We start from the raw sequence: 57671 nt of genomic DNA, 5'->3' as shown, positions 1-57671 counted from the left end.
CGCGTCAAGATAGCCGTAAGTCCAATGATAACCAGCGTCATGAACATATAGAGAAGCAAAAAGATATGTCCCTTTACCATAAAGTAGAAACTAATCCCTCCCGTCATCACTGCCAAGAGACAACCAAGACCACTAGCCGTTTGGAGCTTGCGACTTTCCTGTGTGGTCAATTTTCTGTAAATAGCTGGTAAGGTCAATTTTTCAATTTCTTTTTTGACCGCCTTATCAATATCCGAAACCCTGGAGTTAATGAGCCCCTGCACAGCTTGAGAACTCTTTCTAACTTCTTTTTCAAGTTTGCTTCCTGAAAACTGCTTGCGCAGACGCTTTGTTGTGTCCTTATCATACTGAAAATCGTCAAACATCCGACTAAGAGGCAGGGTCAACTTGCTTCCAAAAGCCATGTTTAAAAAAGCCAAATCAGATGATGTCGTTTTATCAAGATTTTCAATAGTCAAGCTTGGTTCAGCCTGATTGTTAGCTAAGGTCAGCACTCCCCTATCAAGCAAATCCAGAAGAACGGCCTGAACGGTATTGTCAAAACGAAGGTTACCAGCTTTTGGAGCGTCGGTCAGCTCTTTAAATCTAACGTGATAAACATCCCTTGCTAAGACTAAAGGAGGCAAATCTTCTGGAACCTCATAAAGTCTGGTAGCCCCCAATTTAGGAGCGTATAAATCTAGCTCTTTTTTGACTGAGATAAAGCGCCAAACCTGAAACAGCATAAGTACAAAGACTCCTATTGGCACCGCACTGCCAAAAAATAGAATTAACAACTGCGATTTCTTTTCAATGGCTCCCTCAGTCTTCTTAATACGAGGCAGAGCTTTGCCAGACAGACGAGTCACCGAAGGGCTTAAAATGCTATTATCCCAATAAGCATGCAACTCTAGAACACCATCCACATCATGAGCAGTCAGAGTATAGCTACCAGCATTATCATAGTAGACCTCAGGAGTCGCCTTAAAATAGCCACGATGTCCCCAGAGCTGGCTCTTCTTAGTTGCCTTATCCGTAACAACTGTAAAAGTCACCTTATCTATATTCTGATCCCAGTCACTAATTGGTTTCCAGTTTAACTCCGCCACATCCTGGTAAGGAAAGGTCATGTTTTCCAGTTGCCAGATGACAGAAATTTCAACCCAATCACCGCTGTAACCACCATTATAAATCTTCAGGCGGTAGCCGTCACCCATATCCTCCAAAAGGGTTTCCGCATCAGCCACACTTTCACCATTTTTCTCAACCTGAACCAGAGGCTCGCCAGTAATTCCAAAATCATCTGGCATATTTCCAGCCACACCTAGAGTCACATACTGACCGTTAAAGGACGAGTCATAGCTATAAGTCACCACCTGCTCAAAGGTAGCGCTATTGTCTTCATGAATGCGAAGAACTCCCTCATAAGAGTTAATCGTATAATCAATCTCATCATCCGCCCTGATGCTTTGGGGAAATAGCAGAGCAGCACAGGTCATCAGCAAGACCAGCAATCTTTTCATTGCAATACCTCCGATTTTCTTACTCCTATTTTAACACAGATTCGAGAACTTTAGACATTTCCATTGAAAAGCACCGCTTTTTCCTGTAAAATGAATAAGTATAACTATAATAGGAGAATAAGTTTGAAAAAAATAAAAATTACTTTTTGCTGTTGTCCCTAATTTTGAGTAGATCAAAAAGAGGTCTTGTAAAATTTCTCGCCTTATTTATAGCACAAAATAAAGAGCACAAGTTCTTGTCATTCAGTCTTGTGCCTTAAATGAAACGAAAGGAATGAATTATAAAAATGAAAAAAACATTTCTCACCCTTTTAGCCTGTCTGGGATTGGTTTTAACGGGTTCTCAGGCTGTTTTTGCAGCTGAGGAAGACAACTACCTCCGTGTCGGTATGGAAGCAGCCTACGCTCCCTTTAACTGGACACAAAACGACGATGCTAATGGGGCAGCTCCCATTGAGGGGACTAACCAGTATGCCAACGGATACGATGTGCAAATCGCTAAAAAAATTGCCGAGAGCATGGGTAAGGAACTCTTGGTCGTCAAAACGGAATGGGATGGTCTGGTACCTGCCCTAACATCTAACAAGATTGACATGATTATCGCTGGCATGAGTCCGACAGAGGAACGTAAAAAAGAGATTGCCTTTTCCGATAGTTATTACACTAGCGAACCTGTTATCATGGTCAGAAAAGATGGTGATTTCGCATCAGCTAAATCAGTTTCTGACTTTTCAGGGGCTAAAGTGACTGCCCAGCAAGGCGTTTGGCACGTCAACCTTCTCAGTCAAATGCCTGGCATTGAGCCTCAAACTCCCATGGGGGACTTCTCACAAATGCGGCAAGCCCTAGAATCTGGCATCATCGATGCTTATATTTCAGAGCGTCCTGAGGGAACAACCGCGGAAAACGCTAATCCTTCTTTCAAAATGCTGACGCTGTCAGAAGGCTTTGAGGTCTCTGAATCAGACGCCGCCATCGCTGTTGGTATGCGAAAAGATGATAATCGCATTTCAGAAGTCAATCAAGTTCTTGCGACCATTTCAGAAGATGATCGCATCGCCCTCATGGATGATATGATTTCAAAACAGCCGGTTGAAGAAGAGAGTGACGACAGTGCTAAACCATCCTTCTTCTCACAAGTTGCGACCATTCTCAAAACCAACTGGCGGGAATTCCTAGTTGGTACGGGAACAACTCTCCTCATCTCAATCACTGGTACCATCTGTGGCCTTTTGATTGGCCTTTTGATTGGTATTTTCCGTACAGCACCAAAAGCAGCCAATCGAATCACAGCTATTGCCCAAAAAGTCTTCGGCTGGTTCCTCAGCGTCTATATTGAAGTCTTCCGCGGAACACCGATGATTGTACAATCCATGGTTATCTACTACGGAACAGCTCAGGCCTTTAACATCAACATTCCGCGACTCTGGGCAGCCATTTTTATCGTATCCATCAATACGGGAGCCTATATGTCAGAGGTCGTCCGTGGCGGTATCTTCGCTGTGGATAAAGGACAATTCGAAGCTGCGACAGCCCTTGGCTTTACCCACGGACAAACCATGAGAAAAATCGTCCTTCCGCAAGTTATCCGAAACATCCTACCAGCAACTGGTAATGAATTTGTCATCAATATTAAAGATACTTCTGTATTGAATGTTATCTCGGTCGTTGAACTTTACTTCTCAGGAAAAACAGTTGCAACGCAAAACTATCAGTACTTCCAGACCTTTACCATCATCGCAACTATTTACTTTGTACTGACCTTTACGGTAACTCGCATCCTACGTTATCTTGAAAAGCGGATGGATTCTGACCACTACACTACCGGTGCCAACCAAATGCAAATCAAGGAGGTTACACATGTCTAATACTATTTTAGAAATCAAGCACCTTAAAAAATCCTACGGTCAAAACGAAGTTCTCAAGGACATCTCACTGACCGTCGAAAAAGGCCAAGTTATCTCCATCATTGGTTCATCTGGTTCAGGAAAATCAACTTTTTTGCGCTCTATCAACCTCTTAGAGGAGCCTTCTGGTGGACAAATCCTCTACCACGGGCAAAATGTCTTGGAAAAAGGCTATGATTTGACTACTTATCGTGAAAAACTAGGCATGGTTTTCCAATCCTTCAACCTCTTTGAAAACCTCAACGTTTTAGAAAATGCCGTTGTTGCTCAGACAACAGTCCTCAAACGTGACCGTTCTGAAGCGGAAAAAATCGCCAAGGAAAACCTTGAAAAAGTTGGTCTTGGTCAACAGTACTGGACAGCTAAACCCAAGCAACTCTCAGGCGGACAAAAGCAACGGGTAGCTATCGCACGCGCCCTCTCAGTTGACCCAGAAGCCATTCTCTTTGACGAGCCAACTTCAGCACTTGACCCAGAAATGGTCGGTGAAGTGCTCAAAACCATGCAAGACCTTGCCAAATCTGGCTTGACCATGCTGATTGTGACCCACGAAATGGAGTTCGCCAAAGAAGTCTCAGACCATGTTATCTTCATGGACAAGGGGCTTATCGCTGAACAAGGCACACCTGAACAAATCTTCGAGAACCCCCAAGAAGAACGCACTAAAGAATTTTTGAAACGTTTTTTGAAATAAACAAAAAGAGCTACTTGGCTCTTTTTTTGCGGTCTTTCTTTGGTGGCTTGACCCAATAGGCGCCGTCCCACTTTTGATATCACTATAGGATAAAGATAGGGGGACAAAAATCGGTCAATCGTCAGTCTTACCGATTACGATTTCATCTCCTCACTTCCGCATAGTTGATTAATAAGGTCGCTATCTATTGTGTAGCTTCCAATCAACCACTGCGCCAAAGCTACTATCTGCCATCACGATAAGAGGCTAGGACTTTTGTCTCAGCCTCTTGTCGTTATCTTAATTTATCAGGGTTTTCCACAAAACTTCTGACAACTGTGCCACAGTTAGCACAAATATCATGATAAAGGTTTTGCCATGCCATAGACCATGTACTCTTATGGAGACGGGCATAGGAATCTTGCTGAGCACGCACCATCTCACTCCCACCACAATAAGGGCAAATCAGTTCTTTCATAAGAACACACTTTCTATTTAGCCTTCAAAGCAGACAAGACTTGGGTGCGAATATCATCAACACCATTTGGACTACTTGGCAGGAAGATGGTTTGATTGCCTTTTGTCGCAAATTGGTTTAGGGTATCAAGGTATTGGTTAGTCAGAAGAATGGACATGATTTGTTCTTCAGTCATGCTAACATTAGCTTCTTTAAGTTCTGCAATAGATTCAGCAAGACCGTCAACAATAGCTTTACGTTGTTGGGCAATACCGACACCGTGGAGACGATCTTTTTCAGCCTCAGCTTCAGCAGCTGTTACGATTTTAATCTTATCAGCATTAGCCAATTCTTGAGCTGCCACACGTTTCCGTTGCGCAGCATTGATTTCATTCATGGATTGTTTAACTTCAGCATCTGGTTCAACCTTGGTGATGAGGGTTTTCACGATAATGTAACCGTAGGTTGACATTTCTTCTGCTACCTGGTGTTGCACTTCAAGGGCAATCTCATCTTTTTTCTCAAATAACTCATCCAATGTCAGTTTAGGAACTGATGACCGCAGGGCATCTTCAATGTATGATTTAATCTGAGCTTCCGGTTTCATAAGCTTGTAGTAAGCGTCGGTTACGTTTTGCTCATTAACACGGTATTGAGTGGCAACATTCAGAGTAACGAAAACGTTGTCCTTAGTCTTAGTTTCAACAACAATTTCGCTTTGGAGCAAACGCAGTTGTACTCGCGCAGCAATTTTATCAATACCAAAAGGCATGCGAACATGAATCCCTGAACCAGCGGTCTTTTGATACTTACCAAAACGCTCGATAATAGCAACTGATTGCTGGCGCACTACATAGAGAGTACTAGCAATTACCGAAAGGATAATCACTAAGACAAAAATCACAAAAACGATGAAAAACATAAAACTTTCCTCCTTATTTTTTCTTGCTGCCCCAAAGACCAGCTGTAATAGCGATAAAAACAAAAATCCAAAAGTAAAAAGGCATAAGATCTCCTTTGTTTTGTTCCCTTAGTACAATTATATTATCAAATAAAACAAAAGTCAACGATTTACAGGACATTTTAAGCTTAAAAATGATCAATCGATATTAAAAAAGAGTCTGCCCCCACAGCGACAAACTCCTCTTAGTTCTCTATATGATTGATGAATTTATTATACCCAATTTTGGGCTTTGGTCAAGAAAAATCCTAAGCTAATTCACCAATTCTTTGACCAATATTGACCAACTTAAACTAACAAATTATAAAGACTTTCGTTTCCATGAAGATTGATATAGGTTGGGTCAAAAGCAGCTAGCCTCTCAATTAAACCAGGGTAATCTTCCTTTTCTGCAAGGGTAATCCCAATGAGTACAGGGCCTGTTCCCTTGTTGGCACGTTTGATGTATTCAAAGCGGGTAATATCATCATTTGGTCCCAAAATGTCATTTACAAACTCGCGCAGAGCACCCGGACGTTGTGGAAAATTAACCACAAAATAGTGCTTGAGGCCCGCATAAATAAGAGCCCGTTCTTCCATTTCCTGCATACGGTTGATGTCGTTGTTTCCACCTGAAATGATACACACGATGGTCTTTCCGACAATCTCATCCTTCATGACCTCCAGCGCAGCGATTGTCGCCGCACCAGCAGGCTCGGCAATAATTCCCTGCTTAGAGTACATGTCAATCAGAGTTTCAGAAATCAGCCCCTCATCAACACCGACTAGCTGATCCACGTATCTACGAGCCACCTCATACGTTTTTTGACCGACTTTTTGCACGGCAATCCCATCCGCAAATTTATCGATTTCTGTTAGAGCTATTGGATGTCCTTTGTCAAAAGCTGCGCGCATAGAACGGGCACCAGACGCCTCAACACCCACAATCTCTAACTCTGGTGCAAGGTCCTTCAGGTAAGTAGCAACACCAGCAATCAAGCCACCGCCACCCACTGGTACAAGAATTTTATCAAAGCTGACATTCTCTTCCCTAGCCTGTTCGTAAATCTCATAGGCAACCGTTCCCTGCCCTGCTTGAACATTGTCATCATCAAAAGGGTCTATAAAGGTCATGCCTTCTGACTTTGTAAATTCCTGCGCTGCTTTTGCCGAAGCATCGAAGGTATCACCGACCAGTTTAATGGTCACAAAAGGACCACCAAAAAACTTGACCTGACCGATCTTCTGCTGAGGCGTTGTCACCGGCATAAAAATTGTCGCTGGAATTTTCATTTCATTACAGGTGAAAGCCACACCTTGGGCATGGTTACCCGCCGAAGCACAAACCACTCCACGCGCCTTCTCCTCATCTGTCAACTGAGAAATAGCATAGTAGGCACCACGAATCTTAAAAGAACGCACTTTTTGCATGTTTTCACGCTTTAAATAAATGGTTGCCCCGTACTTTTCGGATAGGTAGCGATCAAAATCAAGTGGTGTTCTTTCCACCACATCTTTTAGGACAGCATAAGCCGCCGTCACATCTTTAGCTGTAATCATCTGATATCCTCGTTTTCGAAATTTTCAGCAAATTTATTATAGCAGAAAAAAGGCTCATTTTAAACCCCTTTTAGCTGTCTCGGAGAAAAGCTAACGCTGTCTCCAAGTCCACATTCCTCTCAAAATGCTCTGGCGTCCATGTAATGAAAACATCTGGCTCAATTCCCTTATCAGCTTGCCTTTCCCCTTCATCTATCGCTAAAAGCCGCGAGGTCGGAAAGAGGAAAGTAAAATCCTCATCAGTCATGCCCTCTGTGACTTGTTGGCGGAACGGATCTAGCTTAGCTACCAGAGTATCTTTCTTTGTTGAGGGATCATTTTGCAAAACATCAACCACTTGAGTGAAAATGTGTGTTTTGTCATGTTCTTCTTGTTCCATTACAAAAGACGATAAAATCAGGAGGTTCTAAACATCCTGATTTTAAGCTATCGTCTTCTTTACTTAGTTATAAATCTTGAAAGCATCGTCGTCGTTGTTTCCAACAAATGGCATTGCTTTACGAAGTTCTGCACCTACTTTTTCAATTTCAAGGTTAGCAGCTGCCTCACGGTAAGCTGTCAATTTAGGACGGCCATTTTTGTAATCTGTCACAAAGTCATCGGCAAATTTACCTGATTGGATGTCTGCAAGAACACCTTTCATATTTTCCTTAACTTGTTCAGTGATGACACGTGGTCCTGCTACATAGTCACCAAACTCGGCTGTGTTTGAGATTGATTGACGCATTTTCTTGAAGCCACCCTCGTAGCAAAGGTCAACGATGAGTTTCATTTCGTGAAGCACTTCGAAATATGCCAATTCTGGAGCGTAGCCAGCTTCTGTCAAGACTTCAAATCCTGCTTGGATAAGAGCTGTCAATCCGCCACAAAGCACCGCTTGTTCACCGAAAAGATCTTCTTCAGTTTCTTCTTTAAAGGTTGTTTCCATAAGACCTACTCGAGCAGATCCTACACCTTTCGCCCATGACATGGCAATGTCTTTAGCATTTCCAGTAGCATCTTGATAAACAGCGTAAAGCGCTGGTACACCAAATCCTTCAGTGTAAGTACGACGTACCAAGTGTCCTGGACCTTTAGGCGCGCACATGAAGACATCAACAGACTCTGGTGCTTTGATATAGCCAAAATGGATATTGAAACCGTGAGCAAAACCAAGGGCATTTCCAGCTTCAAGATTTGGTGCAATTTCTGTTGCATAAACATCTGCTTGGATTTCATCTGGAGCCAGAATCATAATCACATCAGCCAATTTAGTCGCTTCTGCTACTTCATAGGTGTCAAAACCGTCTTCTTTAGCCTTGTCGAATGATTTACCCGCACGCACACCGATGATAACGTCGTGTCCTGAGTCACGCAAGTTTTGTGCATGAGCATGACCTTGTGAACCATATCCGATGACTGCAATTTTTTTGCCGTCAAGTGCTGGTACTTTTACATCATTTTCATATTCCATTGTTACTGCCATAGTTTTTCTCTTTTCTTTAATTAATTTTCATTTAGGACATATCACGGGAGAAGCCAGTTGCTCCTGTTCTCGCGATATTTTGAATTCCGTAAGGTTTGATGACGCGGAGGAGAGCTTCAATTTTATCGGCATCTCCAGTCATTTGAATGGTAATAGATTTTGGAGCCACATCAACAACGCTTGCTCGGAAGGGTTGAATCATGGCTAAGATTTCTGCTCGTTTGCTAACAGGCGCAGCTATCTTGACCAGAAGAACTTCACGCTCAAGGTGTGGAATGTCAGTGATATCGCGCACTCGCACTACATCGATGAGGCGATTGAGTTGCTTGATGATTTGCTCTGCCTCATCCAAGGTTTCCACATCAATGATGATAGTCACACGTGAAATTGCTGGAATGTCAGTTGGTCCAACTGAGATGGACTCTATATTGACCTGACGACGAGAAAGAACACCTGTGAAACGGTTGAGGACGCCGGTTGAATTTTGTAATTTTGCGGTTAACATTCTACGCATTAAAAGTCACCCCCAACATTTCATGATTGGCCTTGCCAGCTGGAACCATCGGAAGAACATGCTCACGGTTGGAAATACAAATTTCAATAAGCATTGGCTTGTCTTCCTTAATAACCTTCAAATCTTCTTTCAGAGTAGCTGGATTTGTCAAGCGATAGGAGGCAATAGCATACGCTTGAGCCATAAGCTGGAAATTTGGTTCGTCGTCAAAAGTCGACTGGCTGCGACGCTCCTCATAGAAGGACTCCTGCCACTGGCGAACCATCCCAAGTGAATGATTGTTAATCAAAACAACTTTAATTGGGACACCGTAGCCATTGAGAATGGCCAACTCTTGATTGGTCATCTGGAAACCACCATCACCCACAAAAAGGATAACTTCCTTATCAGGATTTGCCAACTTAGCACCAATCGCCGCTGGGATACCGAATCCCATAGTTCCCATACCACCTGAAGTAATCAACTGACGCCCATAGCGGTAAGGGTAAAACTGAGCCGCCCACATCTGGTGTTGTCCGACATCGGTGACGATAATGGCTTCACCATCAGTCAACTGGCCAATATACTGAATCACTTCCTGTGGTTTGATGAAATCCTCAGATTTATCATAACTAAATGGTGCCCTTGCTTTATTGGACAAAACTTGCGCTAACCAGTCAGCATAATCAGTTTCCACCTGATCAAAGGCCAAAAGCATTTCAAGAGTCTTCTTTGCATCGCCGACAACGGGAATATCAGTTTTAACCACCTTACCGATTTCAGCAGGGTCAACATCAACGTGAGCGACCACTGCATTCTTGGCAAATTCTGCGACATTACCAGTCAGGCGGTCATCAAAGCGAGCACCGATATTGATGATAAAATCAGCGTCGGTCAAGGCCATATTGGATGCATAGGAGCCATGCATGCCTCCCATACCAAGAGAAAGCTCATGCGGAATGGGCATAGTTCCAAGTCCTAAAAGTGTTGACACAACAGGAATTTGATAGCGCTCCGCAAAGGCAATGAGTTCAGCACTAGCTTCCGCATAAGCCACGCCACCTCCAGCCAAGATAACTGGACGTTTAGACTTGCTTAACTGCACCAACATTTTCTTCACCTGAAGACCATTAGGCGAAATTGTTGGCTGATAGGACGGAAGATCAACCGTTGGCTCATGATAATGCTCCACAACTGTAGCTGAAACATCCTTAGGCAAATCAATAACAACCGGACCCGGACGACCTGTCGTTGCGATGTGAACAGCCTCCGTGATGATACGAGGAATATCCTCTGTGTGACGAATTTGATAATTGTATTTGGTAATAGGCATAGTCATGCCGATGACATCGGCCTCCTGAAAGGCATCTTTACCGATACCAGGCGTTGCCACCTGTCCCGTGAAGACGAGAAGTGGAACACTATCGCCCATGGCATCAGCAATTCCTGTAATGGCATTGGTTGCTCCTGGTCCTGAAGTCACGAGCGCCACACCAATCTTTCCAGTTGATTTGGCAAACCCTTCCGCTTCGTGAACCGCCCCTTGCTCATGGCGGGCTAGGACATGGGAAATCTTATCCTGGTACTGATACAAAGTGTCATAGAGAGGCAAAACAGCTCCGCCAGGATAACCAAATATTCGATCAATCCCTAGATTTAAAAGGGTGTCCAAAACCAATTCCGAACCTGTCTTAGGTTCGTTTAAAATCATTTTTTCCACAAATTCTCCCTTCATAAAGATACTAAAAGCCTGATACGTACAAAGTCAAAATGAAAACTGGCCGATGAATACGTTCCGCCTCTAACAATCATCTTTTTCACTTAGTTTCTAGCCTGCATTCATTTTCGGAAATTGTCGAAAAATTCAAAACTTTCTTCTATGATACCATTTTTAAACAAGATTGCAAGACAAAACTGGAAAATATTTCCATTAATCATATAAAAAGGTTTTGGTTTCTGTGATACATTGATTAAGCTCGTCCTAGTAGTGAATGCGTTCGAAAGAACCCTTGCAACAATAGAGAGACAAGCGTCCCCTGATATCCTTTTGTATGGAAATATTATCTAGATTAGTAATCTGCCAGCATTTTGGCTTGCCCTTTCGGGAATCTTCTAACAAATGTCCTTCAAAATTCGTACAGAGAAAATCATAATAAACATAACGTTCAAACTTGTCTGGATTGGTAAGGCCAGAAATGCCTTTGAATTCTAAATTTAAGGCAGTCAGGACTGTTTTTTCCTGTAATTCTCTCACGGCAGCTTCAAAAAAGGACTCTGGAAATTCTACCTTCCCACCTGAAAAAATCCAGCCTGGAAAACTGTCGTGCTTCCTATCTAATCATAAAATCTTGTTACCATCTTTAACACAAATATTAACCCAATTCAAAATTTTCTCAGTCGCATAAGTCCCTCAAAAAACTCTCCTTATCAAAGTTACGACCTTGCGGAGCCACCTTATCCCAAAAACCATCGTCTTTAAAACGCGGAATCAAATGACAGTGAAAATGCGTCCCCTCATCCATCAACTTCCCGTTATTGATAGCAAGCGTCCCACCCCAATCATCTATCTGTTCTACTTTTTCCAAAAGTTGCTGCTGCAAAACCAGTAAATCAGCTGCCTCTTCTGCGCTTAGTGCCTGCAAAGACTGGCGGTGTTGCTTACTAATCAAGAGCATGTGCCCATCTTGAATGGGATCAATATCCCAGACCACATAAAAATGCTCACTCTCAGTAATCCAAGACGCTCTTGTCAGCTGACAAAAAAGACACTCCGACACTTTCTTCCCCCTTTTCAAAAAACTCGCCACTGAGGTAGCGAGTTTGGTCATTTTATTCAACACTCATCAGATATGGGTAAACCGGCTGGTCACCTTGGTGGATTTCCACTTCCACATCTTCATAAGTTTCTTCAAGGTATTCTGCAATTTCTGTTGCTACTTCTTGAGAACCTTCTTCGCCGACGTAGATGGTAATAATTTCACTGTCTTCGTCAATCATTTTAGCAAAAGTATCTTTCAAGGCAACAACCATATCGGGTGTAGAAACTAGAATTTTTCCGTCAACCATTCCCAGAATGTCGTTTTCATGAATTTCAAGACCGTCAATAGTGGTATCGCGCACCGCAAGGGTCACAGAACCTGACACGACATCCGCAAGGCTTGCTGTCATAGCCGCTACATTTTCATCCAAAGCTCTGCTTTCATCAAAAGCTAAAAGACTTGTAAAACCTTGTGAGACGGTACGTGTTTCGACAACTGCTGCCTTTACCTCAGCGACTTCCGCTGCTGATTGTGCCGCCATGAAGATGTTCTTGTTATTTGGCAAGATAATAACATTTTTGGCATTTACAGCTTCTATAGCTTTAACGATGTCCTCAGTTGAAGGATTCATGGTTTGCCCGCCAGAAATAATGTAGTCAACACCTTGTGATTTGAAGATGTCAGCCAAACCATCGCCTGCTACAACAGCGATAAGTCCATATTCTTTAGCTTCTTGTTTTGCTGGCTTAGCTTCTTTTTCAAGCTGAGCTTCGTGCTGACCACGCATATTGTCAACCTTAACCTTAACAAGCGCCCCATACTTGAGACCTTCTTGCATGACAAGACCTGGGTCTTCGGTATGAACGTGAACTTTGACAATTTCATCATCATTGACAACTAAGAGCGAATCTCCAAGCCCTGATAAGTAACCTTGGAACTCTTCATAGTTGAATTCTTTGACATAAGTTGGGCCCTGCCCGAGAGCAACCATGATTTCGGTACAGTAACCAAACGTGATGTCTTCTGTCGCTACGTGTCCTGCTACTGATTTATGATGTTCTGCGTTAATCATCTCAGACATCACAGCTGGTGTTGCCTTAAAATCTTCTGATGCGATGTACTCGCCTGTCAAAGCTGACAAGAAACCTTCATAGATGTAAACCAAACCTTGGCCACCTGAGTCAACCACGCCAACTTCTTTAAGAACTGGTAGCATGTCTGGTGTTTTTGCCAAAGCACGCTTTGCTCCCTCTAGAGCAGCCCTCATAACTTCGATAGCATCGTCAGTTTCCTCAGCTTTCTTAAGGGCACCGGTTGCACCACCACGCGAAACGGTAAGGATTGTTCCTTCGACCGGCTTCATGACAGCTTTGTAAGCCACTTCAACGCCTGATTGGAAGGCTGCTGCTAGGTCTTTACCATCAAGTTCTGTTTTCCCTTTGATGGAATTGCCAAAACCACGGAAAAGCTGCGAAGTGATAACACCAGAGTTCCCGCGAGCCCCCATAAGAAGACCTTTTGAAAGGATTTGTCCAACTTCACCAACGGTATTGGCTGGTTGGTCAGCTACTTCTTTGGCACCATTGTCCATGGTCATACTCATATTGGTCCCTGTATCGCCATCTGGCACAGGGAAAACGTTGAGCGAGTTAACATACTCAGCTTGTCTTCCAAGGCGACTGGCCGCCGCTTGAACCATTTCTTGCAATAAACTTGTTGTAATTGTAGACACGATTATTCTCCCTCTACCTTCACACTTTGGATATAGACATTGACCGCACTGGCTGTGATGCCTAATTGACTCTCCAAGTTGAATTTCACGCGTTCTTGAATATTCTTTGATACTTCGCTAATCTTAACGCCATAGCTCATGACAGTGTACACATCGACAGCAATACCTTCTTCGGTCGATTTAACCACAACTCCCTTGGCATAATTTTCCTTGCGAAGAAGAGCTTGAAAATTATCCTTGAGTGCACTCTTGCTGGCCATCCCAACAACACCAAAAATCTCCGTTGTTGCCCCACCAACTACTGTGGCAATGACATCGTCAGCAAGCTCAATTTGACCATCTTTTGTGTTAATTTTTACAGTCATTTTTACTACCTCGATCTTTTAATCACTCTATTTTAGCACATTTGATAAAGAATGTAAAAAAATATAAAGTCTAGGCCTAAACAGCATAAAAAAACGACCTTCATCAGGCCGATTTTTGATTAAACGCGTTCAACTTTACCAGATTTAAGAGCACGAGCTGAAGCCCAAACTTTTTTAGGTTTACCGTCAATAAGAACTGTAACTTTTTGAAGGTTTGGTTTAACTGTACGTTTTGTTTGGTTCATTGCGTGTGAACGGTTGTTACCAGAAACAGTTTTACGTCCTGTGAAGTAACATACTTTAGCCATTTCGTTTTTCCTCCTAGGTAGAATATGTTCGGATGTGCTAGCACCACATACCCAACTATTCTACCATCACTTTCAAAGAAAAGCAAGCTATTTCTTTGAAAGTTTCCACAATTCCTGACTGCTAGCAGTCAGGCGGTTCGTAATCCACTGGGAACTTGCCGCTCTCTGGCTTGATTTTCACCAGATTTGTTTGCAGGAAGACTAGTAGCTCTAACTCTCTGGCACATTTTCTTTTCCAAAATCGTAATTTTAGCCGTAGACTTGTCCTACTTTTTTGAAAAAATAACAAGCAGTTAGTATGAAATCACATCTCAAGATATTGTATTGTTAAGTTTAGCTTTGCTCAAGACAAAAGAAATCTTGCTGCTATCAAGGTTTCTCCAAACTTTGATGCTTTTGGTAAAGGGCAAAGCTGCACAGGCAGAAAATGAGACAGAATAGCATGAAGGCTGTTGCCATCACGAAATTCGTCAAAAGACTACCCACAAAAAGAACACCTATTGACACGATAGCGCAGAGTGGCGATAAGAATCCTGTCAGTCTATTGGTGATTTCCCCCTTACGGTAAAGGCCAAGTACCGTCAGATATAGAAGGATGAAGGACACATTGTTAAAGACAATAGCTACCTCACTAATATCACTTCCTGGAAGCAGATGGTATTTAGTAACAAAGTAATGAATAAGAAGCCAAAAAATCGTGATACCTGCTATTGAATAACTAGCAGCCATAGACAACTGGTATCGGGGATGAACCTTAGCAAATTCTGAACTTCTTATCCAGCCACGCGCCGCAAAAGCTTGAGGAAGGCGCATGTTTGATAAGGTTAATCCATTTGAAACACCCAAAACAGCGATAATGATAATAACTAGAAGTAGCTTACTAATAGTTTGACCATAAATCATTTCTGTGGCATGAAGCACCGCATCATTACCCGTAGTCATGATAAAGGAGGGTCCTAGAATACGACTCAGACCATAAAAGAATAGCAAGTAGAGGCTGAGAATAACAAGCGGACCAACGATAAAGGCTTTAGCCAGATTTTTCTTAGGATTTTTCAATTCTGGAGCGATGCTAGCTACGACTGTCCAACCATCGTAAGCAAAGTAAAGTGGCATCAAACCTGATAACCAACCCAAACCAACTGGCCGAGGTTCAATAGCTGTCAATCCTTGTGGAATATCGGGCACCGCTTTTCCCCAATAAAGTCCAACAAGAGCGATGGCAAGAAGGGGAATAATCTTCAAAAGGGTAGATAGGGACTGGAAATACCCAGCTAGAATGCGGGAGTAAATATTCATAAGAGCTAGGAGACTTATATAGAGGCCTGCTAGTAAAATCTGACTCTCTAGACTGGAATCACTACCTAGAGTGAAGCTAGCCGCCACCCAGGCGACAACGGCATTCAGGGCTGGCAGGTAAACATAAGCTGTGAATAATCCCAAGGAAGTCGCTAGACCAGGATGCAAATAAGTGGCGTAGTATGAAAATATCCCGCCATCGCCATCATTTCTCATAGCTAACTCTGATAAACTCAAGGCTCCAAAAACGATGGAGAAAGAACCCAAGATGATTATTACCATTCCAAGACCAACATTTCCCCCTGCGTAGGTCAAAATATCATCTACCTTAAAATAAATCCCTGAACCAATAACAACACCAACAATTAAGGCTATTGCTGTTGATAGCCCGTAAGCTTTTCTCTCTTGATTTTTCATCCGATAACCGTTCTCCTCAATTCTGGGCTTTAAAATGAATAGGAGCTTGCCTTTGATGGCAAACTCATTTTACTCTCCGATTCTGTGAGGTTCAACTCTTATCAAGCTAAATTCCTCATGTTACTGTGATTTTTTCTGTTAACCTTACTCATTATAGCCTAAAGAAGCAGGACTGACAAGGTCAAATAGAATCTTTGATATCACTTGTTCTACGTCCATTGGTTTTCAGCGTGGGAATGGCTTTATAGCGTTTATAGTAGCCATGTCAGAGTGTCCCTTTTTGGAAAAGTCGACGACATTGTTGACGGCCTGTTTTGACCTTCCCAGTGATTACAAAATAACCTATTACTTATACACTTTCCTGGTAATATGCTTCTATCATGACGAGATCATTCGCGGCTCATAAGCATAGGTCATGTTTAGTTCAGACGAATTAGGAGTTTAGCTAGCCTAACAAAGTGATTTTTTCTATCTAGCTTAATTTACAAATTGTTATGTTGCTATCTATGAATTAAGCTAAATAGAACTTTTGTTCTCGAATCATTTTTGGGATACAAAGTCAAAAAAGTAGCAAAAAAAGCCCTATATCAAGGGCTTTTTATCTTGTATTTCAATGCCGATTGCAGGGATCGAACCTGTGACCTACGCGTTACGAGTGCGTTGCTCTACCAACTGAGCTAAATCGGCTAATTTATTTACACCATTATTTTACTCTTTAGATTGGTTTTGTCAATGTTTTTTGATATGTTAACAGTTGATAAAGTGTAGTAATGTCTCTCACTTTTATGATAAGGTAGACAAAAAAACCAGTCCGTAGACTGGTTTAACATACAAGTTATGTTATTATGCTTTGTTTGCGCTACCGAACACATCGATACGTTCTTCAACAGCGCCTTGGACTGCTTTGATACCTGGAGCCAAGAATTTACGTGGGTCGAAGAGTTTTTTCTTGTCGTATTCTGCTTCGTTTGCATCGTAAGCACGTGCAAATTCACGAGTTGCGTTTGAGAATGCGATTTGGCTTTCAGTGTTTACATTGATTTTAGCAACACCAAGTTTGATTGCAGCAACGATTTGCTCATCAGGAATACCTGAACCACCGTGAAGGACGATTGGGAAACCTGGGATAGCGGCAGCCAATTTTTCAAGGTGATCAAGTGCAAGACCTTCCCAATTTTCTGGGTATGGGCCGTGGATGTTACCGATACCAGCCGCAAGGAAGTCAATTCCAGTTTCAACCATTGCTACTGCATCTTCGATTGGAGCAAGTTCACCTTTACCGATGATTCCGTCTTCTTCACCACCGATTGTACCAACTTCAGCCTCAACTGAGATGCCTTTAGCGTGAGCTTTTTCAACAACATCTTTAGCCAAACGAAGGTTTTCTTCAACTGGGAGGTGAGAACCGTCAAACATTACTGAAGTGTAACCAACTTCGATACATTCAAGAACGTCTTCGTAGTGACCGTGGTCAAGGTGGATAGCAACTGGAACTGTGATGTTCATTGACTCAACAAGGTTAGCGATAAGTGATTGACACACTTTGTAACCACCCATGTACTTAGCCGCACCCATAGAAGTTTGGATAAGAACTGGAGCTTGTTTTGCTTCTGCTGCACGCAAGATAGCTTGAGTCCACTCAAGGTTGTTAGTGTTAAATCCGCCGACAGCATAGCCGTTTTCACGAGCTGCTTGGACAAATTTTTCTGCTGAAACTAATGGCATTTTAGGAGCCTCCTCTTATATTTTGGGTCAAACCCATTACTCGTTTATTTTATCACAAATGATTCAATAATGCTAGTATCAGATAAATCTTGTTCAAAATAATCTGATTTTTCTTGATTTGAGAAAAGACAGAGCTTCTTTCATCACTGCCTTAGTTTTTGTCATCTGATTTTTTATCTCTTAGAAATTTACAGCATCTGGGTCTGGTGCCGTGGGCAACCCTGGCAAGCCTTTGATAAACCCTGCATCTTCTAGACTGAGCTCAATATCTGCAAAATCCATATTTTCTAGAATGCGGGCGTGGTGAACCGATTTTGGAAGGGGTAAGAAGCCTTCATACCATGACCAGGCAAGGGCTACTTGCGCAATGCTCTTGCCATATTTTTCAGCCAAGGTCTTCATGTCCGCCTTGCCAAAGGAACTGACAGGGCTGATAGACAGGCTGTTGACTCGCATTGTCGGTGCTCCATAAACTCCTTCTCATTTTATATATTACTATGCTAACACCTTAGACTAGGTCTAAATCAAGCAAAAAAACTGCCCATCGGACAGTTTTTCCAATTTCGTTTAGGTTGCTTAAGCTTCAAAGCCTTTTTCACCATTAATATAGGTGGCAAGGAGATTTAAGTCTTTGTCAAGAACAATAAAGTCCGCTGGGTAGCCTGCTGTTAATTGACCACATACGTCGTCAATATTGACCGATTTTGCTGGAACATAGCTAGCCATTCTAATAGCTTCTGCTGGGCTTGCAAGTCCCCATTTGACCACATTTTTAAGACCGTCTTTGAGTTTCAGGATAGAGCCTGCTAGGCTGCCACTTGACTTGAGCCTAGCTGTGCCATTTTCCACAACAACTGGAAACTCACCCAACATGTAATCACCATCAGGACAGCCTCCGGCCCGCATGCAGTCTGTAATTAGAGCAACATGGTCGTAGCCTTTTTGCTTTATGAGAATATCTCCTGCCTCAGGTACAGAATGGTGACCGTCACAAATCCACTCGGCATAGGTGTCAGGAATGTGATAAGCAGAGCCCACCATACCCAATTCACGATGGGTTAAACCTCGCATGCCATTATAAACATGAACCCAGACGGAAGCCCCGGCATCAACTGCTGCCTTAGCTTGGGCGTAAGTAGCATTTGAGTGTCCCAGTGCCACGGTCACACCTCGTTCCTTCATGGCTGAGACAAAGGTAGCAACGCCATCACGTTCTGGGGCTAAGGCAATCTTTTTAATCAATCCGTTGGCGGCCTTTTGCCAGGCATCAAATTCTTCTAAACTTGGGTCTCCCATGTAAGCTGGATTTTGTGCGCCCTTATATTCTTCAGTAAAATATGGCCCTTCAAAATAGATTCCTTGAATTTTAGCCCCTTTTTCGGTACCTGCCACGCTCGCAACAGAAGCAGCCGCTTTTTCCAACTGCTCAAAAGATGAGGTTAGTGTCGTAGGCAAGAATGAGGTCACTCCAGTCGAAAGCAGGGCTTGACTCATCTGTAAAACACCCTGAGGATCTGCATCCATGATGTCGGCGCCACCGTAGCCATGAATATGGGTGTCCACCAATCCAGGCGCAATTTGGTAACCCCTATAGTCTAGAAGTTCAACTCCATCTGGAAGCTCGCTCCGCCATTCTCCAAAATGCCCGTCACGAATCTCTAAATAACCGCCTGATTTTGTTTCATCAAGAAAATAAAAGGTATCTGCTGTAATATATTTACATGTCATAACAAGTCCTCCGTCTTTATATTAACATTATAAACTTTTATTAGAAATTGTAAACATAAAAGCAAATAAAAAGGGAGAGAGGCAAAAATCACTGCCCCAAAGCACCTACCTGAAATAACGTCAAAAGGCTAGGATTTCTATCCCAGCCTTTAACTACTAGTCATTTAACGTTTATACTGATTGAGGACTCGAGTCAGCTTGGTTTGTAAGGTTGCTAACTCTTCTATACGTGGCAGGTAAACGATGCGAAAATGATCTGGCTCTTTCCAGTTAAATCCTTTACCTGGCACCAACATGACTTTTTCCTGCTTCAAGAGCTGCAAGCAGAATTCTTCGTCATCATCGATACGGTACATATTACGGTCAATTTTAGGGAAAATGTAAAGCCCCGCCTCTGGCTTAACAGCTGACAGTCCCGGAATATCATTAACCGCCTTGGTGATAAAATCGCGTTGCTCATAAAGGCGTCCACCAGGGATTAAGAGTTCATCAACTGATTGATAGCCACCAAGAGAGGTTTGTACCACATGCTGGGCCAATACATTTGAACAAAGGCGCATGTTTGACAACATGTTGAGACCCTCGATGTAGCCTTTAACATGTTGTTTTGGTCCTGACAAGACCATCCAGCCTACACGGAAGCCACAGATGCGGTGAGATTTTGACAAGCCATTCATAGATACACAGAAGACGTCTGGAGCTAAGCTTGCTATGGCAGTGTGTTTTTTCTCATCCATGACCATACGATCGTAAATTTCGTCGGCAAAAATAATCAAGTCATTTTGGCGGGCAACCTCAACGATTTCTTCCAAGATTTCACGTGGATAGAGGGCTCCAGTTGGGTTGTTAGGGTTGATAATGACAATCGCTTTGGTGTTTGAGGTGATTTTAGACTTGATGTCGTCAATATCTGGATACCAGTTTGCTGATTCGTCGCACAGGTAATGCACCGCATTTCCCCCAGCAAGGCTGACACAGGCCGTCCAAAGTGGGTAGTCGGGCATTGGCACCAGAACCTCGTCCCCGTTATCCAAAAGCGCCTGCAGGGAGATGGAAATCATCTCAGAAACGCCATTCCCAATGTAAATATCGTCAATGTCAACACCTTGGATGCCCTTGGTTTGGCAATACTGCATGATAGCCTTACGGGCAGAGAAAATGCCTTTACTGTTAGAATAGCCTTCGCTGTTTCTGGCATTGATAATCAGGTCACGGATAACTTCATCTGGCGCTGTGAAGCCAAATTCTGCTGGGTTTCCCGTGTTGAGGCGAAGAATTTTTTCGCCATTAGCAATCATACGCTCCGCTTCGTCCAAAATAGGACCACGTATATCATAGGCAACATGTTCAAGTTTTGATGATTTGTTGAATTGTTTCATTTTCAGATACCAGAGCTTTTTGCTCCCCTTTCTGTCACGTCCACTATTATAGCGCAAATGGTTTTAAAAGAAAAGAAAGAGACGGTTACTTCTCTTTCTGGCTTTGTTTCATTTTTGCTTTTTGAATTTGTCTGTCTAATTCTCGCTTGATGGCAGGCTCAGGAGCAAAGTGTTTTTCCCAGTCATCTGGCTTTAGGATTTTATGAGTAATAGGGTCAAAATGCGCCTTTCCATCAGGAAAAATTTTCCCCATATTAGATTCATGCACGGTGTCAAAGATGGGTTTGGGGTCAACCCCCATAAGCACAAATGAGCCATAGGTTAAGTAAAGCATATCCGTTAAAGCGTCAACTTGAGCGACCAAGAGGTTTTCCACAGCTTCATTTTTGTTCTCAATTTTGAAAACTGCTTTATCCAATGCTTGGTGAAGATTTTCCACAGCTTTTTTAAAGGTTTTGGGATTGCCAGCACTCGCTGCGTAAAGAAATTCTACAATTTCTTCTACCTTGAAATCTGCGCGGTGCCCCGCTTCCTCCAAATCATAGATTCGAGGCATCTCACAAGTTTGACCATCCATACATTGGTGGAAATCCTTGACGCGGTTGAAATTGTCGTCCCGACTGCCAAAAATCTTTTCTTGTTCGACATGAATCAGTCCAAAGTGGGCCAGAGCCTGCGCGATACCATCCTTATTGTTGGTCTCTGTGATGTAATGGGCAATCTTTTTGAGTTCTTCTTTGGCATTACCCATAGCTACCGCTACACCGACGCCTGATAGCATCTCCATGTCATTATCCGAATCGCCAAAGGCCATGACTTCAGACAGTTCAAAGCCAAAGACTTCACCAACTCGGGCAATTCCTTTAAGTTTAGACTGATCTTTTGAAATCATATCTGCTGAGTAAGGGCTACTCCGCGTAACCGTTGCGGTCGGAAATTCATCTTTTAAAACTTGAGTTTTGGTCGTAATCAGTACAATTTGATAAACCGGTTGGCGCATCATCGTCATCAAATACTGACTGTTCTGCGGTTTAAAGCGACGCACCAAATGTTTAAAACTCCGCTCAACGGATTTAGTCCATTTTTTGGGAACCAAAGCACTAATAAGCTGACCGACTGGACTTGTCCCCATATTGATAATATTTGAACCCAAAAGCCCATCCGCTGAACCCAGAGAAATTTCCATTCGCTTGGCTGAAGCAAACTTAATAGCCTTATAAATAAGCGACTTAGGCAGTTGGTTTTGATAGAGAATCTTATCACGGGTGATGATGTACTGACCATTATAGGTCACCGCAAAATCCAATCCTAAATTCTCCATGAAAGGAGCGACAAAACCTGGCCCACGACCAGTAGCAAGTCCGACTAAAATCCCCTGCTTTTTCATCTCAGTAATAGCCTTTTGTGTAGACCGCTGAACCTTTTTCATATCATTCACCAGCGTGCCATCAATATCGAAAAATACAGCTTTGATTGCCATAGAAGCTCCTTTCTAAGTTATAGCGCTTATCTGAGCGAGGCTTTCCTGACCATTAAAAGTCCCAAAAAGAATTGCGCCAAAATATGTTACAATAATTATATCATATTTTCAGAAAGGCATTTTCATTCATGTCTAAAAAAATCCTAGTTCTCCATACAGGGGGCACTATTTCCATGACTGCAGACGAATCAGGGAGTGTCTCTCCAAATGAGGTCAATCCAATGACTACGGTTGGTCTTGATTTTCCTGACATTAAAATTGACAGTCTTGATTTTTTTAATCTTCCAAGTCCACATATCAAGCCCGGCCACATGCTGGCTCTTTATCACAAAATCCGTGATACTGCTGGGCTTTACGACGGCATTGTCATCACGCACGGGACAGACACACTTGAAGAGACCGCTTATTTTTTGGATACAATGGCTGTGCCTCAAATCCCAATCGTATTGACCGGCGCCATGAGGTCATCAAATGAATTAGGGAGTGACGGCATCTACAACTATCTTTCCGCCCTTCGTGTTGCCAGTCACAACAAAGCAGCTGACAAAGGCGTTTTGGTTGTCATGAATGATGAAATTCACGCTGCCAAATATGTGACAAAGACCCACACTACCAACGTTTCCACCTTTCAGACGCCCATTCATGGACCTCTAGGTGTCATCATGAAGCAAGATATTCTCTTTTTTAAGACGGCCGACCCTCGGGTACGTTTTGACCTGGAAGAGATTTCTGGCACGATTCCTATTATTAAGGCCTACGCTGGCATGGGAGACGGGTCAATTATTAGCCTGCTTAGCCCTGACAATGTCGATGGGGTTGTCATCGAAGCGTTAGGAGCTGGAAATGTTCCACCTAGCGCTGCTTTGGAACTCAAAAGGCTTATTGAAAAAGGTGTCCCTGTCGTTTTGGTATCTCGTTGCTTCAACGGTATTGCTGAGCCCGTCTACGCCTACGAGGGAGGTGGCATTACCTTGCATGAAATGGGAGTCATGTTCATCAAAGAACTCAATGCTCCCAAAGCCAGACTCAAACTCCTCATCGCTTTGAATGCAGGACTTGTTGGCCAAGATTTGGTCGATTATATTGAGGGATAAGATGAAAAGCGTCTCAGATTGAGGCGCTTTTTGTTTCTATGGTAAAACATTCCCTGCACTGATATAAATATCATACCACTCTGGGCGAGTCAGAGTCACTTTCTCAGCCTGAGCAATCTTACGGATACGATCAGGGTTCATGGAACCGATAATGGCCTGCATTTTTGCTGGGTGACGAAGAATCCAAGCGATGACAATAGCCTCATCGGACACGCCGTATTGCAGGGCGTATTTACTGATGGTGGCATTGAGGGTGGCATAGCCGGGATTGCCAGAAAAAAGTCCCTTCCCGAGGTCTATTTGGAAAGGCGACCAGGCTTGGATGGTTACCTTATTTAGGCGACAATAATCAACAATACCAGAGTCACGATTGGTGGCGGCCTCATTTTTCATATTGACATTGACCCCAAAATCAAACATTGGCGTGTGGGCAGGCGACAGTTGAAGCTGATTAACCGCCAAGGGCTCCGCCAGATAACTCTGCAAAAGCTCCATTTGGTAACGGTTTTGATTGCTAACACCAAAATGTTTGACCTTTCCTGCCTTTTTGAGTTGGGTAAAAGCTTCCGCAACTTCTTCAGGTTCAATCAGAATATCAGGACGATGCAAGACCAGAAAATCTAGATAATCGGTCCCCAGACGAGATAAAATACCGTCCACAGAAGTCAAAATGTGCTCTTTTGAAAAATCAAAGTAGCCTCGCTGAATTCCACACTTGGACTGTAAAATCAGCTTTTCACGCGCCAGACCAAGATTTTTCACTGCATCACGAAAACGCTCCTCAGACTGCCCTCCCCCATAAATATCAGCGTGGTCGATAAAGTTTATCCCTTCCTCCAAACTGGTCGCGATAACTTTTTCAGCCTCTTTGATGTCCAGACCAGCCATTCGCATGCAACCAAGGGCTATGCGTGACCCCTCAATATCTGTTTGACCGATTGTTTGTAACATGTGATATCTCCTTTTCCTTGGAGAAGCAACTAGTTCTCCGTTCATAATGTCATGAAACCCATTATACCATTTCTAGAAAACGTTTTCTTGCTTTAACAACAAAAAGAGCGATTTCTCGCTCTAAGGCCATCTACATTTACCGCTTCCTTAGGTGAGGTGGTGGCGGATACCATCGGTGTTTTGATCGCATGTCATGGCTAAGTTCTGCCCCTAAGTCTCACAACTTCCAAACTGCATAGGCTGCTTTATGCAGTTGTCAACACCGTAGAGTGGTGACAAAGCTCGCTTCGCTCTGGAAGGATTTTCCGCTCTTTTCTTTTGTTTTGTTTTAATCTTGGTCGGGTCTGAATTCCAGTATATCGCCTGGTTGGCAGCCCAGTTCACGACAGATGGCGTCTAGGGTTGAAAAACGGATGGCTTTTGCCTTACCTGTTTTTAGGATGGAAAGATTGGCATTGGTAATTCCGATTTTTTCAGCCAATTCACCCGAGCGCATCTTTTTTTTGGCTAATTCCACATCTAGGTTGACAATAATCATAATCTGCCCTCCCTAAATGGTAAATTCATTTTCATCGGCAATAGCGACAGCTTTTTCCAAAATAATGGAAAGGGTCCAAACAAGGACGGCCGCTAGCAAGTAGTTAAGACTGAAGAAACTGTAGGTAAAAGAGCGCACTGCTTCCCCATCTGCAAACTTGTTGCTTAGCACCAAACCAGAAGTGTCTGATCCCTCACGAATCAAGGACCCCAGAAGCAGGAAAAGAGTTGACAGACGAGCTAAGCGCACATTTTTAAAGATAAAAATTTCTTCGTTTAGAATATTTTTCATAAAGGCTCGCATGCAAATCAAGAGCCCCAGAGCAGCCACTGCATTGATTAGCCGAATACCGGAGCTGATGTAGGCTGTTTTATCCAAAGTAAAGGTCAGACTAAAGCCAGTTTCGCTCTCTGTCATCAGCTGTGTCAGCCATTCAGCACCGCCAAAATAGGAGATGATAAGATGAAAGATACCCCCTATCACACCCAGTGCTAAACTGAAAATCAAAAGATTAACCAGATAAATGACCCAGCGCAGATAGCCAAATTCACGTTTTGTCAATGGCTTTTTCCTAGCTTTCAGAAAACACCATGCTAAAAAGAGGAAAATGATCAAGATTAGCAATAATGAAAGATAAAAATTCACTTGCATGATTTACTCCTTTGCTTTCGTCAGTTTTTGTCTGTGATACTCTTATTATACGCACTTTATTGACTGAGGGCAACTTTTTATTTTTCGACGATAATATCACCACCATAATTATTAACGACTATCTTGGTTTTATCTGTGTCAAAGCTATTTTCAAAGGCAAATCCCATCTCAACAAAGATCCCTACTAAAAATCCTGAATAGCCCGCTTTTTATCTCTTCTTTTCTAATTCAAAGTGATGGAAATATCCCCTTTTTGCGTTTCAATTTTTGCCTGACGATTCTGGTTGATTCCGTCCTCGGGTTTGGATATCTTCCCTCCTTTTACTTGGAAAATGCCGTCAAAACTAGCTGGTAAGCTGATGTCCGCTCCGCCATTGCTACTAAAGTAAGAAAAATCTTCAAAGCTGACGCCCTTAGCCAGATTAATCTCAATAGTCACGGTTGGTTTCTCCCCCATGACTATCACGCTGAACCCACCCTTAACAAAGGAAATTAACAAATCTCCCTCATCATCAATGCCAAATTGTTCCTCCATGGCATCAATATTGTTTTTCGACACTTGGCCACTAATGTGAACCGTCGTTTCAGCCTGTTCGCTTTCTCTAACAATCACTTTGGCAGGCTGTTCCAAACTAGAAAGCCTTAAAACCTTTATGGCTTGTGCAGGCACGGTTAAGATCTTATCATAGACCACATCAGCCTTATCGTTCTGAACTCCAAGCCAGACAAGACCAGCAAGACCCAATACTACAAGTGTTAAAAAGCCAAACAAAATCTTCTTTTTCATCTCAATCTCCTTATTTAAATTCACGTTTCTCAAAGAGCAAATACCCGACAAAAGCATAAATCAGGGTGAAAAGCAGGGCAACCAAACTCGTATTAGTTAAAAAGTCACCAGAAATATCAACCTGACTCAACTGATTAAACATCATATAAGGAGCTAGAGCATCCGTCTTAAAGAGCATTCCCATCATCAGACTAGCCAGTTGGTCGAAGAGCAAGACAAGAATGATGTAAACCATGTAAGACTGGTAGATACGGTCAAAGAATGCAAAGATAAAAGCACAGAGACTAGCAATGACTGTGTAAAGGGGCAACTGATAAAGAACATAAGTCAGCATAGTCTGATAGGAGGACACACCTGTCAAAAGTTGGTGAACAAGCCCTGTCATTCCCAGAGCAACAAGGATATAGAACCAAGATGTAACTACCGTCATTCCCCACTTGTAGGCAAAAATCTTAAATCGATTTTGACTTTTGATGAGGAGATTATTGATGGTGCGGTTGGTCATGTCCTCTCCTAAGAAAATCTTGGCTGGCGTGACGAAAAAGAGTGGAAGCAAGGTCGGCCAAGCCATAACAAGACTTGTTGCCACTTGACTCGAACGATTTCCACGGTAAATGTAGGCAAAAAGCGTTCCAAAAACCATCAGTAAAAGAATTGAGATTAGCGAGAGACGCTCCTTACGAATACGATAAAAATCAGCTTTTAAGTAATGTAACATGATACCCTTCTTTCTAGTCTAACAAACTCAAGTAGTAGTCTTCAAAATGACCGCCCGCATGGTAAATGTCTGTGATGTCAATCTTTTTCTCTAAGAGGTAGAGGATGATTTCCTGTACAGATGTATCTGGTGATAGGAGAAGCTTGTCCCCTTGGAAAAGCGGTGCTAAGCCCAAGTCACTTAGAACTTGATACGCCTGCTTATTATCCACAGTCGAAAGATAAATCCTCTCCTCCACCTGAGCCCGGAGAGCAGACTTGTCAATGTCCTTAATAATACGCCCCTTGTGCATGATGACAAAACGGTCAACAACCAACTCCAGCTCAGACAAGATATGGCTAGAAATCAGAATCGTCATGCCATATGTGTCACGCAAATTATGGATAATCTCCCGCATTTCTTTAATTCCGGACGGATCTAGACCGTTGATTGGCTCATCCAAAATGAGAAAATCCGGAAAATCCAGAATAGCTAGGGCAATCGCCATGCGCTGACGCATGCCCAACGAAAAATCCTTGACCTTTTTCTTCTTGTCAACGTCAGAAAGCCCAACTAGCTTCAGGACTTGAGCGATACGCTTTTCTTTATTCTTGATGCCAATTTGCAGAGCAGCATAGGTCAGATTGTCCTGGGCTGACATGTTTGGATAGAGGACTGGCGATTCAATGATAGCACCGATCTTGTCATCTGGATTTCGGATAATCTCACCCTGATCTTTAGCAATTAGCCCGATCAAAACCCTAATCAAGGTTGTTTTTCCCGCACCATTTTGACCGACCAGTCCCAGAATTTCTCCTTTTTTGATGGAGAAGCTGACCTCATCAAGTGCTTTTTGTTTGCCATAGCGTTTGCTGATATTGTTAATGGTTAGTAAATTTTGCATGATAAGCTCCTTTGGTCCTCTTTTAAAGGCTTAGACCTTTTTTTAACATGTAACGGTTAGCATAGTCGCAGGCAAAACCTGCAATGATCAAGTAAACACCGTGTTTAACGCTAATGAGATAAGTTCCTTCTGGTGCCTGAATTGTCGCTAAGTAGCTTGAAAAAAGTTCTGTAACTAGGACAAAGAGACCTGCTTTTTTCAGGGTATTAGCAAATGCTTGCGTCATTAGATCTGACACTTGGAAATTTTTGACAAACGTTTTGACCTTGCTAAGACCCAGTATCCAGAGAAAATTGTGAATAAGAAGAACTGACAGACTAACTAGACCAATCTGACCTGTCACCAGAATGTCCGCATTTTGTAGCTCTGCTATGTACCAAGTTGGAACAAAAGTCACGATAAGAGCTAGAAGAACTTGCAGACCAAGGATAAAGATAGCAACTGAGAGGAGGATGTTTGTGAGTGATTTGATAGTTTTCATTGTATTTTTCCTTTATTATTTTTTTTTGAAAAAGCTGAGCTCTTAACTTTTTCTATTTTTCGACGACGAATCGTTGTTTTGAAATCATTTTTTATCGTCTTTCGATATTATTATGATATAACAGAAAAACTCCTTTGTCAACATATTTTTATCATTTTTCGATAAATTTTTTATTTTTCTAAACAAAAACCACCAAACCTTTGCTTTGAAAAGGTCTAGTGGACTTCGCTTAAATGATGAACGGCTAGTCAATCACAGTAAACATCGCTTGATTTATCAAATCAAATTCAATCTCTGCCCTGCTTTCTCCCATAAAATCACCTTTTTCATTTTTGACAAAAAAAAGGAAGTGCCAGCTAGTCGCTTTTACTTCCTCTTAGTCTTCTTATTCAATCGCTTTACTTTGACAAACGATCATTTCTTACTCTACTATTATCTGACTTCTATGCTCCTAGACTAGAGTTGAGTGATTTGCTTGCTTCCCTCGATATAAAAAGCACTGGTTAGGCTCTCTTGACCATTGTTGACAAAAATTTCGATGGAATTTTTATCTAAAACAACCAATAACTTATGAGCATCTATTTCCACTGCACGACGACGCATATCCCAAGATTCCTCACCAATTGGCTGATATCTCAGTCCTCTGCGGTCAATGTAAACGACGCCCTCCTCCTTATCAACACCAAAGGTGATGTAGTCCTCATCAGTCCCGAAACGGAAATGGCAACTGTCTGTAACAGACACCTCCAGATAACCCGATACCACATTGGAATCCAAAGTTAGGTGCTCCAAAGCCTCCAAACTTTCTGGCAAGAGCTTTTGTACAAGTGTGCCGTCAACATATTGCAATTGGCGGGGCAGACTCATGCTTCCAGCCCAACCGTGGTTTAAATCATGGGGTGGCAAATTGCGCCCCCAAGAATGAATCCAAGCAATGATAATTCTACGTCCCACTTCATCCTGTAAGCTCTGCGGGGCATAAAAATCATGTCCATGATCAAGTTCACGAATTTCTTCTGCCTGGAATGTTTTACTCTCCCAGTCAACCTGCCCCACAATCATAACACTAGAATTGAGATTACGGTAGTTGTATTTAGTACGCTCAAATCGCATGGGTGATACAATAATCATATCCTTGCCATCTAGCATAAAATAGTCTGGGCATTCCCACATAACGCCTTGACCCGGAAGACCTTTTAAGAAAATGGATTCAAACTCCCACTTACGCAAGTCCTCTGACCCTAAAAGAACAACGGTGCCTACATCTTCCTTGTGTTTAGCAGCCACCACCGCATAATAACGACCATCTTTTTCAAATAATTTAGGATCACGGAAATCCGAAGCAATCAGCTCATCTGGTAAACAAGCCCCAGTCGCAACTGGATTTTCCGCAATTTTGGTAAAGGCCACACCGTCCTTGGAATAGGCCATGTTTTGAACCTGCTGCACGGATCCATCTTCAGCTACGACATTACCCGTGTACATAATCCATAGAGTATCGTCTTTGACAAGGGCAGAGCCTGAGAAACAGCCATCTTTATCATAAGGCATATCAGGTGCCAAGGCGACTGGCAGATGTTCCCAAATCACTAAATCCTTCGATTTAGCATGTCCCCAGTGCATAGGCCCCCAAAAACTACCATATGGGTAAAATTGATAAAAGAGATGATATTCGCCTTGGAAAAAAACAAAACCATTAGGATCATTAATCCATCCAATCTCAGCAGAAAAATGTTTTTCCGGTTTAAAGGTCTGGTTGACCTGATCCTTATGCTCAGCAATGTATCTGTTCGCACGATCAACTGTATATGTTGTCATAGTTTATTTTACCCCCGTTCCAGTACTTCCAAGACCCTGAACTAGATATTTTTGGAAGAAAACATAAATCACAATCAGAGGAATTGTTGAAATGGTCAACATTGCCATAATCTGATTAGTATATGTAGGCTGAGTATTATTAATATTAGTAATGGCTACTTGGAGTGGAAAATCACTGGTATTTGTCAAAACCATCAATGGCCAAATATAGTCATTCCAGCTACCAATAAAGGACAGTGTCCCAACAGTAGCAATCGCTGGCTTAGACAAAGGAAGCATAATATTCCAAAAAATTCTAAAATGCGAAGCTCCTTCAATTCTTGCTGCTTCTAAGATTTCATCTGACACCGCTTTGAAAAACTGCCTAAACATGTAAATAAATAGTGGTGCAGAAAGGGCGGGTAAGATAACGGCCAATCGCGTATTCAAGATACCCAGCTTTTGCACGATGGAAAATTTGGTAATCATAATAGTCTCAGCCGGAATAACTAAAAGAGCCAGCATTAGAGCAAACAGCAATTTTTTTCCTTTAAACTCAAATTTTGCAAAAGCATAGCCTGCTAAAGAATTAACCAGAATTGATCCAGAAGTTACGCAAGTTGCATAGAAAATACTATTTCCGATATATTGAAAAAGGTTAAAACGACTTGAAATTTCTTGATAAGGTTTAAACCAGTCACTAGGGTTAAAAGATGGTAAAAATGATTTCCAAGTACCTAGCTCCTCAAAGACAGCCTGCTCACTTTTCATTGATGATGCCACCATCCATACCAAAGGAAAAATGAATAGAAGTGCTAAAAGCAAGGTTAAGATAAAATACAATACTTTATGTGCTTTTTTATTCATGATAGCCCTCATCTCCTGTTAATTTTCGTTGAATTAGTGTAAAGATAATGATGATTGCCCCAAAGATAACGGTAATGGAACTTGCATAGCCAACCATCCGATCAGTGAAACCTGTTCGATAAATGTAGTAAACAGGTGTCAGGGTTGAATTAAGTGGACCACCTTGGGTCATAACCATAGGTTGGATAACCAGTTTAAAGGCATCGATTAAAGTTGTTGTTAAAATCAAAATAGAAGTTGGTTTCAACATAGGCAAGGTGATACTGATGAATTGTCGCCACTTTCCAGCACCATCAATACTTGCTGCTTCATACAGAGAAGATGGAATATTTTGCAAACCTGCCAAGAAAATCAACATCTGGTATCCCGCCCCTTGCCAAGCGGATACTGCGATAATCACAAACATGGCTTGTTTAGGGCTTGTCAAAAATGGTTGTGACTCAATTCCAATGGCATTCAGAACAGAGTTGATAAGTCCACTGGATGGGTTTAGCAAAACAAGCCACAAAACTGACACAACAACCAGCGACATAACAACAGGGGCGAAAAAGGCAACTTTGAAAAAAATGGTTGATTTCCGTTTGTTATTTACCAGCAAGGCAAGCCCCAGAGCCAAGCCGAGCTGAATAGGAATGATAAAAATCACAAATTGGCCAATATTTTTCAAACTTTGCATAAACAGGGGATCTGAGAATAATTTTTTAAAATTATCCAATCCAATAAATGTCGTCGCATCAGGTGTCAGTAAGTAATAGTTGGTAAAGGCATAATAAATAGATAACAGAGTTGGTAAAAATAGGAATAACCCCAAGATAATCATCGCAGGTGACAAAAAGAGATAACCCATTACTGATTCTTTTGTCTTTGCTTTCATAAAATTGCTCCTTATTTAAAACAATATGGACTGTCTATACTCAGATATTCTGCGCTAGACAGCCCATTATTGACAGACGTGCTCTTATGGCAAAAGCGGGTCGATTTCTTTAGCTTTTTGCTCAAGCAAAGCTTTCACATCTGCATTTTGGTCGACATAGGTTACTTCTGTCACTGTATTTTGTACAATTCGGCTTACTTGTGGGTAATTTACCAAAACTGGACGCGCATGACCTGTCTTAGCATTTTGTTCCAATAGAACTTTCATCTGTTCAGATACTTCTGAAGCCAAACGATCAGATGTTGATTTTCTAGATGGCAAGACTGAGTTACCGACACTCATATCATACACTTCCTGCTCTGAACCAAGGAAATCAATCAATGCTCCAGCAGCCTCTTTCTTAGTAGTTGTTGCACTCATTCCGTATGCCCAGCTACCAGTTGGAGAAACCAATTTTTTCGTTGTTGGAGACATTGGTAATGGTAGGACTCCGTATTCGATATCAGTATATTGTGAATCCATTTCTTGCATTGTCCAAGAACCTGTCATTTTCAACGGATACACACCTGTTTGGAAACCATTTTTCTCTGGAGTAATAGTAGAATAGCCGTTTTTAATCAGTCCTTGTATAAAGGTAAATGCTTCAACGGACCCAGCATTATCGAAAGTTCCTGATGCCGTTTTACCATCTTCACTAACAACACCTCCACCTGATGACCATACAAATGGTGTGAAAGCATACATTAACCATTCTGAATGGTCATCAAAACCGACATCAATGGCTGGTTTGTTGTATTTTTTCGTTAGTGTTTCAAAAAGCTTATTGTATTGCTCGTAGGTCCACGGATTATCAACTGTTGGTAGGGTTGTTAAATCAACTCCTGCTTCTTCCAACATTTTTTTATTATAGAAGATACCTACCCCTGATTCTGAATATCCAAGTGAATACAACTTACCGTCATATGTCCCTTCTTCAATAATACTTGGTAGAAGATCATCTTTGTTAGTTACGTAATCGTCAATCGGAGCAATAATTCCTGATTTTGCATATGCAGCTGTGTTTGGTCCGTCCAAAGTCAGTACATCCGGCAGAGTATTGGTTGTTAAGGCTGCATTTACCTTATCCTCATAACCACCACCAGAACCGCTACGAGGAATATACTCAACTTTAGCTGTATAGCCTTTACCATTACTTTCATTGAAATCCTTAATGGATTGTGACATCACTTGTCCTTCTGCAGATTCCTCTGAATATTGCACCCATAAGGTAACGGTATTTTTATCACCAGAATCGGCGGTTTTATTACCTCCACCCTGTCCACAGGCAGTCAAAACTACCGCAGAAAAGAGAGCGACAGCAATTGTTGATTTTTTAAAGATTTTCATCTTTTCCTCCTTTTTGAAACGTTTCATTTTTATTTTTTGAGAAGAAGGTCTTTGCTTCCCAAAAACCTTTGAAACGTTTCATTTTTATTTGAAATAAAAATGCATTGATTTATTTACAAAAGAATTGTATCATTGTAAACGTTTTCTGTCAAGCGTTATTATTCTTTTTTTTAAATTTTTTTGTGGTAGCACCCTCTATATAAGAAATTGGCAGAATCGTTTCTTGGTCATGGGGCTGTTTTTCAATAATAGCTAGCAAAATATCCACTGCTACCTGAGCCATTTCGGGCAAGGGTTGTTTAATAGTAGATAATGGATAAGGCTTATTGGAGGCGTAGCGAATACCATCATAACCAATAATTTGAATATCTTCTGGAATGCGTTTACCTCTTCTTTGTAGCACAGTCATGGTGTCCATAGCTGTAAAATCGTTCACCGTAAAAATACCATCAATTTCAGGATAGCTGTCCAAGAAATCGTCTAGTTGTTCTTCAAAATGGTCAAAAGGTTCCTCTAAATCTAAGATATAACAGGGTCTTCCTGATTCACGCACCGCCTTTTCAAAAAAACGACGGCGATTTTTTGTCTCATTGATAGTCTCGTTATGACTACCAATAAAGGCCAAATGTTGGCAACCTTTTTCTAGTAATTTTTCCGCTGCCAATCGCCCGCCTTTCTTATTATCGGAAGTGATACAGATGATATTTTTATCCGAATAGCTTCGGTCAATACTGACGAAGGGAATGTTGGAAGCTAAGTAATCATCAATTGGGTTGTAAGTGATGGCAATAATACCATCAACTCGATTTTGTTTCAGCATGGTAATGTATTCAATGTCTTTTTTAGTACCATCTGTGTTACAGAGAAACATCTTATAATTTTTTTCACTTAAAAATTTCTCAACGTGAAAGGCCAACTCCCCAAAAAACGGATGCCAAATTGTCGGAATAATTAAAGCGACTGTCTCAGTACGATTTTTCTTCATCCCTCGCGCATAAGCGTCTGGAATGTAATTGAGCTCTTGAATGGCTGCATTAACCTTGCTCAAAGTCAATTCTTTGATACCAGACTCGCCGTTGATGACGCGAGAAACTGTCCCAACACTGACACCTGCAAGCTTTGCCACGTCTTTCATCGTCACTGATTTTTTAGTAGCAATCATTAGGAAACCCCTTTCTCTATGTTGGTTTTCACTATTTTATCACTTTTGGAAACGTTTGCCAAGAGGCAAAAAAGAACTCTGTCGAGTTCCTTCCTGCCGTTTTCTGAATTGACCTCAATCAAATTCCCCTTGGGTCTGAAGGTTTTTGACAATAATTTCCCAACGCAAATCCTCTTTCCACTGTTTGTCAGAGACGATTTCCGTAGAGACGCGTCTGGCTTCTTCCAAAATTGGGTAGTCTTCAACCAGGTCTGCCGTTTTAAATTCTGGGATACCTGACTGGCGAGTGCCGAAAATCTCACCAGAGCCTCGCATTTTTAAGTCTTCTTCCGCCAGAACAAAGCCATCTGTAGTCTCAACCATGGCTGTCATGCGTTTTTTACCAACCTCATTTTTGGGGTTGGCGACAAGGATAGCGTAAGATTGCTTCTCCCCACGTCCGACACGTCCGCGTAGCTGGTGAAGCTGACTAAGCCCAAAACGATCCGCATCCATGATAACCATGACGGTCGCATTTGGCACATTAACACCAACCTCAATGACGGTCGTTGAAACCAAAATTTGCGACTTTCGGGCCTTGAAGTCTTGCATGATTTGGTCCTTTTCTTCATTTTTCATGCGACCGTGCATGAGGGCGACCGTGGCAGTCTGAGCAAAATAGGCAGACAGTTCTTCATGCAGCGCCACCGCATTTTTCAAATCCATCGCCTCAGACTCCTCGATAAGAGGAGATATAAAGTAGGCTTGAGAACCCTTGGAAAGTTCACCCTTGAGCCAGTCCAGAACTGTATCCAACTGCTGGTGCTTGACCCATCTGGTGACAATGGGCTTGCGCCCCGCAGGTAGTTCATCAATGATAGACACATCCATTTCGCCGAAAGCCGTAATAGCCAAGGTCCGTGGAATGGGCGTAGCCGTCATCATGAGAACATCTGGATTATTACCCTTTTCACGGAATAAACGACGTTGATTGACTCCAAAGCGATGCTGCTCATCTGTAATGACTAATCCCAGATTATGGTAAGTGACCGCATCCTGAATCAGCGAATGCGTCCCCACAACCATGTCCACTGAACCATCTGCAATGCCAGAAAGTGCTGCTTTTTTGACCGCCGCTTTCATTCCAGAAGTCAAGAGAGCCACCTTAATCTCCGGAAATAAATTAGCCAAACTCTCAAAATGCTGCTCCGCTAAGATTTCTGTAGGCACCATAAGAGCTGACTGGTAGCCTGACGTGTAGGCAGCATACATGGCTAGACTGGCAATGACCGTCTTTCCTGACCCCACATCTCCCTGTAAAAGTCGATTCATGTGAGCACCTGATTTCATGTCCGCCAAGATTTCTGTCAAACTTCTCTTCTGAGCTTTCGTTAGGGGAAATGGCAGAGCTGAGATTTTATCAAGCAATTTTTCCTCATCATATGGAATTGACAAACCATTTGTTTCAGATTTGTTTTCAGCCTTTAAGACCTGCAAACTCATCTGAAAATAAAAAAGTTCTTCAAACTTGATACGACGTAGAGCCTGCTTATACTCTGCCAAATCTCTTGGGAAATGCATGGCACGCACTGCTTCTCGCCGTCCCAGCAAACGATAATTCATCAGAAAAATATCTGGTAAATTTTCCTCCAGCTGGTCTAAAGCTCCGCTATCAAAAGCTGCTTTGATAGCTTTAACAAGTGCGGACTGCGAGATGCCTTGAGCCACGTGATAAACAGGTTGCATGTCATCGTCAACTTGAGCCAAGATTTTCATTCCTGTCAAAGCAGACTTTTTGTCCTCCCATTTGCCAAAAACAGCCACGTCTGCCCCAAGTTCAATCTTTTCAGCTAGGTAGGGCTGGTTAAAAAAGCTGACAGCAATGACTGCCTCGCCCTGCTTTATTTTAAATGACAGACGGTTACGCTTAAAGCCATAGTACTGAACATTAGCAGGAGTAACCACCGTGCCCGTAATAACAGCCTTTTCGCCATCTAAAAGCTCAAAAATCGACTTACTCTTGAAGTCTTCGTATCGAAATGGGTAGTAAAGCAGCAAATCCTCTATGGTAAAAAGCCCCAGCTTCTGGAATTTCTCCGCTGACTTGGGACCAAAACCCTTGAGCGCCGCGATTGAATCAGTTAATTTCATGTCTTTATTGTACCAAAAAAGCAGAGCGGTTGCCCAGTTCTGCTTTTCCTGTTCGTGTGTTATTTCGCTTTGATATCGGCTTCGTCTGGCAAGTAGCTACCACCTAGAAACTCATTTGACAGTTTTTCGAGAGTTCCATCAGCGTAAAGCTCTGCAATGCGCTTGTTGACAAAAGCTTGAAGGTCTTCTTGACCATCAGCAAAGACGAAATAGACATAAGGGTTTGTCTCTGCACCCAAATCAGCTACGTCAAATTCAATAATGTCAATGTTTTGGAAACCTTGCTCTTCAATAATTTTCTTAACGGATTGGGTCTCAAAAATCTTGTAATCAAACTTTCCGCTGTCAACGCTGGTCATCATTTGAGTGATGTCTTCGTTGGTGTAATTAATTTCAGTCGCTTTATCGGCGTTCGCTTGGTTGTACTTTTCAAGCATCGATGCTGTTGATGTTCCTTGAACAACCTGTGTCTTTTTGCCTGCGATATCTGAAATTTTTGAAATACCAGAGTTTTTATTCACGGCAAGTACAAGAGGGTTAGAGGCCGTTGGAACTGAGTAAAGGTATTTCTCAGCACGCTCATCACTGTAGGAAATGTTATTTCCAGCCATTTGGAATTTCCCAGCATCAAGACCTGTAAAAATGGATGACCAAGCCGTCTTTTTGTATTCAACCTCATACTTATCAGAGCCTTCAAAAACTGCTTTAGCCACTTCAATATCGTAACCTGTCAAATTTCCATCAGCTTCAAATGAGAAAGGTTTTGTTGTCCCCACTGTTGCAAAAACAACCTTTTCCTTACTAGCAGATGAATCCGTATTCTTGTCTGTTTTTTCGTTAGAACCGCATGCCGCAAGCAAAACCGCTGAGGCAAGGGCAACAAATCCAAAGGTTAATTTTTTCATGATATTCCTCCCAAAGATAATAAAACTATGATATCACGATAGGGCTACTTTGACTAATATTAAAAACCTATCGTTTCGATAGGCTTTTTTTATCAGGCTAGAAAAATAAAAAAACCAGTCAATAGACTGGCTGACTTTGCGGAGAGTGGGACTTGAACCCACACGGCCTAAAGCGGCCACAGGATCCTTAGTCCTGCGCGTCTGCCAATTCCGCCATCCCCGCTTGGCAACATAATAAATTATAGCAGAGGTCGTCACTGTCTGTCAATACTTTTTTGAAATTTTTTCACTTTTTTCACCTGAATTTGGCACATTTCTTGAAAACACCTTTTTTTAGTTGTCTCATATATCATTGTAATTACATTGTCACGTTATCGTTTGCTAAATGTATCCTTTCTTTTCCTCTTTTTGTTATAATAGAAACATTATTTCAAAGGAGGTCGTTATGAGAAAACTAGGCATTGCTTTACTTGATTTGCTACTCTTTACCAGCCTCTGGTTTATCGGCTACAAAGTTTTTACCCGCTATTTCTACTGGTATGCCATCAGACTCTTTGATCAGGGCAATCTCCCCATTCCACAAATTCTCACCACACCTTTTGTCGTTACACTCATCAGCGTCTGCCTTTTCTTGCTCATCCGTCCTCTCTACGCTAAAGAGCTGAAAAAAACGGCTCTTATCATTATTTATACCATCTATGCACTAGCTCTTGTCTTTGGCCTTTTCGGAAAAAATGTGGGACTGAGCGGCTTTAATCTTTCTATCGCTACCAGTCTTCAGGACCTTTACTTTGATCGGATTACCGTCCTTCTCAACCTGATCATGTTTATCCCTTTAGGACTGCTGTTCAAACCCAGTCTGAAAAACAGCCTTGCCTTTCTTCTCTTTATCCTCTGTGTAGAATTTAGCCAATATTATTTCTCGCTGGGCTACTTTGACATCGGTGACCTGATAGCAAATAGCATCAGTTTTCTCGTTGGAAATCTCATCCACTCCAGCCCACCAGGTCGCTACATCAAATCTCACATCCAGTAAAAACTGCCTACTCACTTGTACTGAGTTGGCAGCTTTTTTTAATCTAGAATGTTAGCTCCAAGCACATTTTTGAAGTGGTTGAGAGCAAAAAGATGAGCTTCTTCGGTAATTGAGGCAATGGCTGAGCTGATAATGTCAATCTCATAGCCCAGATTGTAGGCATCAATAGCTGTGTGAAGGACACAAATGTCGCTGAGAACACCTGTCAGCACCACCCTTGTCACCTTTCTCTCGCGCAAGCGAATGTCCAAATCTGTCCCTGCAAAAGCGGAATAGTGCCGTTTATCCATCCAAAAAACTCTCGGATCTGCTTTGCTTTTATCATAAAAATCAGCCAAAGGCCCAAAGAGATCCCGACCAGAAGTGCCTGCTAAATTATGAGGTGGGAAGAGTTTGGTTTCAGGGTGAAAGCAATCCCCCTCATCGTGGCGATCAATGGCAAAAAAGATGTAGTCTCCTCTGTCATAGGCCTCCTGAGTGACCTGAGCAATGCGGTCAGAAATAGCCTGAGCGGGCTTACCTGCTGTCAAAAGGCCGTCATCTGCTACAAAATCATAGGTATAATCAATCGAGATCAATGCTTTTGTCATATAAAATCCTTTCTTAGCGAAAAAGGTTGGAGCAAAGTCCTAACCTTTCTAATCCACTATTCAAGTCAAGGCAGAACTGCCTGCGTGAACTTTTTATTTTACTCATAGCCCTTGACTTTGTCAAAAATGCCTTCGTTGATGACCTTTAGATAGGTGCCTTTCATCCCTAGTGAGCGACTTTCAATGATTCCAGCAGATTCTAATTTACGAAGAGCATTGACAATGACTGAACGTGTAATGCCGATACGATCAGCAATAACTGAAGCTGTCAAACGACCTTCGTTGCCATCAAGCTCTGATAAAATAGCAGCGACAGCACGCATTTCAGAATAAGAAAGAGTGTTGATAGCCATGTTAATCGCCGTTTGTTTACGGATTTTTTCTTCCAAATTTTCCGTTTGAAGATTGAGGAGTTGGATACCAACTACGGTAGCTGCCATTTCAACCAAGACCAAATCGTCTTCCTCGAAAGCCTTATCATTGCGCCAGATGATGAAGGACCCTAGGCGCATACCACCTCCATAAATAGGAGCTAGAGTCGTCAACCCATCCGGATAAAGATCTTTTGATTCAACTGGGAAGACGGTCAAAGTATTATCAACTGGGATATTGGCTTCCGTGTCATAAACTCTGCCAGCTGCACGGACATATTCTTCCGGAAACACCTGACTTTCAAAAAATTCTTCTGTGCGGTCATTATTCGTTTTATATTTAAAAGAGTAGCCGAGCACATCACCATTTCCATTGATAATACAGGCATTGCAGTCAATAATGTCTGCTAGCTGATCTGCCATGGCATTGTATGGAAGTTCTTCACCTAAACTATCAACAGAGCGTTGTAGGATTGCAGTGATTTTTCGCGTTTTTTCAAGTAAATTCGCCATTAGTCTTCTTTCCTTTATTTAGTCGTGCTTATTATAACAAAAAGACACACGTTTAGCAACAATTTTCAGAAAATTGGCTACAGTTTTGACAATTTCGTTAAAAGTTGATATAACAAGAAAGAAAGCCCTTTCTAAATATAATCTTCTAGCTAAAAATCTTAGTTAAGCACTTTCATCTGGAAATATAGAGAGTGATTATAGTTCTTTTTCAATGGCTTCGATATCTGACTTAAGACACTCAGAGGTATGCCGGTGCTTACTTAGGCAAAACCGCTTCTACACGCACAACTTTCACCATAAATTTCTCATCACTCCTTGTTCTCAAAGCGGCTAGCCATATTCTTGGTTAGAATGGCCAGACCCGAGGTAGGCAAGAAATTTGCGGCTAGCAAATATCCTATCTTGTCGTCTTTCTCCAGCTAATCTAGCAAACAAAAAACCAAGAGCCTCGAGCACTCCTGGTTTTTCTTCTATAATCGTCTCTATCTTATGCAGAAAGAACTTTACGCCCTTTACGGCGACGAGCTGCAAGCACGCGACGTCCGTTTTTAGTTGACATACGGTGACGGAAGCCGTGTTTACGTTGACGACGGATTTTACTTGGTTGATAAGTACGTTTCACAGTGAATACCTCCTCATAGATTTTCGTATTCGTTTAGCCGGCTATTGTGATATCAGTTACTAAACATACCATAATATTTTATAACAGTGAGGGAGTTTTGTCAAGAATTACTCCTACTATGTTGGATTTTTTTATTAATCTTTTGGACATAGCTGCGCTCATACCAGATAATACCTAAAGTAATGACTGCGTAGATAGCGAGAAATTCAGTAGCAAAGCTGAGAAAATTGACTTGTGAAAACCAGCCATTAAAGAGCATCATGGCAGTCACCAGACCAAAAATAAGTAAAATATGCAAACTTCTCTGGTAGAGAGGCGCCAGCTTTTCCCAAGAATAAACCAAGGAAGCTAACCCCATAAAGCCAGATAAAATGCTGACGCTGAGCATGTTATTGAAGGTTTGCGTACTTACCCCCATGAAGCTAAGCAAAGTGAGATAGAAAATTTGTCCAATCCCCATACCGATGACAAAATAAGATATTAATTTACGCATGTTCTTCTCCTTTCATGTGATAGATGCCCCAGAAAATTAGGGTATAAAGTGATGTTGTCCATACCAAGGCTGGAAGGTTTAACCAACTATTAAAGGCGAGAGTCGCAGAGAGCAAAATCAATACGACTAAGAGGTGAAGCAGCCAACGCTTTGCCAGAGAGAGACTTTCTCGTTCGTAAATCATGGCAGAAAGACCAATGAGAGCGCTCATCGCTAGCAAACTGAGAATAGCCTTTGGTGTCGTTGTCTCAACTTTTATGAGTACCAGCAAATAGGCAAAAGCCCCAATGCCAAAACCCGTTGTTAGGTAGTTAACTATTTTTTTCATGTGAATTCTCCTTCTAATTTTTTTATAATCCAATTTGTTTTTCTAAAACCTTTAGGTAACGTCTGCTGACTTGCACCTTAATCTTATTGGTCAAAACAGCCAACATATTTCCTGAAAAAGAGGCTTCTAACTTTTCCAGATGATTGATGTTGATGAGACTTTGTTTCGAAACTTGGACAAAATCTGGGTTGTTTAAGCGCTCCTTAAATTTATAAAGTCGCTCGGTCGTTTGATAGCTAGCCTTACTTGTCTTCAAGATCAACTGCGTTCCTTCGACTTCAATAGCTATCAGCTCTGCGATGGTCAAAAGCAAAATCTCTTCGGCAGTTTTTATAGGCAAAACCTTGGGACGTTCCTGTTCAAAAATGCCCAGATGTCCAATCAGTGCCTGCACTTCGTGATCCAAGGATTTCTTTTGTATGAGAACCTCCAACTCATCTGTGTCTTTTTCCTCAAATTGCCATTTCATAATTTCCTCCTTTGTTATGAACTCATCTTACCAAAAAATAGAGGCATTGTGGGCTATTTCTCGCTAAGCGGTCGAAAATAGCAGGTGAGCGGTTAGATAAGAAAAACACAACCCGTAGGCTGTGTCTTCTTATTTCCCAAAAATGGCCAGAGTTTGGTAGGCTTTCAAGGTCACTTTATCCGTGATTTCTACCTCTTCGTAATTGCTAATCAACGTTTGACCCTTTTGATAAGCGCTTGGAAGTTCCAATTCCACTTCATTTCCATAAAAATTGTTGAGCACCAAAAGTTTTTGCCCCTCGTGCTCACGCTCAAAGGCATAGACTTGATTATGATTCACATAAGCCGCCTTGTAATCGCCCGCAGCAATGATGGCGTGCTCTTTGCGAAGCTTGATAAGTTCCTGATAAAAGGTAAAAATTTTACCATCTTTTTGGTTTTCGACATTGATTTCCTTATAAGTTTTCCCAACCTTAAGCCAAGGTGTACCCGTTGTAAAGCCCGCATTGTCACTTGCGTCCCATTGCATCGGCGTACGAGCATTGTCTCGGGATTTGGTTTTGATAATGCTTAACGCTTTTTCAGGCGTCTTGCCCTCATCAAGCATGATTTGATAAGCGTTGAGACTTTCAACGTCCACATAGTCATCCATCGCGTCAAAGTCAGGATCTAACATGCCGATTTCCTCACCTTGGTAAATGTAAGGTGTCCCACGTGACAAGTGAATAGAAGCCGCCAGCATAGTTGCCCCCTCTTCACGGAACTTGTCCGTATCTACAAAACGACTAAGGGCGCGTGGTTGATCATGGCAGGTCCAAAAGAGGGCATTCCAGCCATTGCCTTGTGCCATACCCTCTCCCCAAGTATGGAAAAGGCTACGTAGCTCATTGAAATCAAAATCCTTAATCGTCCATTTTTGACCATCTTGATAATCCACCTTGAGGTGGTGGAAGTTAAATGCCATAGATAGTTCTTCACGTTCTGGATCCGTGTAAAGGATACAATTTTCCACCGTGGTCGCCGACATTTCTCCCACAGTCATGAAGCCTTCTTGATCGCCAAATGTGGCATTGTTCATCATTCGGAGGTAATCATGGTTGATCGGGCGATCTGTGTATGCAGGTTTGCCATCATTGATTGGGCAATCTTCCAAGACTTCATCTTTTCCAATCAAATTAATGACATCAAAGCGGAAGCCTTTTACTCCTTTATCCTTCCAAAAATTCACCACTTTGAAAAGTTCCTCACGAACATGAGGATTGCGCCAGTTGAGGTCGGCCTGAGTCACGTCAAAAAGGTGAAGATAATATTTCCCAGTCTCACCAAAAGGAGCCCAGGCATTGCCACCAAACTTAGACACCCAGTCCGTCGGATGGTCGCGCAAGATGAAGAAATCTTGGTAAAATGTATCCCCTGCCAATGCCTTCTGGAACCATTCATGATCAGTTGAGCAGTGGTTGAGAACCATATCTAGCATAAAATCAATACCGTGAGATTTCCCAAGCCGAACCATTTCCTCAAAATCAGCCATCGTTCCAAAATCAGGATTTACCGCTGTGTAATCAGAGATATCATAGCCATTGTCTCGTTGCGGACTTGGATAAAAGGGATTAAGCCAAATCATGTCAATGCCAAGTTCAGCAAGGTAAGGCAATTTTTCAATAATCCCGCGCAAGTCACCGACGCCATTACCTGTCGTGTCCTTATAAGATTTGGGATAGATTTGATAAACAACTTTTGTCTTGTCAATCATTATTAAGGGACCTTTCTATTATAGTCGAATGAATGAGCTTTCAGACAAGGAATTGAGGTGCAGGCAGTATAGAGTACGCCCATCCGAAAGTGACGATGTATCAAAGCTAATTCAAATGACTATATTTTTTCAAACACAAGAAAGGGGCTTAGCCAACCCAAGCCCCCTTTCCTCTTAAACTATTATATCATATTAAGCTTTTGCTTCATCTTCTGCTTTTGTCAGAATACCAGCTTTGCGGAAGAAGAAGGTTAAGACAAATGGTACTGCGATAGCAACAGCCATACAGATGAAGAACTGCACCATATAAGCAACGTTGATTGCCATGAATCCTGGAAGCCCACCAACACCGATAGAGTTAGCTTGAACATTCATGGTTGTTGACAAGAGACCTGCAAGACCTGAACCAATCATTCCAGCTACGAATGGATAAACATATTTAACATTGACACCAAAGAGGGCTGGCTCAGTAACTCCTAGATAAGCTGAGATAGCTGCTGGCAACGAGATTTGAGCTTCTTTTTCGCTGTGGCGGTTCATAAAGTAGTAAGCAAGCACAGCAGAACCTTGAGCGATGTTTGAAAGAGCAATCATTGGCCAGAGACCTGTTGTGTGAGTTGCCGTATCAGCAATAAGCTGTGTATCAATAGCATTGGTCATATGGTGAAGACCGGTGATAACAAACGGAGCATAGAGTGAGCCAAAGATTGCACCGAAGAGCCATTTAAGCGGACCAGTCAAACCTGCAAGAACAACGGTTGAAAGGAGTTGACCCAACCACCAACCGAATGGCCCAAGGACTGTGTGGGCAAGAATAAGGGCTGGAAGAAGTGACAAGAATGGTACAAAAATCATTGAAATCACTTCTGGAATACGCTTACGCCAAAAAATTTCAAGGTATGAAAGTGATAAACCTGCTAGAAGAGCTGGAATGACTTGCGCTTGGTAACCAATACGATTTACCGTTGCAAAACCAAAGTCCCAAACCCAGTTTTTAGCAATTTCTTCTGCTGAAGTCCCTGCTACTGCGTAAGCGTTGAGGAGCTGCGGTGATACCAAACAAATCCCAAGAACAATTCCAAGAATTTGAGAGGTTCCCATTTTACGAGTTACAGACCAAGTGATACCAACTGGTAAGAAATGGAAAATCGCTTCACCTGGTAACCACAAGAAATGATTGACTCCGTTCCAGAAAGTTGATACTTCAACAATTTTCTTACCATCAAGGAAACCAAACGGAACACCTTCCAAAATATTGCGAAAACCTAGAATCAAACCACCAACAATGATAGCCGGCAAGATTGGTGTGAAAATCTCAGCTAGCATGGTCATGACACGCTGAATTGGGTTCTGGTTGCTCTTAGCTGCAGATTTAGCCGCTTCTTTAGAGACACCTTCAATACCAGACATAGCAGTGAAGTCGTTGTAGAAAATCGGCACATCATTACCGATGATAACTTGGAACTGACCTGCATTGGTAAACGTTCCTTTAACTGGGGCAAGGTTCTCGATAGCCTTAGGATTAGCCTTAGACTCATCATTTAGAACAAAACGCATGCGCGTCGCACAGTGAGTGACTGCTTTGACATTATCTTTACCGCCGACAAGCTTCAAAAGCTCCTTGGCATCTTTTTCAAATTTTCCCATTTCTTTCTCCTTTGGGATGTTTTATTAGGTACAAGATGATTGTAAACGATAACAAATTTGTTTGCAACTTGTTTGGCACTAAAGATGTAAATTTTCCTTAAAAACCAACAACTTGTATGGTAAAATATAGACATATTCCAAATTAGAAAGTGAGTGAGCATGAAAAAATACGAACAAATTTTTAAAAGCTTGGAAAAAGATATTTTGTCAGGTCGCTACCCTGTCGGTCATTACTTGCCTACTGAAATGGAACTCTGCCAGCACTTCTCTGCCAGCCGAGACACCGTTCGCAAGGCGCTCAGTCTTTTGAGCAAGGAGGGACTCATCACCAAATCCCAAGGTCGAGGCTCCCAGGTTAAAAAGCATGAACTGATTAACTTCCCCGTCTCTGAGCTATCTAGCTATCAGGAATTAGTCGCCCTTCACGGCATAAATTCTAAGACTAATGTCATCAGCCTGGATAACCTTATCGTGGACGAAGAATTGCGAAAACTTACAGGATTTCCTATCAACTCCCACGTTTTTCGCATCACCCGCCAGCGGGTGGTTGATGATGTCGCATCGGTTTTGGATATTGACTACCTGCTCAAGCCTATCGTTCCTTCTATTTCTCGGGAAATAGCGGAGCAGTCTATCTATGCCTACCTAGAAAAAGAACTGGGATTAGCCATCTCTTATGCCCAAAAACAGATTACCATTGACACTGCCCACGATCAGGATAAAATTCTCCTTGATTTAGGCAGCGATAAGCATGTGGTCTGTGTCCGTTCCAAGGTTTATCTAGCAGACAACCGACAATTCCAGTTCACCGAAAGCCGGCATAAACTGGAAAAATTTCAATTTATCGATTTTGCAAGACGGAAGTTGTAAGATAAAAAGCACCTCGATTGAGATGCTTCATTCTTTTCACCCTCAGAAACTAATAGCTCAGCTATTTTACTAAATACAACAAAAGTAAAAAAGCAATATTAATTCCCATACGAATGACATGATGCTTGACATTTGGTCGCTGGTGCATAGCAATGCCATTATTGAGGGCAATAGCGGAAATTCCAAAAAGTCCGCCAGCGATACCATAAATACCTGCGCTCTGCCCTTGTCCCAGATAAATATAGGTAAAGGCAATGGTCACAGCAACGGCAAAGAGAGTCATCAGCAGGTTGCGTCTTGTGATAATCTTGCCCACAAAATACCCCATGATAGCCGCCAAAGAGACGGCCGCCAGATAAAGTCCAAAAATCACCAATACTACAACAATCATCACTTGCCTCCTCAGATTCAATAGCCATTTTTCTTAGTATATCAAAAATTCCGCCTATACAACGGAATTTCTTTGTTTTTTTTTTTTTGAAAAAGCCTGCGCTTCTATGGATTTTTGGTATCAAGGATAATGGTGACCGGTCCATCATTGATTAGAGATACCTGCATATCCGCTCCAAAACGTCCTGTGGCTAAGGGCACCGCTTGTCCCAAAGCCTTATTTAAGTCGTCATAAAGCTGACTGGCAAGATTAGGCTTGGCCGCACCTGTAAAGGCAGGACGATTTCCCTTTTTCGTATCCGCAAAAAGGGTGAACTGAGAAATGGATAAAATGCTGCCACCAATGTCTTGAACAGATAAATTCATCTTCCCAGCATCATCGGAAAAAATCCGCATGTTGAGAATTTTTTTGGTCGCGTAAGTCACATCTGCTTGACTATCCTCAGGCCCCACACCGACCAAAAGGAGAAGACCTGTACCAATTTGTCCTATAACTTCTTGATCAATAGTGACCGAAGCCTGCGATACTCGCTGAATAATAATTTTCATGATTTACTTTCTAAGCTGCGAACGCTCTAGCAGATAAGTTTCCACCTGAGCTGATGATAGTTTTCTAACCTCTGTACCTGAGTAGTCGGTAAAGTTTTCAAGACTAAAGAGAGCATGCCTTTCTAGGCATTTTTCCCTTTATTCTTTGCCAAATAGCTGCGCAGGTCTTCCTCATCAGCAAAAATTTTATAGGAAGGTCTGCCTTTTTCATTTAGTAGCTCATAAATACCACAAGGCTTCTTCATGCTAAAATCAGCTGTTCTTAGGTAAATCTTTGCAATTTCCAAAGATTTGAACGGGAAGTGCCAACGCTATAAGCCACGCTTTAGCTCCTTTTCGATGCAAATACAAGGACCTCATGTCTCACAGATGTACTGAGTATGATTTTCCAGACCGTCTCTGGGATTTAGCAGAGGCATCATCCGGCTGTCATCGCTATAACATTCAACACACATCATTACAATTCATTCCTCCTATCAGACTAAGAGTCAAGCCCACTTTCGCAGTTACTAGCCTACAAAGGACTCACCGTACCTTAGAATAGAGAGTCTAACGACTTCCTTATCCACTGATTGAAACAGTGTTGCGCTCCTGCTTGAATTCAGGGAAGAGTCTAAAAAATGAGACACATGCATGGCTTGGGTCAGTCAGGGCAAAGCTGACGACGGATAGTCTTATTTTCCCGAACTCAACCATTTGTTCGTTTAACGCTATAAACATCTGGAACGACCTTTATCTTGTCAACAACAGTGGTCAATGTGGTAAGGTTTGGAATGCTAAAAGAAACGTGAATATTAGCAAACTTCATGTCCTTGGTCGGCTGAGCATTAACGGTTGAAATATTCTTGGTCTGATTGGACAAAATAGTCAGAACATCATTAAGAAGACCTGAGCGATTCAACCCGTAGATATCAATTTCAGCCAAATAATCCTTGCCAGTATTGTCATCATCCCACTCAACCTCAATCAAGCGCTGAGCATAGCCTTCCTGACTTTTAATATTGTTACAATCAGCGCGGTGAATAGCAACCCCACGCCCCTTAGTGATATAGCCTTCGATAGGATCCCCAGGTACAGGATTGCAACATTTAGCAATTCTCATCAGAAGACCTGACGCTCCCTGAATAATAACCCCATTTTCACTTTTGACTTTAAGAACATCGCGATTGCTACGATTAACCTCACCACCGTTCAAAAGCTCATCCGCCTCGGCTTTTGCCTTAGCACGTTCTTCTTCACGGCGCTCCTTTTCAGTCAATTTATTGAAGACACTAACAGCAGAAATTTCACCAAAACCAATAGCAGCATACATCGCTTCTTCGCTTCTGGCACTCACGCGCGGTAAAATCGCTTCGATATGCTTTTTGTCTAGATACTTATTGGCAACCAAACCATTTTCTTGGAAAACATCTATCAGGAGCTCGCGTCCCTTGTTGACAGACATTTCCTTATCTTGATTTTTGAAAAATTGGCGAATTTTACTTCTGGCCTTGGTGGTTTTAACAATTTTAATCCAGTCACGACTAGGACCAAAGGAATTGGGATTGGTCACAATTTCAACCACGTCACCCGTCTTCAACTTAGCTGTCAGAGGTACCATGCGACCGTTGACCTTAGCACCTGTGGCTTTTTCACCGACCTGAGTATGGATAGCATAGGCAAAATCGATAGGACCAGAATCTTTTGGCAATTCCTGAACCGCACCGCTTGGCGTAAAAACATAAATCCGTTCTGAGAAGATGTCTTCTTTAACAGAGTCCACAAAGTCTTTTGCAGAGCCATTTGACGAATCCTGTAGCTCGACTAAATCCTTGATCCAGTTCATGCCGATAGCCGATTCTTTGCTGTCAACCTTGCCGGTCTGCCCCTTTTTATAAGCCCAGTGAGCTGCAACCCCGTATTCAGCCACCTCATGCATCTCTTTGGTACGAATCTGAATCTCAATCGGCCCTTTTGGTCCATAGACCGTAGTGTGGATAGATTGGTAACCATTTGCTTTAGGCGCAGCGATATAATCCTTAAAACGTCCTGGCATCGGGCGCCAAAGCTCATGGATGTAACCAACCATAGCATAGACATCGCTAGGCGTTTCCATAATACAGCGGATAGCAATCAAATCGTAAATCTGGTCAAAGCGCTTCTTCTTATCCCGCATTTTACGATAAATGGAATAGAGGTGTTTGGGACGCCCATAAACCTCACCATAAAGCCCTTGTTCATTAGTATAGCTCGTGATTTTACTGACGATTTCTTCTACCAACTTTTCACGCTCACGGCGCTTTTCACTCATCATGTGGGAAATCTTGTAGAACTCATTTTCTTCCAGATAGCGGAAGGCCAAATCCTCCAGTTCCCACTTGATACGACTAATCCCCAAACGGTGAGCAAGCGGCGCATAAATTTCCATAGTCTCCCGAGAAATACGCTCTTGCTTGTCCTTCCGAAGGTGTTTGAGGGTTCGCATATTATGGAGACGGTCAGCTAATTTGACCAAGATAACACGGATATCCTTGGACATGGCCATGAGCATCTTGCGGTGGTTTTCAGCCAGTTGCTCTTCATGGGATTTGTATTCTACCTTACCCAGCTTGGTCACACCATCTACGATATCACGCACTGCTTTTCCAAAATCAAGTTCAATATCATCAAGAGTGATGTCTGTATCCTCGACCACATCATGGAGAAATCCACAAGCTACCGTTACCGCATCTAGGCGAAGCCCAGCCAAAATTCCTGCCACCTGAATAGGGTGAATGATGTAGGGTTCACCAGACTTTCTAGCCTGATGAGAATGAGCTGCTGTAGCGTACTCCAAAGCATACTGGACAAACTTAACATCCTCTTCAGACAAGTATTCTGCAACAAGGGCAACCACTTCTTCCCCTGTTAGATTTACTTCTTTTGGCATGATTGCTCCCTTTCAATCTCACTTCTAAATAAATCTGAAACAGCCCATCAGGCTGTCTTTTCCTATTTACTTGTATTTTGTTTATTTTAACACTTTTTTGGAAAAAAGCATAGCCAACAACCTTTTGCTGATCAGACGTTCCCGTGAACGAATAGGATGTTCGCTCTTAAAAAGGTTCGTTTATTTTTAAAACTCCATTGAAAAAAGCATTTTCCAGTTGTATAATGTGAGTGCACGCAAAAATTCTTCAATATTTTTGACAAATTAAAAAAAGGAGTTTTTTAATGTCTAAACATTATCTTTCTAAGAGTGCTCTCGCACTCTCTCTTATCGCAGCAAGTCTAGCTAGTGCCAGTCTTGTCCAGGCAGATGAGTCAACGACAGAAAACCAACCAGTCACTGCACCTGCACTTGAATCGCAAAGCACAGCAACTACTTCTGACACAGTAACAAGCGAAGTTCCTTCTTCCGAAGAGGTAGTACCTGCAGAAACAGCTGTTGCAGAGACCGTGGACTCACCAGAGGTCAACACACCTACTAGCACTCCAGTAGCTGATACGGCTGTCACCGCACCTGTAGAGGGACAGACAGTTGACATCCGTATCGCTTCAACAACAGACTTGCACACAAACTTAGTCAACTACGATTACTACCAAGATAAGGAGTCTCAAAACATTGGCCTAGCGAAAACAGCCATTCTCTTGGAAGAGGCCAAGACCGAAAACCCAAATATTGTCACCGTAGACAACGGTGATCTCATTCAAGGGACACCACTTGGAACTTACAAAGCTATTGTTGATAAAGTAGAGCCAGGTGAACAACACCCTATGTATGCAGCTCTAGAAGCCCTAGGTTTTGATGCCAGCACTCTTGGCAACCATGAATTTAACTACGGTTTAGACTATCTAAAAACAGTCCTCAAGACGGCTGACATTCCTGTCATCAATGCTAATGTCCGCGACGCCAAAACAAACGAATTTGTCTTTAAACCTTACGTTGTTACACCAAAAAACGTTACAGACACCGCAGGTAAAGTTGTCACCCTCAAAATTGGTATTACAGGTATCGTCCCACCTCAAATCATGAACTGGGATAAGGCTAACCTTGAAGGAAAAGTAGTCGTCCAAGATGCCGTTGAAGCTGTTGAAGCTATCATTCCCGCAATGCGAGAAGCTGGAGCAGATCTCATTCTCGTTCTCTCTCACTCTGGTATTGGCGATGACAAATATGACAAAGGTGAAGAGAATGTCGGCTACCAAATCGCTAGCCTACCAGGGGTTGATGCAGTTGTAACTGGCCACTCTCACGCTGAATTCCCATCAGGAAACGGTACTGGCTTTTATGAAAAATATACTGGTGTTGACGGAGTTCGTGGATTAATTAACGGAACACCAGTAACCATGGCTGGTAAATACGGTGATCACCTAGGTATTATTGACCTTAACCTTACTTACACAGATGGCAAATGGACAGTCAACAAAGACAAGAGCCTAGCCTCTATCCGTAAAATTGACACCAAATCAACAAAAGCCGACCAAACCGTTATTGTCATTGCTAAAGAAGCTCACGACGGAACTATCCAATACGTTCGCCAACAGGTTGGTACAACAACCGCTCCAATCACCAGCTATTTTGCCCTTGTCAAAGATGATCCATCTGTTCAAATCGTCAATAAGGCGCAGCTTTGGTACGGAAAGCAAGAACTAGCTGGCACGCCTTATGCTAAACTTCCACTCCTCTCTGCTGCAGCTCCATTTAAGGCGGGTACACGAAATGACCCAACAGCCTACACAGACATTCCAGCCGGCCCAATCGCTATCAAAAATGTTGCCGACCTCTACCTTTATGACAATGTCACGGCTATCCTTAAAATCACAGGTAGTGACTTAAAAGAATGGCTTGAGATGTCAGCTGGACAATTTAATACCATTGACCCTAACAATAAAGAGCCACAAAATCTAGTTAATACTGACTACCGCACCTATAACTTTGATGTTATTGACGGTGTTACCTACGAATATGACATCACACAACCAAACAAATACGACCGAAATGGTAACCTCGTCAATGCAGACGCAAGCCGTGTTCGCAACCTCAAATATAATGGCAACCCTGTAACAGACGATCAAGAGTTTATGGTTGTCACCAATAACTATCGAGCTAGTGGCACTTTCCCAGGCGTAAAAAATGCAAGTGTCAATTACCTATTCAACCTCGAAAATCGTCAAGCCATCATCAACTACATCATCTCTGAAAAAACCATCAACCCATCTGCTGATAGTAACTGGTACTTCACAGACAGTATCGCTGGACTTGACCTCCGTTTCTTGAGCGCTGAAAAAGCTAAGGATTTAGTTGGCGATGCAAAAGACATCTCATATCTTGGTGCATCCAACATTGAAGGCTTTGCAGAATTTAAATTCACCTATATGAAGCCAGTTGAAGACCAATCAATCAAAAAACCTGTCCCTCCAACCGATACTAAACGAAACTCTGGTCTCTCAGATAAAGATCGCAAGGACATTCACCAGCTTGTCGCTACTAATTACCAGGCCCAACAAAAGAAAGCCCCAGCTAAAGACCCGATCCAAACAGACGCCCTGCCAAAAACCGGCGAGGACCACTCAGCAGTTCTCACTCTCTTTGGATTTAGCATCCTAGCAGGCCTTACAAGCCTTCTCCGCCGAAAAGAAAACTAAACCATTCGAAAAGCGAACTGCCCAGCGGTTCGTTTTTCCCTTACTTTTCATCAGGATTTTGCTATAATATCATCATGGAAAAGACAGATTTAACCCTCGTTTACATTAGCCTTAGCGGCAATACCCAGTCTTTTGTCAAAAGGCTGAGCGACTATCTCGCTTTAAATCACAGTATAAAATCTCATCAGATTAATATCAAAGAACTAAACCACGAAACTTTTGAAGTGTCTGATCCTTTTGTCGCCCTACTTCCAACCTACCTAGAAGGTGGCAACGGTATTGACCACGGTGACGTTGAGATATTAACAAATCCCCTCGGTGACTTTATCGCTAGTCATGACAACTACAAACGTTGCATGGGCATCATCGGTTCTGGAAATAAAAATTTCAATAACCAATATATTCTCACCGCCAAACAATATAGCAAGCGTTTTGATTTTCCCCTTCTGGGAGATTTTGAGCTCCGAGGCACGCAAGCAGATATCGAACGCTTAGCCAAAGTGATTTTAAAACGACAAAAAGAATTTAACATACAAATCTAAATAAAGGAAAAGACCATGCAAACAACCATCAACTACATCACTACTCTCTGCAACATCCCCTCACCAACTGGCTTCACAACCACCATCATGGATTACGTACAAAAGGAAGTCGAGTCCTTTGGTTATCAAGCAACCCGTACCAATAAGGGTGGATTGCTCGTAACAGTCAAAGGTTCAGATGACGAGCGTCACCGTATCGTGACAGCTCACTTGGATACACTTGGCGCCATGGTTCGTGCCATTAAACCCGACGGTCGCATTAAGATGGATCTGGTTGGTGGCTTTGTTTATAATGCCATTGAAGGAGAAAATTGTACCATTCATGTCACAAAAAATGGCAGGGCTATCTCAGGAACCATCCTCATGCATCAGACATCTGTCCACGTTTACCGTGATGCCGGCACCGCAGAGCGTAACCAAACCAACATGGAGATTCGTTTAGATGAAAAAGTACAAACAGCTGATGAGACACGTGCTCTTGGCATCGAAGTCGGAGATTTTATCTCCTTTGACCCTCGCGTTCTTGTGACCGAATCAGGCTTTATCAAGTCTCGCCACCTAGACGATAAGGTCAGCGCAGCCATTCTCCTAAAACTTCTAAAAACCTACAAGGAAAACAATACCCAATTGCCACACACCACCCACTTCTACTTCTCGGCCTTTGAAGAAGTCGGTCACGGTGCCAACTCGAGCCTATCTGAGAAAGCCGTTGAATACCTAGCCGTTGACATGGGAGCCATGGGAGACGACCAGGCTACAGACGAATACACCGTCTCTATTTGTGTCAAAGATGGTTCTGGCCCATATCACTACGAGCTACGCCAGCACTTAGTCTCCCTAGCAGAAATCAACAAAATCCCTTACAAGCTAGATATCTACCCTTATTACGGCTCAGACGCCTCAGCAGCACTGCGTGCTGGTGCCGAGGTCAAACATGCCCTACTAGGTGCTGGCATCGAGTCAAGCCATTCCTACGAACGCACACACACCGACAGCGTAGAAGCCACAGAACGACTGGTTGATGCCTATTTGAAAAGCCCACTCATATAATGAAAAACTGCATAATCATTCGGGGTAACTCTGGCTCTGGTAAGTCCACTCTTGCCCTAAGACTTCAGCAAAAACTCGGCTCCAATACCCTATTACTGCCACAAGACACTCTTCGCAGATTTCTCCTCAATGCTAAAGATGGCTACGACACTCCTACAGTCCCGCTCTACCTGACACTCCTTGACCATGCCTACAAAAATCATGACCTTGTCATCGTCGAGGGTATTCTTCATCGTGACTGGTACGCTCCTGTCTGGGATAAAATAGCAGAGCTATACGGTGACAACGCCTACGCCTATTATTACGATTTACCTTTTGAGGAAACTGTCAAACGCCACCAAACCCGTGATAAGGTTAAGGATTTCTCGGTTTCTGATATGAAGCGCTGGTGGCTAGAGAAAGATTATCTCAAACGTTTCAATGAAACCTTATTTGATGAAACTTTGAGTCTTGAACAGGCTCTTGAAGTCATTTCAAAAAATATAGTAAAATGAAACACAAATAGTACATAATGTGATATAATGTTTTTATGGCATATTCATTAGATTTTCGTAAAAAAGTTCTCGCCTATTGTAAGCGAACAGGTAGTATCACAGAAGCATCAGATGTTTTCCAAATCTCACGAAATACCATTTATGGCTGGTTAAAACTAAAAGAGAAAACAGGGAACCTAAACCATCAAGCAAAAGGAACAAAACCAAGAAAAGTTGATAGAGATAGACTCAAAAACTATCTTAATGACCATCCGGATGCTTATTTGACTGAAATAGCGTCTGAATTTGACTGTCATCCAACGGCGATTCACTATGCTCTCAAAGCTATGGGATACACTCGAAAAAAAGAACCATACCTACTATGAATAAGATCCAGAAAAAGTAGCTTTATTTCTTAAACATTTTAATCGTTTAAAGCACTTAACACCTGTTTATATTGATGAAACAGGATTCGATACTTATTTTTATCGAGAATATGGTCGCTCATTACGAGGACAATTGATAAAAGGTAAAGTATTTGGAAGAAGGTATCAGAGGATTTCTTTGGTTGCAGGTCTTATAAACGGTGAGATTATAGCCCCAATGACCTACAAAGTAACCATGACGAGCGACTTTTTTGAAGCCTGGTTTCAGAAATTTCTGCTGCCAACATTAAGCACACCATCAGTTATTATTATGGATAACGCAAGATTCCATAGAATGAGTAGGCTAGAGCACTTATGTGAAGAGTATGGGCATAAACCTTTACCACTTCCTCCATACTCACCTGAGTATAATCCTATTGAGAAAACATGGGCTCATATCAAAAAACACCTCAGAAAAGTATTGCCAAATTGCGATGCTTTTCTTGAGGTTCTTTTGTTCTATCCCTATTTCAATTAACTTTATTTCCTTAGATTATTGGCCTTAAGAACCAAGCCGATGTCAATGGTGACCTGCCATTTTCCTCTCAGGTTACATCTCTTGTAACCCAAACAAGCCTTTATCTGACCAAAGACAGGTTCCACATCTACCTTGCGTTTGGCAAAGATGCGACTGCCTTCTTCAGATAAAAGCGCTTGGCTTTCTTTTCGTTTTAACTCCTGATACTGCTCGTTGATATAAAGTCCCTTTTGAGGAGCTAAATCAGCTTACTCTGCTTTATAAACCTTGATTTCCTGCTCGAAACCTGTCTCAGTTTTGCGGGGTTGAATGTGGGAAAAGAGATAGGCCCAACCATCGGGATGGATATAGGTGTCCGTATTGGTATCGTAAGTCCAGTTTGCTAGGTTTCTGGCAGATTGCTTATGTTTTTTCTTCTGCTACTTGTCAAACAAGCCGTATTTAATGAGGTGAGGAATCTTCCTCTGGTCCAATGTTAGGAGGTTTTCTTCACTCCCATAACCTGCGTCGGCGACAACCATTTTTAACTCATGTGGATAGGTTTCTAAAAAAGGTAATAAAGTTCTGGTATCCGTTGGGTTGGGATAGATATCATAGTGTAGCACGAACTGATTTTCCGTGGCGATTTGGAGGTTATAACCAGGCTTGAGCTGACCATTCCTCATACTCGCTCTTTTATTTCAAGGCTCGTGAAGAAACAGTCTCTCTCCAGACTGTTTCTTCCTCTTTCATTCTCATAAAAGTCGCATCGGTGTCCGTCTTAGAAAAACTATTGCGACCTTGGAAGGTCTCTTGGTAAGTCTCGTATTTCTCAGCCCACACAGAAAAATCATCCTTGACTTTTCGCAGGACTTTCCTGAGTTTGCGGCGCTTGGTCCTACGGTCGTCTGTGCCTTTGACTGGCGTATCCTCAATATCTCGATTCAGCTCTGCCAATTGTTCTGAGGAGATAGGTTCTTCATCATCCTGCTCAATGGCCTGATGAATAAGGGGGATGATTTCTTCCTGAAAATAGACCTGCAGTTGTTCTTGGAGCTTGGCGGAAAATTTGTCTGTTGCTCTCTTCCAGACGAAGCTATATTTGGTTGGTATTGGCTTATATCTTAGTGCCATCAATAAACAGGCAATCTAACGTTACTAGCTCTTCTAGTTTTAATTGGAGACTGAGGTCAATAAAGAGTTGTCTGATTAACTCCTCCATGCCACTAGCCACACGGAAACGATTGATGGTGCGATAGCTAATGACCAACTGTCCTGTCAAGTACTGCATAGCCAGGTTTTCCACCATCATCTTTTCAATCTTACGACCAGAGAAGATACCTTGAGAATAGGCAAAGAGAAGAGCAGACAGTAGCAGTTTGGGGTGATAGGACGGACGACCGAAGTCATGGTAGAAAGACTGAAAGTAACTATCCTCCAAAGCATTTACCACTTTTTCGATAGTAAAGACGATATGGTCTTTAGGCAAAATACAAGCAAGTTCTAGTGGTAAAGTGGTCTGATTTGTGTTATAGTGAATGTGCATGAGATAGCCTTTCTAAATGGTTTATTACGCAATTCTATATTACCAAGGCTATTGCAACCATGCAAAAAGCAACGGAAAAAACCGTTGCTTTGTTTGATAGAATCGTAGCACTATTGTCCCAAACTCTTCTTTTTGTTTTTATAGATTCCCTAACATGACACAAATGTCATGTTCTTTTTTCTTTTTGGGAGATATACTGGGGTTATCACTTAGTTAAGGAGTTTAGTCATGAAAACTACGATTGAATTTGCGTCGATTTATGGTAAGGTGAGGCCGATTGTTTTGAAGTTGCGTCAGTCTTATTTTATAAAGATGTGGGAGGCAGATGATTGGCATCAGGAGGGGATGATTGCCTTATATCATCTTTTGGAGCGAGAGCCTGAATTGGTTTATGATATCAAGCGTCTTTGTGTGTATTTTAAAACCAAGTTTTCCAATCGGGTCAAGGATGAAATTCGTAGGCAAGAGAGCATCAAGCGGGGCTTTGACCGCATGGCTTATGATGAAATCAGTGAGGTGGCGCATTCT

Annotated in this window: 53 protein-coding genes, 2 tRNA genes and 4 pseudogenes (1 of these 59 running past the window's edge); 12 read left to right on the top strand and 47 right to left on the bottom strand. The window is 42.2% G+C overall.

The window, feature by feature from the left end; all coding sequences use genetic code 11:
• Nucleotides 1-1502: the 5' portion of a DUF2207 domain-containing protein gene (locus tag G576_RS0101790; RefSeq protein WP_027973109.1), read on the bottom strand. The gene continues 406 nt to the left of window position 1, outside the view; 1502 of the gene's 1908 nt are visible here — the first part of the coding sequence; its start codon is at nucleotides 1500-1502; the stop codon falls past the left edge of the window.
• A 287-nt stretch (nucleotides 1503-1789) separates the two neighbouring features.
• Between G576_RS0101790 and G576_RS0101785 the strand changes: the two genes are divergently transcribed.
• The gene (locus G576_RS0101785) at nucleotides 1790-3370 is read left to right on the top strand and encodes an ABC transporter substrate-binding protein/permease (protein WP_027973108.1); all 1581 of its coding nucleotides are present in this window, start codon (nucleotides 1790-1792) and stop codon (nucleotides 3368-3370) included.
• Nucleotides 3363-4103 (top strand): amino acid ABC transporter ATP-binding protein, encoded by a 741-nt coding sequence (locus G576_RS0101780; RefSeq protein WP_027973107.1) that lies wholly within the window; start codon nucleotides 3363-3365, stop codon nucleotides 4101-4103. The genes G576_RS0101785 and G576_RS0101780 overlap by 8 nt, the downstream gene beginning before the upstream one ends.
• Before the next feature lie 274 nt (nucleotides 4104-4377).
• On the opposite strand, the gene G576_RS13130 is transcribed toward G576_RS0101780, so the two are convergent.
• The 19 genes and pseudogenes from G576_RS13130 to G576_RS0101690 form a co-directional block, all read right to left on the bottom strand.
• Entirely contained in the window at nucleotides 4378-4560 is a 183-nt protein-coding gene (locus tag G576_RS13130; protein ID WP_083959907.1) for a hypothetical protein, read from the bottom strand.
• 13 nt (nucleotides 4561-4573) lie between these two features.
• The gene (locus tag G576_RS0101775; RefSeq protein WP_027973106.1) at nucleotides 4574-5461 is read right to left on the bottom strand and encodes an SPFH domain-containing protein; all 888 of its coding nucleotides are present in this window, start codon (nucleotides 5459-5461) and stop codon (nucleotides 4574-4576) included.
• A gap of 327 nt (nucleotides 5462-5788) precedes the next feature.
• Nucleotides 5789-7039, bottom strand: a complete 1251-nt coding sequence (ilvA, locus tag G576_RS0101770; RefSeq protein WP_027973105.1) for a threonine ammonia-lyase IlvA — start codon at nucleotides 7037-7039, stop codon at nucleotides 5789-5791.
• Between the two features lie 70 nt (nucleotides 7040-7109).
• Nucleotides 7110-7418 (bottom strand): hypothetical protein, encoded by a 309-nt coding sequence (locus G576_RS0101765; RefSeq protein WP_027973104.1) that lies wholly within the window; start codon nucleotides 7416-7418, stop codon nucleotides 7110-7112.
• 63 nt (nucleotides 7419-7481) lie between these two features.
• Entirely contained in the window at nucleotides 7482-8504 is a 1023-nt protein-coding gene (gene ilvC, locus G576_RS0101760) for a ketol-acid reductoisomerase (RefSeq protein WP_027973103.1), read from the bottom strand.
• Nucleotides 8505-8535: 31 nt separating this feature from the next.
• Nucleotides 8536-9018 carry an acetolactate synthase small subunit gene (ilvN, locus tag G576_RS0101755; protein ID WP_027973102.1) on the bottom strand — a complete coding sequence of 161 codons (483 nt, stop codon included), beginning with the start codon at nucleotides 9016-9018 and terminating at the stop codon, nucleotides 8536-8538.
• Nucleotides 9011-10717 (bottom strand): acetolactate synthase large subunit, encoded by a 1707-nt coding sequence (locus G576_RS0101750; protein WP_027973101.1) that lies wholly within the window; start codon nucleotides 10715-10717, stop codon nucleotides 9011-9013. Before G576_RS0101750 ends, ilvN begins: the two co-directional genes overlap by 8 nt.
• Before the next feature lie 261 nt (nucleotides 10718-10978).
• Nucleotides 10979-11386 (bottom strand): annotated as a pseudogene (locus G576_RS12095) (NUDIX domain-containing protein).
• A gap of 4 nt (nucleotides 11387-11390) precedes the next feature.
• Nucleotides 11391-11774: an HIT family protein gene (locus G576_RS0101740; protein ID WP_027973100.1), complete on the bottom strand. Its 384-nt coding sequence runs from the start codon at nucleotides 11772-11774 to the stop codon at nucleotides 11391-11393.
• A gap of 52 nt (nucleotides 11775-11826) precedes the next feature.
• Nucleotides 11827-13488: a DAK2 domain-containing protein gene (locus G576_RS0101735; RefSeq protein WP_027973099.1), complete on the bottom strand. Its 1662-nt coding sequence runs from the start codon at nucleotides 13486-13488 to the stop codon at nucleotides 11827-11829.
• A 2-nt stretch (nucleotides 13489-13490) separates the two neighbouring features.
• Nucleotides 13491-13853: an Asp23/Gls24 family envelope stress response protein gene (locus G576_RS0101730; protein WP_027973098.1), complete on the bottom strand. Its 363-nt coding sequence runs from the start codon at nucleotides 13851-13853 to the stop codon at nucleotides 13491-13493.
• Between the two features lie 119 nt (nucleotides 13854-13972).
• Entirely contained in the window at nucleotides 13973-14161 is a 189-nt protein-coding gene (gene rpmB, locus G576_RS0101725; RefSeq protein WP_018164578.1) for a 50S ribosomal protein L28, read from the bottom strand.
• A gap of 369 nt (nucleotides 14162-14530) precedes the next feature.
• Complete coding sequence (locus tag G576_RS0101720; protein WP_027973097.1) at nucleotides 14531-15877, bottom strand: APC family permease; 1347 nt, start codon at nucleotides 15875-15877, stop codon at nucleotides 14531-14533.
• A gap of 614 nt (nucleotides 15878-16491) precedes the next feature.
• Nucleotides 16492-16564: transfer RNA gene (locus tag G576_RS0101715), tRNA-Thr, on the bottom strand.
• A 156-nt stretch (nucleotides 16565-16720) separates the two neighbouring features.
• Nucleotides 16721-17602: a class II fructose-bisphosphate aldolase gene (locus G576_RS0101710; protein ID WP_027973096.1), complete on the bottom strand. Its 882-nt coding sequence runs from the start codon at nucleotides 17600-17602 to the stop codon at nucleotides 16721-16723.
• A gap of 180 nt (nucleotides 17603-17782) precedes the next feature.
• On the bottom strand, nucleotides 17783-18058 hold the full coding sequence (locus G576_RS0101705) for an aldo/keto reductase (protein ID WP_027973095.1): 276 nt from the start codon (nucleotides 18056-18058) through the stop codon (nucleotides 17783-17785).
• A 120-nt stretch (nucleotides 18059-18178) separates the two neighbouring features.
• Nucleotides 18179-19330 (bottom strand): N-acetylglucosamine-6-phosphate deacetylase, encoded by a 1152-nt coding sequence (nagA, locus tag G576_RS0101700; protein ID WP_027973094.1) that lies wholly within the window; start codon nucleotides 19328-19330, stop codon nucleotides 18179-18181.
• A gap of 164 nt (nucleotides 19331-19494) precedes the next feature.
• Nucleotides 19495-20709 (bottom strand): pyridoxal phosphate-dependent aminotransferase, encoded by a 1215-nt coding sequence (locus tag G576_RS0101695; RefSeq protein WP_027973093.1) that lies wholly within the window; start codon nucleotides 20707-20709, stop codon nucleotides 19495-19497.
• An 85-nt stretch (nucleotides 20710-20794) separates the two neighbouring features.
• Nucleotides 20795-22189 carry a Cof-type HAD-IIB family hydrolase gene (locus tag G576_RS0101690; protein WP_027973092.1) on the bottom strand — a complete coding sequence of 465 codons (1395 nt, stop codon included), beginning with the start codon at nucleotides 22187-22189 and terminating at the stop codon, nucleotides 20795-20797.
• Between the two features lie 128 nt (nucleotides 22190-22317).
• On the opposite strand from G576_RS0101690, the gene G576_RS0101685 reads away from it, so the two are divergent.
• Nucleotides 22318-23283, top strand: coding sequence for an asparaginase (locus G576_RS0101685; protein ID WP_027973091.1), 966 nt, complete (start codon nucleotides 22318-22320; stop codon nucleotides 23281-23283).
• Nucleotides 23284-23319: 36 nt separating this feature from the next.
• Here G576_RS0101685 and G576_RS0101680 read toward each other — a convergent pair whose 3' ends face one another.
• From G576_RS0101680 to G576_RS0101645, 7 genes are all read right to left on the bottom strand, one after another.
• On the bottom strand, nucleotides 23320-24234 hold the full coding sequence (locus G576_RS0101680) for an aldo/keto reductase (RefSeq protein ID WP_027973090.1): 915 nt from the start codon (nucleotides 24232-24234) through the stop codon (nucleotides 23320-23322).
• A gap of 328 nt (nucleotides 24235-24562) precedes the next feature.
• A complete protein-coding gene (locus G576_RS0101675; protein WP_027973089.1) occupies nucleotides 24563-24772 on the bottom strand; it encodes a helix-turn-helix domain-containing protein in 210 nt (69 codons plus the stop codon).
• Between the two features lie 12 nt (nucleotides 24773-24784).
• A complete protein-coding gene (locus G576_RS0101670) occupies nucleotides 24785-25333 on the bottom strand; it encodes a DUF2975 domain-containing protein (RefSeq protein ID WP_169361567.1) in 549 nt (182 codons plus the stop codon).
• Between the two features lie 313 nt (nucleotides 25334-25646).
• Nucleotides 25647-26210 carry a hypothetical protein gene (locus G576_RS0101660; RefSeq protein ID WP_027973087.1) on the bottom strand — a complete coding sequence of 188 codons (564 nt, stop codon included), beginning with the start codon at nucleotides 26208-26210 and terminating at the stop codon, nucleotides 25647-25649.
• 10 nt (nucleotides 26211-26220) lie between these two features.
• Nucleotides 26221-26928: an ABC transporter permease gene (locus G576_RS0101655; protein WP_027973086.1), complete on the bottom strand. Its 708-nt coding sequence runs from the start codon at nucleotides 26926-26928 to the stop codon at nucleotides 26221-26223.
• A 13-nt stretch (nucleotides 26929-26941) separates the two neighbouring features.
• Nucleotides 26942-27811 (bottom strand): ATP-binding cassette domain-containing protein, encoded by an 870-nt coding sequence (locus G576_RS0101650; protein ID WP_027973085.1) that lies wholly within the window; start codon nucleotides 27809-27811, stop codon nucleotides 26942-26944.
• A 22-nt stretch (nucleotides 27812-27833) separates the two neighbouring features.
• On the bottom strand, nucleotides 27834-28292 hold the full coding sequence (locus tag G576_RS0101645) for a hypothetical protein (RefSeq protein WP_027973084.1): 459 nt from the start codon (nucleotides 28290-28292) through the stop codon (nucleotides 27834-27836).
• Between the two features lie 205 nt (nucleotides 28293-28497).
• Between G576_RS0101645 and G576_RS13700 the strand changes: the two genes are divergently transcribed.
• Nucleotides 28498-28752, top strand: a complete 255-nt coding sequence (locus tag G576_RS13700; RefSeq protein ID WP_027973083.1) for a hypothetical protein — start codon at nucleotides 28498-28500, stop codon at nucleotides 28750-28752.
• On the opposite strand, the gene G576_RS0101635 is transcribed toward G576_RS13700, so the two are convergent.
• The 8 genes from G576_RS0101635 to G576_RS0101590 form a co-directional block, all read right to left on the bottom strand.
• The gene (locus G576_RS0101635; RefSeq protein ID WP_027973082.1) at nucleotides 28749-30110 is read right to left on the bottom strand and encodes a glycoside hydrolase family 32 protein; all 1362 of its coding nucleotides are present in this window, start codon (nucleotides 30108-30110) and stop codon (nucleotides 28749-28751) included. The two genes, G576_RS13700 and G576_RS0101635, sit on opposite strands and share 4 nt — an antisense overlap.
• A gap of 3 nt (nucleotides 30111-30113) precedes the next feature.
• A complete protein-coding gene (locus tag G576_RS0101630) occupies nucleotides 30114-30968 on the bottom strand; it encodes a carbohydrate ABC transporter permease (RefSeq protein WP_027973081.1) in 855 nt (284 codons plus the stop codon).
• Nucleotides 30949-31830: a carbohydrate ABC transporter permease gene (locus G576_RS0101625; RefSeq protein ID WP_037618203.1), complete on the bottom strand. Its 882-nt coding sequence runs from the start codon at nucleotides 31828-31830 to the stop codon at nucleotides 30949-30951. Before G576_RS0101625 ends, G576_RS0101630 begins: the two co-directional genes overlap by 20 nt.
• Nucleotides 31831-31914: 84 nt before the next feature.
• Complete coding sequence (locus G576_RS0101620) at nucleotides 31915-33216, bottom strand: ABC transporter substrate-binding protein (protein WP_051177950.1); 1302 nt, start codon at nucleotides 33214-33216, stop codon at nucleotides 31915-31917.
• 148 nt (nucleotides 33217-33364) lie between these two features.
• Nucleotides 33365-34378 carry a LacI family DNA-binding transcriptional regulator gene (locus G576_RS0101610; RefSeq protein WP_027973078.1) on the bottom strand — a complete coding sequence of 338 codons (1014 nt, stop codon included), beginning with the start codon at nucleotides 34376-34378 and terminating at the stop codon, nucleotides 33365-33367.
• Between the two features lie 114 nt (nucleotides 34379-34492).
• Complete coding sequence (recG, locus tag G576_RS0101600; protein WP_281168614.1) at nucleotides 34493-36532, bottom strand: ATP-dependent DNA helicase RecG; 2040 nt, start codon at nucleotides 36530-36532, stop codon at nucleotides 34493-34495.
• 35 nt (nucleotides 36533-36567) lie between these two features.
• The gene (locus tag G576_RS0101595; RefSeq protein ID WP_027973076.1) at nucleotides 36568-37413 is read right to left on the bottom strand and encodes a transporter substrate-binding domain-containing protein; all 846 of its coding nucleotides are present in this window, start codon (nucleotides 37411-37413) and stop codon (nucleotides 36568-36570) included.
• A gap of 137 nt (nucleotides 37414-37550) precedes the next feature.
• Nucleotides 37551-37636: transfer RNA gene (locus G576_RS0101590), tRNA-Leu, on the bottom strand.
• A gap of 222 nt (nucleotides 37637-37858) precedes the next feature.
• Between G576_RS0101590 and G576_RS0101585 the strand changes: the two genes are divergently transcribed.
• Nucleotides 37859-38449: a VanZ family protein gene (locus G576_RS0101585; RefSeq protein ID WP_027973075.1), complete on the top strand. Its 591-nt coding sequence runs from the start codon at nucleotides 37859-37861 to the stop codon at nucleotides 38447-38449.
• Nucleotides 38450-38487: 38 nt separating this feature from the next.
• Here the strand turns inward: G576_RS0101585 and G576_RS0101580 are convergent, their stop codons facing one another.
• The 8 genes and pseudogenes from G576_RS0101580 to treP form a co-directional block, all read right to left on the bottom strand.
• Complete coding sequence (locus G576_RS0101580; RefSeq protein ID WP_027973074.1) at nucleotides 38488-39039, bottom strand: cysteine hydrolase family protein; 552 nt, start codon at nucleotides 39037-39039, stop codon at nucleotides 38488-38490.
• A gap of 98 nt (nucleotides 39040-39137) precedes the next feature.
• Nucleotides 39138-39923 (bottom strand): GTP-sensing pleiotropic transcriptional regulator CodY, encoded by a 786-nt coding sequence (gene codY / locus G576_RS0101575; RefSeq protein ID WP_027973073.1) that lies wholly within the window; start codon nucleotides 39921-39923, stop codon nucleotides 39138-39140.
• Between the two features lie 487 nt (nucleotides 39924-40410).
• Nucleotides 40411-40545, bottom strand: coding sequence for a 50S ribosomal protein L34 (rpmH, locus tag G576_RS0101570; protein WP_002885866.1), 135 nt, complete (start codon nucleotides 40543-40545; stop codon nucleotides 40411-40413).
• A 100-nt stretch (nucleotides 40546-40645) separates the two neighbouring features.
• Entirely contained in the window at nucleotides 40646-41038 is a 393-nt protein-coding gene (locus tag G576_RS0101565) for a DUF3021 domain-containing protein (protein ID WP_027973072.1), read from the bottom strand.
• Nucleotides 41031-41366, bottom strand: coding sequence for a DUF3021 family protein (locus tag G576_RS0101560; RefSeq protein ID WP_027973071.1), 336 nt, complete (start codon nucleotides 41364-41366; stop codon nucleotides 41031-41033). The genes G576_RS0101565 and G576_RS0101560 overlap by 8 nt, the downstream gene beginning before the upstream one ends.
• A gap of 22 nt (nucleotides 41367-41388) precedes the next feature.
• Complete coding sequence (locus G576_RS0101555; protein WP_027973070.1) at nucleotides 41389-41835, bottom strand: LytTR family DNA-binding domain-containing protein; 447 nt, start codon at nucleotides 41833-41835, stop codon at nucleotides 41389-41391.
• 129 nt (nucleotides 41836-41964) lie between these two features.
• Nucleotides 41965-43590, bottom strand: a complete 1626-nt coding sequence (gene treC / locus G576_RS0101550) for an alpha,alpha-phosphotrehalase (RefSeq protein WP_027973069.1) — start codon at nucleotides 43588-43590, stop codon at nucleotides 41965-41967.
• Nucleotides 43591-43785: 195 nt separating this feature from the next.
• Nucleotides 43786-45234 (bottom strand): annotated as a pseudogene (treP, locus tag G576_RS12085) (PTS system trehalose-specific EIIBC component); the annotation flags it as partial.
• A 159-nt stretch (nucleotides 45235-45393) separates the two neighbouring features.
• On the opposite strand from treP, the gene treR reads away from it, so the two are divergent.
• On the top strand, nucleotides 45394-46104 hold the full coding sequence (gene treR / locus G576_RS0101540; RefSeq protein ID WP_027973068.1) for a trehalose operon repressor: 711 nt from the start codon (nucleotides 45394-45396) through the stop codon (nucleotides 46102-46104).
• Nucleotides 46105-46165: 61 nt separating this feature from the next.
• On the opposite strand, the gene G576_RS0101535 is transcribed toward treR, so the two are convergent.
• From G576_RS0101535 to G576_RS0101520, 3 genes are all read right to left on the bottom strand, one after another.
• On the bottom strand, nucleotides 46166-46495 hold the full coding sequence (locus G576_RS0101535; protein ID WP_027973067.1) for a hypothetical protein: 330 nt from the start codon (nucleotides 46493-46495) through the stop codon (nucleotides 46166-46168).
• A 104-nt stretch (nucleotides 46496-46599) separates the two neighbouring features.
• On the bottom strand, nucleotides 46600-47043 hold the full coding sequence (gene dtd / locus G576_RS0101530; protein WP_027973066.1) for a D-aminoacyl-tRNA deacylase: 444 nt from the start codon (nucleotides 47041-47043) through the stop codon (nucleotides 46600-46602).
• 688 nt (nucleotides 47044-47731) lie between these two features.
• Nucleotides 47732-49951, bottom strand: a complete 2220-nt coding sequence (locus tag G576_RS0101520; RefSeq protein ID WP_027973065.1) for a RelA/SpoT family protein — start codon at nucleotides 49949-49951, stop codon at nucleotides 47732-47734.
• A 284-nt stretch (nucleotides 49952-50235) separates the two neighbouring features.
• Between G576_RS0101520 and G576_RS0101515 the strand changes: the two genes are divergently transcribed.
• From G576_RS0101515 to G576_RS13125, 5 genes and pseudogenes are all read left to right on the top strand, one after another.
• Nucleotides 50236-52650 carry a bifunctional 2',3'-cyclic-nucleotide 2'-phosphodiesterase/3'-nucleotidase gene (locus G576_RS0101515; protein ID WP_027973064.1) on the top strand — a complete coding sequence of 805 codons (2415 nt, stop codon included), beginning with the start codon at nucleotides 50236-50238 and terminating at the stop codon, nucleotides 52648-52650.
• Between the two features lie 74 nt (nucleotides 52651-52724).
• Nucleotides 52725-53192, top strand: a complete 468-nt coding sequence (gene nrdI, locus G576_RS13510; protein WP_037618197.1) for a class Ib ribonucleoside-diphosphate reductase assembly flavoprotein NrdI — start codon at nucleotides 52725-52727, stop codon at nucleotides 53190-53192.
• 15 nt (nucleotides 53193-53207) lie between these two features.
• Complete coding sequence (locus G576_RS0101505) at nucleotides 53208-54242, top strand: M42 family metallopeptidase (RefSeq protein WP_027973062.1); 1035 nt, start codon at nucleotides 53208-53210, stop codon at nucleotides 54240-54242.
• Complete coding sequence (locus G576_RS0101500) at nucleotides 54239-54736, top strand: AAA family ATPase (protein ID WP_027973061.1); 498 nt, start codon at nucleotides 54239-54241, stop codon at nucleotides 54734-54736. The genes G576_RS0101505 and G576_RS0101500 overlap by 4 nt, the downstream gene beginning before the upstream one ends.
• 35 nt (nucleotides 54737-54771) lie before the next feature.
• Nucleotides 54772-55618: pseudogene (locus tag G576_RS13125) on the top strand (IS630 family transposase).
• 2 nt (nucleotides 55619-55620) lie between these two features.
• Here the strand turns inward: G576_RS13125 and G576_RS14115 are convergent.
• A pseudogene (locus G576_RS14115) lies at nucleotides 55621-57143 on the bottom strand (IS1182 family transposase).
• A gap of 228 nt (nucleotides 57144-57371) precedes the next feature.
• On the opposite strand from G576_RS14115, the gene G576_RS0101475 reads away from it, so the two are divergent.
• A partial coding sequence (locus G576_RS0101475) for a sigma-70 RNA polymerase sigma factor region 4 domain-containing protein (RefSeq protein ID WP_027973057.1) occupies nucleotides 57372-57671 on the top strand: 300 nt, incomplete at its 3' end.

This window comes from Streptococcus porci DSM 23759 (assembly GCF_000423765.1).
Classification (GTDB): Bacteria; Bacillota; Bacilli; order Lactobacillales; family Streptococcaceae; genus Streptococcus; species Streptococcus porci.
Note: the sequence above shows the minus strand (reverse complement) of the source record. Positions and strands in the feature narration are given on the sequence as shown.

Coding starts and splice junctions, on each gene's coding strand:
- G576_RS0101660 (WP_027973087.1), bottom strand. CDS start 26,210: ATGAAAAAGAAGATTTTGTTTGGCTTTTTAACACTTGTAGTATTGGGT.
- G576_RS0101610 (WP_027973078.1), bottom strand. CDS start 34,378: ATGATTGCTACTAAAAAATCAGTGACGATGAAAGACGTGGCAAAGCTT.
- G576_RS0101515 (WP_027973064.1), top strand. CDS start 50,236: ATGTCTAAACATTATCTTTCTAAGAGTGCTCTCGCACTCTCTCTTATC.
- G576_RS0101520 (WP_027973065.1), bottom strand. CDS start 49,951: ATGCCAAAAGAAGTAAATCTAACAGGGGAAGAAGTGGTTGCCCTTGTT.
- codY (WP_027973073.1), bottom strand. CDS start 39,923: ATGGCGAATTTACTTGAAAAAACGCGAAAAATCACTGCAATCCTACAA.
- G576_RS0101580 (WP_027973074.1), bottom strand. CDS start 39,039: ATGACAAAAGCATTGATCTCGATTGATTATACCTATGATTTTGTAGCA.
- G576_RS0101780 (WP_027973107.1), top strand. CDS start 3,363: ATGTCTAATACTATTTTAGAAATCAAGCACCTTAAAAAATCCTACGGT.
- G576_RS0101680 (WP_027973090.1), bottom strand. CDS start 24,234: ATGTTACAAACAATCGGTCAAACAGATATTGAGGGGTCACGCATAGCC.
- G576_RS0101635 (WP_027973082.1), bottom strand. CDS start 30,110: ATGACAACATATACAGTTGATCGTGCGAACAGATACATTGCTGAGCAT.
- G576_RS0101675 (WP_027973089.1), bottom strand. CDS start 24,772: ATGATTATTGTCAACCTAGATGTGGAATTAGCCAAAAAAAAGATGCGC.
- G576_RS0101645 (WP_027973084.1), bottom strand. CDS start 28,292: ATGAAAACTATCAAATCACTCACAAACATCCTCCTCTCAGTTGCTATC.
- ilvC (WP_027973103.1), bottom strand. CDS start 8,504: ATGGCAGTAACAATGGAATATGAAAATGATGTAAAAGTACCAGCACTT.
- G576_RS0101720 (WP_027973097.1), bottom strand. CDS start 15,877: ATGAAAAATCAAGAGAGAAAAGCTTACGGGCTATCAACAGCAATAGCC.
- G576_RS0101710 (WP_027973096.1), bottom strand. CDS start 17,602: ATGCCATTAGTTTCAGCAGAAAAATTTGTCCAAGCAGCTCGTGAAAAC.
- G576_RS0101535 (WP_027973067.1), bottom strand. CDS start 46,495: ATGATTGTTGTAGTATTGGTGATTTTTGGACTTTATCTGGCGGCCGTC.
- G576_RS0101595 (WP_027973076.1), bottom strand. CDS start 37,413: ATGAAAAAATTAACCTTTGGATTTGTTGCCCTTGCCTCAGCGGTTTTG.
- G576_RS0101505 (WP_027973062.1), top strand. CDS start 53,208: ATGCAAACAACCATCAACTACATCACTACTCTCTGCAACATCCCCTCA.
- G576_RS0101565 (WP_027973072.1), bottom strand. CDS start 41,038: ATGCGTAAATTAATATCTTATTTTGTCATCGGTATGGGGATTGGACAA.
- G576_RS0101560 (WP_027973071.1), bottom strand. CDS start 41,366: ATGAAAAAAATAGTTAACTACCTAACAACGGGTTTTGGCATTGGGGCT.
- G576_RS0101620 (WP_051177950.1), bottom strand. CDS start 33,216: ATGAAAATCTTTAAAAAATCAACAATTGCTGTCGCTCTCTTTTCTGCG.
- dtd (WP_027973066.1), bottom strand. CDS start 47,043: ATGAAAATTATTATTCAGCGAGTATCGCAGGCTTCGGTCACTATTGAT.
- G576_RS0101705 (WP_027973095.1), bottom strand. CDS start 18,058: ATGCGAGTCAACAGCCTGTCTATCAGCCCTGTCAGTTCCTTTGGCAAG.
- G576_RS0101625 (WP_037618203.1), bottom strand. CDS start 31,830: ATGAAAGCAAAGACAAAAGAATCAGTAATGGGTTATCTCTTTTTGTCA.
- G576_RS0101730 (WP_027973098.1), bottom strand. CDS start 13,853: ATGACTGTAAAAATTAACACAAAAGATGGTCAAATTGAGCTTGCTGAC.
- G576_RS0101695 (WP_027973093.1), bottom strand. CDS start 20,709: ATGAAACAATTCAACAAATCATCAAAACTTGAACATGTTGCCTATGAT.
- G576_RS0101650 (WP_027973085.1), bottom strand. CDS start 27,811: ATGCAAAATTTACTAACCATTAACAATATCAGCAAACGCTATGGCAAA.
- G576_RS0101555 (WP_027973070.1), bottom strand. CDS start 41,835: ATGAAATGGCAATTTGAGGAAAAAGACACAGATGAGTTGGAGGTTCTC.
- G576_RS0101765 (WP_027973104.1), bottom strand. CDS start 7,418: ATGGAACAAGAAGAACATGACAAAACACACATTTTCACTCAAGTGGTT.
- G576_RS0101630 (WP_027973081.1), bottom strand. CDS start 30,968: ATGAGGGCTATCATGAATAAAAAAGCACATAAAGTATTGTATTTTATC.
- G576_RS0101775 (WP_027973106.1), bottom strand. CDS start 5,461: ATGTTTTTCATCGTTTTTGTGATTTTTGTCTTAGTGATTATCCTTTCG.
- G576_RS0101655 (WP_027973086.1), bottom strand. CDS start 26,928: ATGTTACATTACTTAAAAGCTGATTTTTATCGTATTCGTAAGGAGCGT.
- nrdI (WP_037618197.1), top strand. CDS start 52,725: ATGGAAAAGACAGATTTAACCCTCGTTTACATTAGCCTTAGCGGCAAT.
- G576_RS0101785 (WP_027973108.1), top strand. CDS start 1,790: ATGAAAAAAACATTTCTCACCCTTTTAGCCTGTCTGGGATTGGTTTTA.
- ilvA (WP_027973105.1), bottom strand. CDS start 7,039: ATGATTACAGCTAAAGATGTGACGGCGGCTTATGCTGTCCTAAAAGAT.
- nagA (WP_027973094.1), bottom strand. CDS start 19,330: ATGACATGTAAATATATTACAGCAGATACCTTTTATTTTCTTGATGAA.
- G576_RS0101585 (WP_027973075.1), top strand. CDS start 37,859: ATGAGAAAACTAGGCATTGCTTTACTTGATTTGCTACTCTTTACCAGC.
- ilvN (WP_027973102.1), bottom strand. CDS start 9,018: ATGCGTAGAATGTTAACCGCAAAATTACAAAATTCAACCGGCGTCCTC.
- rpmB (WP_018164578.1), bottom strand. CDS start 14,161: ATGGCTAAAGTATGTTACTTCACAGGACGTAAAACTGTTTCTGGTAAC.
- G576_RS0101685 (WP_027973091.1), top strand. CDS start 22,318: ATGTCTAAAAAAATCCTAGTTCTCCATACAGGGGGCACTATTTCCATG.
- G576_RS13130 (WP_083959907.1), bottom strand. CDS start 4,560: ATGAAAGAACTGATTTGCCCTTATTGTGGTGGGAGTGAGATGGTGCGT.
- treR (WP_027973068.1), top strand. CDS start 45,394: ATGAAAAAATACGAACAAATTTTTAAAAGCTTGGAAAAAGATATTTTG.
- G576_RS0101690 (WP_027973092.1), bottom strand. CDS start 22,189: ATGGCAATCAAAGCTGTATTTTTCGATATTGATGGCACGCTGGTGAAT.